The sequence below is a fragment of the Bacillus sp. PK6-013 genome (assembly GCF_054161445.1).
On the sequence record NZ_CP096417.1, the window covers coordinates 3,055,953 to 3,113,623 of the forward strand.

At 45.7% G+C, this 57,671-nt stretch carries 54 protein-coding genes and 1 pseudogene (2 of these 55 cut by a window edge); 20 read left to right on the forward strand and 35 right to left on the reverse strand.

Annotation, left to right across the window (positions count from 1 at the left end; translation table 11 throughout):
- A protein-coding gene (locus M1E03_RS15490; protein WP_096747994.1) for a Ger(x)C family spore germination protein crosses the window boundary here: on the forward strand, positions 1-324 show its end. The gene continues 765 nt to the left of window position 1, outside the view; only the last 324 of its 1,089 coding nucleotides appear in the window; its start codon lies beyond the left edge, outside the window; the stop codon is at positions 322-324.
- 150 nt (positions 325-474) lie between these two features.
- On the opposite strand, the gene M1E03_RS15495 is transcribed toward M1E03_RS15490, so the two are convergent.
- From M1E03_RS15495 to M1E03_RS15510, 4 genes are all read right to left on the reverse strand, one after another.
- On the reverse strand, positions 475-1,503 hold the full coding sequence (locus tag M1E03_RS15495) for a Gfo/Idh/MocA family oxidoreductase (RefSeq protein ID WP_075212947.1): 1,029 nt from the start codon (positions 1,501-1,503) through the stop codon (positions 475-477).
- Between the two features lie 168 nt (positions 1,504-1,671).
- Entirely contained in the window at positions 1,672-2,715 is a 1,044-nt protein-coding gene (locus M1E03_RS15500) for a LacI family DNA-binding transcriptional regulator (protein ID WP_043054276.1), read from the reverse strand.
- A 56-nt stretch (positions 2,716-2,771) separates the two neighbouring features.
- Positions 2,772-3,329: a GNAT family N-acetyltransferase gene (locus tag M1E03_RS15505; RefSeq protein WP_020450889.1), complete on the reverse strand. Its 558-nt coding sequence runs from the start codon at positions 3,327-3,329 to the stop codon at positions 2,772-2,774.
- A 28-nt stretch (positions 3,330-3,357) separates the two neighbouring features.
- Positions 3,358-4,221 carry a helix-turn-helix transcriptional regulator gene (locus M1E03_RS15510; protein ID WP_023856620.1) on the reverse strand — a complete coding sequence of 288 codons (864 nt, stop codon included), beginning with the start codon at positions 4,219-4,221 and terminating at the stop codon, positions 3,358-3,360.
- A 121-nt stretch (positions 4,222-4,342) separates the two neighbouring features.
- Here M1E03_RS15510 and M1E03_RS15515 point away from each other — a divergent pair, with 121 nt between their 5' ends.
- The 3 genes from M1E03_RS15515 to M1E03_RS15525 all read left to right on the forward strand — a co-directional run bounded on the left by M1E03_RS15515 (position 4,343) and on the right by M1E03_RS15525 (position 7,663).
- Entirely contained in the window at positions 4,343-5,683 is a 1,341-nt protein-coding gene (locus M1E03_RS15515) for an MATE family efflux transporter (protein ID WP_023856619.1), read from the forward strand.
- A 202-nt stretch (positions 5,684-5,885) separates the two neighbouring features.
- The gene (locus M1E03_RS15520; RefSeq protein WP_130569364.1) at positions 5,886-6,227 is read left to right on the forward strand and encodes a P-II family nitrogen regulator; all 342 of its coding nucleotides are present in this window, start codon (positions 5,886-5,888) and stop codon (positions 6,225-6,227) included.
- Between the two features lie 56 nt (positions 6,228-6,283).
- Complete coding sequence (locus tag M1E03_RS15525) at positions 6,284-7,663, forward strand: ammonium transporter (protein WP_075212944.1); 1,380 nt, start codon at positions 6,284-6,286, stop codon at positions 7,661-7,663.
- A 110-nt stretch (positions 7,664-7,773) separates the two neighbouring features.
- Here M1E03_RS15525 and asnB read toward each other — a convergent pair whose 3' ends face one another.
- A complete protein-coding gene (gene asnB / locus M1E03_RS15530; protein WP_458110499.1) occupies positions 7,774-9,615 on the reverse strand; it encodes an asparagine synthase (glutamine-hydrolyzing) in 1,842 nt (613 codons plus the stop codon).
- A 164-nt stretch (positions 9,616-9,779) separates the two neighbouring features.
- Here asnB and M1E03_RS15535 point away from each other — a divergent pair, with 164 nt between their 5' ends.
- Positions 9,780-10,346, forward strand: coding sequence for a DUF2777 domain-containing protein (locus tag M1E03_RS15535; protein WP_458110500.1), 567 nt, complete (start codon positions 9,780-9,782; stop codon positions 10,344-10,346).
- A 38-nt stretch (positions 10,347-10,384) separates the two neighbouring features.
- On the opposite strand, the gene M1E03_RS15540 is transcribed toward M1E03_RS15535, so the two are convergent.
- From M1E03_RS15540 to cotG, 5 genes are all read right to left on the reverse strand, one after another.
- On the reverse strand, positions 10,385-10,741 hold the full coding sequence (locus tag M1E03_RS15540) for a YisL family protein (RefSeq protein ID WP_011197750.1): 357 nt from the start codon (positions 10,739-10,741) through the stop codon (positions 10,385-10,387).
- A gap of 134 nt (positions 10,742-10,875) precedes the next feature.
- Entirely contained in the window at positions 10,876-11,928 is a 1,053-nt protein-coding gene (gene rsgA, locus M1E03_RS15545) for a ribosome small subunit-dependent GTPase A (RefSeq protein WP_026579925.1), read from the reverse strand.
- Positions 11,929-12,352: 424 nt separating this feature from the next.
- Positions 12,353-12,562, reverse strand: coding sequence for a hypothetical protein (locus M1E03_RS15550; protein WP_023856615.1), 210 nt, complete (start codon positions 12,560-12,562; stop codon positions 12,353-12,355).
- Between the two features lie 139 nt (positions 12,563-12,701).
- Entirely contained in the window at positions 12,702-13,607 is a 906-nt protein-coding gene (locus M1E03_RS15555; RefSeq protein ID WP_020450879.1) for a fumarylacetoacetate hydrolase family protein, read from the reverse strand.
- A gap of 152 nt (positions 13,608-13,759) precedes the next feature.
- Positions 13,760-14,263 (reverse strand): spore coat protein CotG, encoded by a 504-nt coding sequence (gene cotG / locus M1E03_RS15560; RefSeq protein ID WP_023856614.1) that lies wholly within the window; start codon positions 14,261-14,263, stop codon positions 13,760-13,762.
- Positions 14,264-14,428: 165 nt separating this feature from the next.
- On the opposite strand from cotG, the gene M1E03_RS15565 reads away from it, so the two are divergent.
- Both M1E03_RS15565 and M1E03_RS15570 read left to right on the forward strand, forming a co-directional pair.
- Positions 14,429-15,514: a CotH kinase family protein gene (locus tag M1E03_RS15565; protein WP_023856613.1), complete on the forward strand. Its 1,086-nt coding sequence runs from the start codon at positions 14,429-14,431 to the stop codon at positions 15,512-15,514.
- Positions 15,515-15,676: 162 nt separating this feature from the next.
- Positions 15,677-15,859: an aspartyl-phosphate phosphatase Spo0E family protein gene (locus tag M1E03_RS15570; RefSeq protein ID WP_020450876.1), complete on the forward strand. Its 183-nt coding sequence runs from the start codon at positions 15,677-15,679 to the stop codon at positions 15,857-15,859.
- Between the two features lie 82 nt (positions 15,860-15,941).
- Here M1E03_RS15570 and M1E03_RS15575 read toward each other — a convergent pair whose 3' ends face one another.
- Positions 15,942-16,235: a DUF3784 domain-containing protein gene (locus tag M1E03_RS15575; RefSeq protein WP_023856612.1), complete on the reverse strand. Its 294-nt coding sequence runs from the start codon at positions 16,233-16,235 to the stop codon at positions 15,942-15,944.
- 185 nt (positions 16,236-16,420) lie between these two features.
- Here M1E03_RS15575 and M1E03_RS15580 point away from each other — a divergent pair, with 185 nt between their 5' ends.
- The 6 genes from M1E03_RS15580 to M1E03_RS15605 are packed head-to-tail and all read left to right on the forward strand — an operon-like array spanning position 16,421 to position 18,366.
- Complete coding sequence (locus M1E03_RS15580; protein ID WP_020450874.1) at positions 16,421-16,642, forward strand: spore germination protein; 222 nt, start codon at positions 16,421-16,423, stop codon at positions 16,640-16,642.
- 12 nt (positions 16,643-16,654) lie between these two features.
- Positions 16,655-16,900, forward strand: a complete 246-nt coding sequence (locus M1E03_RS15585) for a spore germination protein GerPB (protein WP_020450873.1) — start codon at positions 16,655-16,657, stop codon at positions 16,898-16,900.
- Positions 16,901-16,918: 18 nt separating this feature from the next.
- Positions 16,919-17,533, forward strand: a complete 615-nt coding sequence (gene gerPC / locus M1E03_RS15590) for a spore germination protein GerPC (RefSeq protein ID WP_020450872.1) — start codon at positions 16,919-16,921, stop codon at positions 17,531-17,533.
- On the forward strand, positions 17,530-17,712 hold the full coding sequence (locus tag M1E03_RS15595; protein WP_003180439.1) for a hypothetical protein: 183 nt from the start codon (positions 17,530-17,532) through the stop codon (positions 17,710-17,712). Before gerPC ends, M1E03_RS15595 begins: the two co-directional genes overlap by 4 nt.
- Entirely contained in the window at positions 17,709-18,092 is a 384-nt protein-coding gene (locus M1E03_RS15600) for a spore germination protein GerPE (RefSeq protein ID WP_003180437.1), read from the forward strand. Before M1E03_RS15595 ends, M1E03_RS15600 begins: the two co-directional genes overlap by 4 nt.
- Before the next feature lie 55 nt (positions 18,093-18,147).
- A complete protein-coding gene (locus M1E03_RS15605; protein WP_016885923.1) occupies positions 18,148-18,366 on the forward strand; it encodes a spore germination protein in 219 nt (72 codons plus the stop codon).
- A 44-nt stretch (positions 18,367-18,410) separates the two neighbouring features.
- Here M1E03_RS15605 and sbcC read toward each other — a convergent pair whose 3' ends face one another.
- From sbcC to modA, 6 genes are all read right to left on the reverse strand, one after another.
- On the reverse strand, positions 18,411-21,803 hold the full coding sequence (gene sbcC, locus M1E03_RS15610; protein WP_003180433.1) for an exonuclease subunit SbcC: 3,393 nt from the start codon (positions 21,801-21,803) through the stop codon (positions 18,411-18,413).
- Positions 21,800-22,981: an exonuclease subunit SbcD gene (gene sbcD, locus M1E03_RS15615; protein WP_331837389.1), complete on the reverse strand. Its 1,182-nt coding sequence runs from the start codon at positions 22,979-22,981 to the stop codon at positions 21,800-21,802. The genes sbcC and sbcD overlap by 4 nt, the downstream gene beginning before the upstream one ends.
- 65 nt (positions 22,982-23,046) lie before the next feature.
- Positions 23,047-26,739 carry a helicase-exonuclease AddAB subunit AddA gene (gene addA, locus M1E03_RS15620; RefSeq protein ID WP_197407236.1) on the reverse strand — a complete coding sequence of 1,231 codons (3,693 nt, stop codon included), beginning with the start codon at positions 26,737-26,739 and terminating at the stop codon, positions 23,047-23,049.
- Entirely contained in the window at positions 26,726-30,226 is a 3,501-nt protein-coding gene (gene addB, locus M1E03_RS15625; RefSeq protein WP_043054268.1) for a helicase-exonuclease AddAB subunit AddB, read from the reverse strand. The genes addA and addB overlap by 14 nt, the downstream gene beginning before the upstream one ends.
- A 109-nt stretch (positions 30,227-30,335) precedes the next feature.
- On the reverse strand, positions 30,336-30,992 hold the full coding sequence (gene modB / locus M1E03_RS15630) for a molybdate ABC transporter permease subunit (RefSeq protein ID WP_035339021.1): 657 nt from the start codon (positions 30,990-30,992) through the stop codon (positions 30,336-30,338).
- A gap of 8 nt (positions 30,993-31,000) precedes the next feature.
- Entirely contained in the window at positions 31,001-31,759 is a 759-nt protein-coding gene (gene modA, locus M1E03_RS15635) for a molybdate ABC transporter substrate-binding protein (protein WP_043054577.1), read from the reverse strand.
- A gap of 238 nt (positions 31,760-31,997) precedes the next feature.
- Between modA and M1E03_RS15640 the strand changes: the two genes are divergently transcribed.
- The 4 genes from M1E03_RS15640 to M1E03_RS15655 all read left to right on the forward strand — a co-directional run bounded on the left by M1E03_RS15640 (position 31,998) and on the right by M1E03_RS15655 (position 35,876).
- Positions 31,998-32,438: a ferritin-like domain-containing protein gene (locus M1E03_RS15640; RefSeq protein WP_020450867.1), complete on the forward strand. Its 441-nt coding sequence runs from the start codon at positions 31,998-32,000 to the stop codon at positions 32,436-32,438.
- 113 nt (positions 32,439-32,551) lie between these two features.
- Positions 32,552-33,193 (forward strand): response regulator transcription factor, encoded by a 642-nt coding sequence (locus M1E03_RS15645; protein ID WP_231692506.1) that lies wholly within the window; start codon positions 32,552-32,554, stop codon positions 33,191-33,193.
- Complete coding sequence (locus M1E03_RS15650) at positions 33,190-34,557, forward strand: sensor histidine kinase (RefSeq protein ID WP_003180417.1); 1,368 nt, start codon at positions 33,190-33,192, stop codon at positions 34,555-34,557. The genes M1E03_RS15645 and M1E03_RS15650 overlap by 4 nt, the downstream gene beginning before the upstream one ends.
- Positions 34,558-34,640: 83 nt before the next feature.
- Positions 34,641-35,876, forward strand: a complete 1,236-nt coding sequence (locus M1E03_RS15655) for a cell wall-binding repeat-containing protein (RefSeq protein WP_020450864.1) — start codon at positions 34,641-34,643, stop codon at positions 35,874-35,876.
- A 20-nt stretch (positions 35,877-35,896) separates the two neighbouring features.
- Here M1E03_RS15655 and M1E03_RS15660 read toward each other — a convergent pair whose 3' ends face one another.
- Complete coding sequence (locus M1E03_RS15660) at positions 35,897-37,660, reverse strand: ABC transporter substrate-binding protein (RefSeq protein WP_061576183.1); 1,764 nt, start codon at positions 37,658-37,660, stop codon at positions 35,897-35,899.
- 115 nt (positions 37,661-37,775) lie between these two features.
- Between M1E03_RS15660 and M1E03_RS15665 the strand changes: the two genes are divergently transcribed.
- A complete protein-coding gene (locus M1E03_RS15665) occupies positions 37,776-38,978 on the forward strand; it encodes an MDR family MFS transporter (protein ID WP_026579934.1) in 1,203 nt (400 codons plus the stop codon).
- A 74-nt stretch (positions 38,979-39,052) separates the two neighbouring features.
- Complete coding sequence (locus tag M1E03_RS15670; RefSeq protein WP_050821026.1) at positions 39,053-40,672, forward strand: AMP-binding protein; 1,620 nt, start codon at positions 39,053-39,055, stop codon at positions 40,670-40,672.
- Positions 40,673-40,716: 44 nt separating this feature from the next.
- Here M1E03_RS15670 and M1E03_RS15675 read toward each other — a convergent pair whose 3' ends face one another.
- The 3 genes from M1E03_RS15675 to M1E03_RS15685 are packed head-to-tail and all read right to left on the reverse strand — an operon-like array spanning position 40,717 to position 41,810.
- Entirely contained in the window at positions 40,717-41,286 is a 570-nt protein-coding gene (locus M1E03_RS15675; protein ID WP_023856600.1) for a manganese catalase family protein, read from the reverse strand.
- Positions 41,287-41,307: 21 nt separating this feature from the next.
- On the reverse strand, positions 41,308-41,571 hold the full coding sequence (locus M1E03_RS15680) for a spore coat protein CotJB (RefSeq protein ID WP_020450859.1): 264 nt from the start codon (positions 41,569-41,571) through the stop codon (positions 41,308-41,310).
- A gap of 5 nt (positions 41,572-41,576) precedes the next feature.
- Positions 41,577-41,810 carry a spore coat associated protein CotJA gene (locus M1E03_RS15685; RefSeq protein ID WP_020450858.1) on the reverse strand — a complete coding sequence of 78 codons (234 nt, stop codon included), beginning with the start codon at positions 41,808-41,810 and terminating at the stop codon, positions 41,577-41,579.
- 209 nt (positions 41,811-42,019) lie between these two features.
- On the opposite strand from M1E03_RS15685, the gene M1E03_RS15690 reads away from it, so the two are divergent.
- Positions 42,020-43,174, forward strand: coding sequence for an AbrB family transcriptional regulator (locus M1E03_RS15690; protein WP_041817178.1), 1,155 nt, complete (start codon positions 42,020-42,022; stop codon positions 43,172-43,174).
- A 24-nt stretch (positions 43,175-43,198) separates the two neighbouring features.
- On the opposite strand, the pseudogene M1E03_RS15695 reads toward M1E03_RS15690, so the two are convergent.
- The 14 genes and pseudogenes from M1E03_RS15695 to allB all read right to left on the reverse strand — a co-directional run.
- A pseudogene (locus tag M1E03_RS15695) lies at positions 43,199-43,309 on the reverse strand (hypothetical protein); the annotation flags it as partial.
- Between the two features lie 1,008 nt (positions 43,310-44,317).
- Positions 44,318-44,434: a hypothetical protein gene (locus M1E03_RS15700; RefSeq protein ID WP_020450851.1), complete on the reverse strand. Its 117-nt coding sequence runs from the start codon at positions 44,432-44,434 to the stop codon at positions 44,318-44,320.
- Complete coding sequence (locus tag M1E03_RS15705) at positions 44,434-45,531, reverse strand: Rap family tetratricopeptide repeat protein (RefSeq protein WP_025811723.1); 1,098 nt, start codon at positions 45,529-45,531, stop codon at positions 44,434-44,436. Before M1E03_RS15705 ends, M1E03_RS15700 begins: the two co-directional genes overlap by 1 nt.
- A 250-nt stretch (positions 45,532-45,781) precedes the next feature.
- Complete coding sequence (locus M1E03_RS15710) at positions 45,782-46,102, reverse strand: DUF2690 domain-containing protein (protein WP_458110806.1); 321 nt, start codon at positions 46,100-46,102, stop codon at positions 45,782-45,784.
- A 47-nt stretch (positions 46,103-46,149) separates the two neighbouring features.
- Positions 46,150-47,403, reverse strand: coding sequence for an MFS transporter (locus tag M1E03_RS15715; protein ID WP_020450848.1), 1,254 nt, complete (start codon positions 47,401-47,403; stop codon positions 46,150-46,152).
- 164 nt (positions 47,404-47,567) lie between these two features.
- Positions 47,568-48,500, reverse strand: coding sequence for a carbamate kinase (arcC, locus tag M1E03_RS15720; RefSeq protein WP_020450847.1), 933 nt, complete (start codon positions 48,498-48,500; stop codon positions 47,568-47,570).
- Between the two features lie 5 nt (positions 48,501-48,505).
- Positions 48,506-49,276 (reverse strand): oxamate carbamoyltransferase subunit AllH family protein, encoded by a 771-nt coding sequence (locus tag M1E03_RS15725; protein ID WP_020450846.1) that lies wholly within the window; start codon positions 49,274-49,276, stop codon positions 48,506-48,508.
- Positions 49,273-50,538, reverse strand: a complete 1,266-nt coding sequence (locus M1E03_RS15730) for a YlbE family protein (RefSeq protein ID WP_023856588.1) — start codon at positions 50,536-50,538, stop codon at positions 49,273-49,275. The genes M1E03_RS15725 and M1E03_RS15730 overlap by 4 nt, the downstream gene beginning before the upstream one ends.
- Complete coding sequence (locus tag M1E03_RS15735) at positions 50,538-52,295, reverse strand: acyl-CoA synthetase FdrA (RefSeq protein WP_075212923.1); 1,758 nt, start codon at positions 52,293-52,295, stop codon at positions 50,538-50,540. The genes M1E03_RS15730 and M1E03_RS15735 overlap by 1 nt, the downstream gene beginning before the upstream one ends.
- Before the next feature lie 17 nt (positions 52,296-52,312).
- Positions 52,313-53,362 carry an ureidoglycolate dehydrogenase gene (gene allD / locus M1E03_RS15740; protein WP_035339042.1) on the reverse strand — a complete coding sequence of 350 codons (1,050 nt, stop codon included), beginning with the start codon at positions 53,360-53,362 and terminating at the stop codon, positions 52,313-52,315.
- Positions 53,363-53,389: 27 nt separating this feature from the next.
- Positions 53,390-54,418 carry an ureidoglycolate dehydrogenase gene (gene allD / locus M1E03_RS15745; RefSeq protein ID WP_020450842.1) on the reverse strand — a complete coding sequence of 343 codons (1,029 nt, stop codon included), beginning with the start codon at positions 54,416-54,418 and terminating at the stop codon, positions 53,390-53,392.
- A gap of 15 nt (positions 54,419-54,433) precedes the next feature.
- Positions 54,434-55,222: a (S)-ureidoglycine aminohydrolase gene (allE, locus tag M1E03_RS15750; RefSeq protein WP_020450841.1), complete on the reverse strand. Its 789-nt coding sequence runs from the start codon at positions 55,220-55,222 to the stop codon at positions 54,434-54,436.
- Positions 55,223-55,245: 23 nt separating this feature from the next.
- On the reverse strand, positions 55,246-56,475 hold the full coding sequence (allC, locus tag M1E03_RS15755; protein ID WP_458110501.1) for an allantoate deiminase: 1,230 nt from the start codon (positions 56,473-56,475) through the stop codon (positions 55,246-55,248).
- A 590-nt stretch (positions 56,476-57,065) separates the two neighbouring features.
- On the reverse strand, positions 57,066-57,671 hold the end of the coding sequence (allB, locus tag M1E03_RS15760) for an allantoinase AllB (protein WP_059231173.1). 759 nt of this gene lie beyond the right edge of the window; only the last 606 of its 1,365 coding nucleotides appear in the window; the start codon falls outside the window, past its right edge; it ends in the stop codon at positions 57,066-57,068.

The window sequence follows — 57,671 nt, forward strand, 5'->3', positions numbered from 1 at the left end:
GACTTAAATCAAAACAATACAGCTTTATCAATGAAAGTCAGCATAAACGCGGGCATTGAAGAATACACAGGCGACAAAAACCTGCAGGATCAAAGCGAGTTCAGCGCACTTGTCCATGATGTGGAATCCGAATTGGAAAAGAAAACAGCGGACATGATAAAGGACATGCAAAACATTCGGGTTGATCCGCTTGAAGTCGGCGGTGAAGCGCTTTTTCCGTTTACGAAGCCGATGAGCGACAAAGCGTGGCTGCATCGTTGGGAGAAGATGGATGTCGAGGTGGACTATCAGGTGAATCTGAGACCGAATCTGAATGTGCAATAAGGGGCTTGCAGTTGATTGAAAACGCTGAGAGAAAGGGCGGCATCGGGCGGAGAAATGCTTTCTTCCGCCCTTCTTTCTGTTGATCCTATTGACCGCAGGATGATCTCCGGCATACTTTGTCTTTATCACAGCCCGTTTATGAGCCCCGTTTCATACCGTAAGCTGTTTCGTCTGATACTGAATCTTGACGGTCTTGCCTGTTGACCAGGATTCTGTGGCCGCAAGCGCGATTTCCAGATTGACTGCCGCATCCACTTCAGTCACAATCGGTTTCGTTTTGTTGCGAACACACTTGGCAAAGTGCTGCATCTCTAAGCAGTACGCTTCATGGAACCTCGCCTGGAAATCCGGAATGATATTATAGCTGCTCCCCTGCCCGGTCCGCACGGTAACCGCCGGGTTCCGCAGCGTCCCGATGAAGATGCTGCCGTCCGTCCCGATAATTTCGGCGCGTATATCGTGGCCGTAAGACGAATTGCGGCTTGCTTCCGCATCACCCGCCGCCCCCGAATCAAACTCCATATAGGTGAGCGCTTGATCGACATCATGGCATCCCGGCATGAACGCGTGCTTCAAAACCCTTCCGTGGCCGGAAACCGAAGTAATTTCAGCCCCCATTAAATAACGCGCGATATCATAATCGTGAATCGAACAATCGACGAAAATACCGCCGCTTTTTTTAATGAATTCGGCCGGAGGAGAGCCAAAATCGCGCGTAAACCCTTTATAATAGATCGGTTTGCCGATCTCTCCGGCATCGATCCTCCTTTTGGCATCCGCATAAGCAGGATCAAACCGCCTCATAAACCCCACCTGGCAAATCACGCCCGTTTCTTTGACTTTAGCAATGACTTCAATCGATTCTTCAAGATTTAATGTCAACGGCTTCTCGACGAAAATCTGTTTGCCGCATTCGGCCGCCTGTTTGATCACTTCGGCATGGGTAGATGTCGGTGTAACGATGACGACGGCATCAATCTCTGGATCGTGGAGACATTCAAACGGATCTTCAAACCACTTTTCAACACCCAGTTCAGCGGCAATCTCCCTCGCCCTCCCCTCTGCCGGATCGGCCACAGCGGCGAGCAGGACCCCGGGCACCTCGGTTTTGAGGTTTTTCGCATGGTAATAGCCGAGCCTTCCGAGCCCTAATACGGCGCATCTCACTCGTTCTGTCATTTTCTTCTCTCCCTTCTTACATATTGAAAGCGCTTTATTAATTAGAGAAAGCGCTTGCTCATTTCAATTTTGATTTTACCCTGTATTTATTTTATCCGCAATGCTTTTTAGGATTTAACGAGAGCAAGCGCTTGCTCTTATTTTTTAAAAAAAGAGCGTTTTTTTCTATCAAAACCCGCTCTTTTCTGCATGTGCATCTTTTTTAAATGGAGGTGCCGTCGACTGTCTGACGACAAGTTCAGGCATGAGAATGATTTTGTTTTTCGAACTTTTCTCGCCGCTGATTTCTTCGGCCAGCAGCTCGGCCGCACGGCGGCCCATTTCTTCAATCGGCTGCGACACTGTCGTAAGCGGCGGATCGGTCATTTCGGCTAAAAACGTATTATCAAAGCCGATGACAGATAAATCCGTTGGAACTTGGAGCCCCCATTCCCTTGCAGTCTGAATGACTCCGCACGCAAGCACATCATTCATGGCGAAAACGGCGGTCGGAATGTTGCTTTCGAAAATCTGAGCGGCTGCTTTTTTGCCGCATTCCAGGGAAAAACCGGTACCGGCGATGAGCGATTCATTCACTTTGATGCCGGCTTCATCCATCGCTTTTTGGAAGCCTTTCAGCCTGTCTTTTTCTCCGGTTGTCGATCCGTCGCCGGCGATGCAGGCGATTGTCTTATGGCCGAGTGAAATTAAATGCCGCGTCGCTAAGTATCCGCCCATAAAATCGTCGATGACCACGACATCCAGCGGAACAAGGGCGCGGTCCTGAGAAATCATCACGAGCGGTATGCCCTCTTTTGCAATACCCTCGAGCGCATCCATGCTCTCCTGATTTTCGATGCCGGTCGCAAAAATGATGCCGTCGACGCTTTTTTGCTTGAGCACCGAGAAATACGTTGTCTCCTTTTTCGGATCGCGGTCGGTACTGCATATCATCATGCTGAATCCAAGCTCGCCCGCCCGCTCTTCAACGCTTTTGGCAAGCTCTCCGAAAAAAGGGTTTGCAATATCGGGCGTCAACAGGCCGATATTGTTCGTGCGCTTTCCGGTAAGCGCAGAAGCGTGAACATTCGGCTGATAATCGAGTTCTTTCATGACGGCATGCACTCTTTGCCTTGTCGACCTGCTGATTCTCCCGGTATTGTTGATCACCCGGGAAACCGTGGAAATCGAAACGCCTGCCGCTTCCGCTACATCATAAATGGTTTTTTTCATTTTGGTCCCCTCTAGTCCGCTGATGAAAGATATCTAATATTACATTATAGAGCGTGTCAGCTACCGCCGCAAATCAGCTCCCACTCCTCCCGCAATATTCCGTATCTGATTGAATCATAATAGACTCCGTCATAATATCTGACTTTGCGAATCCGGCCTTCCATCTTAAACCCCGCTTTTTCGGCGCACCTCATCATCCGCCTGTTGCCGGACCACGTCGTCATTCCGATTCTCGGCACATCGACGTTTTCAAATAGGAAGCCGACCCATAATTCTACGGCTTCCGTGCCGTAACCTCCGTTCCAGAACCGCGGATCATAGATGCCGATCCCGCATTCCAGCCAGCGTGTCGGCCGGCACTCCCAATAGTAAGAAACGGTTCCTTTCAGCTCTCCTTCGATCTCAATCGCCAAATAGCGCGGCGGTTTTTCTTTTAAAGCCGGCACAAAAGAGTCGAGAAAATATTGAAACGGTTCGGGCTGAAGCGGAAAATAAGGGGCATCCCATTTTTTCCATTCAGGGTTTCGGGTTCCGTAAATCATTCTCCATAATCCGGGCAGGTCATCCATTGTGATCGTGCGCAGCTTTACTTTTTCACCATTGATGGATGCCAAACTTTTCTCCTCCTATGCTTTGAAAATATCACTCAATATTTCTCTTCATCATCTTTCTGTATTCAACAGGCGAAATCCCTTCTATTTGTTTAAACAGCTTTGAGAAATAAGTCGGATCATCGATTCCGACTTGTTCGGCAATCGATGACATTTTGTCGTTTGTCGAAGAAAGGAGCCGCTTCGCTTCAAAAACCTTCGCCTTATTGGCGTATTGGCCCGGTGTGATGCCGAACGCCTTTTGCATGCAGCGGGTAATGTAGTCCTGGTGATAGTGAAGGGCAGCCGAGAGCTGCTCCATGCTGAGCTTCTCCTTATAGTGGCGGTCGATGTAATGCTGCGCTTCGGATGCCACACGCTCACTCGCCGAAGGAATGTGGAACGCCTCCTTCTGCAGGTGAATCAGCAGCTCTTCGAACAAGAGCTGCTTCCGAAGAGGCAGGTCGGAATTTTGGGCGGAATCGTCAATCAAACGTCTAAACTGCTGTTCAATAAACGCTTTTTGGTCGATCTTTCCCTTTCTCGGAATCTTTAAATGATATAATGTCGGCGTTTCAAACGTCCCCTTCTTCAGCTTGAGCTCGGTCCAGTTCTCACCTCCCTGCTGTGCAAAGCCATAAGACGGCTCCTGAAAGTGCAGCCAAAAATAGCGGGTATCGTCTTGACAGCCTTGGTGTCCATAATGCTCAAGCCCCGGTACAAGGATGATATATTCCCCTTCCCGGATCTGATGGGGGTCGCCGTCCTCAGTCAAAAATAGTTCCCCCTGTATTACATATAAGAGATCAAACACGGAATATTCACGCCTCACATGCTTTTCCCCTTTTTTGAACAGTCCTTCTCCGCCGGTAATCAACACAGGGAGCGGCGGAATTGTAAAGATGATATGTTCCATGTTCTCTCCCCTTTTCATCAAGTCGTATTTCTCCAAGAAGTATCGGTTTCGTCTCTTCTTATTATAAGAAAATGGCGTTACACTATAAAACGGATTTTTTAAAAGAAAGGGGTCAAACGCCATGAAAAAAACAGCACCTCAAAACCTCTCTTTATTCGCATTGACCTGGCCTATATTTATCGAGGTTTCATTATATATGTTAATGGGCAACGCAGATACCCTGATGCTCAGCCAATATTCCGATGACAGCGTGGCAGCCGTCGGCGTCAGCAACCAAATGCTGAACTTGATCATTGTGATGTTCGGTTTTATCGCCACAGGAACAACCGTTATTATTTCTCAATTTTTAGGAGCGCGGCAAAAAGCCGAAGCGATGGAAGTCGGCTATGTTTCTATCAGCGCCAATTTTATCATCAGTCTATTCATCAGCGCGGTGATTTATATATTTGCCAAACCGCTTTTATTGATGATGGGCCTGTCCGCCAACCTGCTGGCCGAGGCCGGCATCTTTCTCCAGATCGTCGGCGGACTGTCCTTTATTCAAGCGCTCATTATGACGTTCAGCGCCATTTTGAAAAGCTACGGGCATACAAAGGACACAATGGTTGTAACCATCGGCATGAATATCCTGAACATCGCCGGCAACTATCTTGTCATATTCGGGCCGTTCGGCTTTCCGGTTTTAGGCGTGGCCGGCGTAGCAATGTCCACTTCGATCGCGCGCATCATCGGCCTGTTCGCGATCGCTCTGCTCGTCAAAAAGCGCGTCGGCATGCCGATGTTGTCCAAACGGCTGTTTGTCTTAAAGAAAAGCCATCTGAAAAAACTGCTGAAAATCGGGATACCTTCAGCAGGGGAGCAGCTTTCGTATAACGCGTCACAGATGATTGTCACCTATTTTATCACGCTGATGGGCGCGCAGGCGCTGACGACAAAGGTCTATACCCAAAATTTGATGATGTTCATCATGCTTTTCGGCACAGCGATCAGCCAGGGAACGCAAATCTTAATCGGACGCCATATCGGCGCGAAACAATTTGATGAAGCGTACAGCCGCTGTCTGAAGAGCCTCTGGTGGGCTCTGGCCATTACAACATTTACTTCCGTTCTCTTCGCTGTGTTTTCCAAACAGCTGATCGGCATTTTCAGCAGCAATCCCGATATTATCGCAACGGCCAGTATACTGATCCTTTTGACGATTATCCTGGAGCCTGGCCGCTCGTTTAACGTGGTCATCATTAATTCTCTCAGAGCTGCTGGAGACGCGAAATATCCGGTTTATATGGCAATTGTCTCAATGTGGGGAATCGGCCTTCCGATCGCTTATATTTTCGGCATTCAGCTCGGATTCGGCCTGGCGGGAATATGGTTTTCCTTCATCGCCGACGAGTGGGTCAGGGGAATTTTGATGTACAGAAGATGGAGATCTAAAATGTGGCTACAAAAAGGCTTTGCGGCATAACCTGCTTTCAACTGAAAGCAGGTTTTTTCATGTCATAAAACATCACAATAATTTCATTCTGTGAATACAGACCTCTCTGATAATAGGTCTAATAGATTAATTTTTTTGAAAATTCGTATTGATTTTCAATTTGATATTACGTATGATAATAAACATAACAATACACGTAATAAAACCTTACACCAAAAGGAGGATTTACATTGTGAAAAAAATCGAAACGATTATACGCCCTGAACAGTTTCCCCGCCTCCGCAAAAAGCTTGAAGAGGTTGACATAAACGGATTAACGGTCTCAGAGGTTGCCGGCTGCGGGCAACAGCGCGGGCAACAGGCTTTGTTTCGCGGCACCTCCTACGAAATCAAGCTGCTGCCTAAAGTGAAAGTCGAAATGGTGATTGAATCGGAGAGCATTGATGAAATTATCCAAATCATCGAAAGCACATGTTCGACAAATACGGTTGGCGACGGAAAAATCTTTGTGCTCCCGATTGAAAATGCGGTTCGAATCCGGACAGGGGAATCCGGAAAAGAAGCGATTGTGTAAAACGACCGGCTCCACCCCGCCTCTTTTTGCCGATACTTTAAGAAAGGATGATTCTTATGAAAACCAAGGTATCTTTCGTCCTGTTCCTCAGTTTTTTCCTCGCAGCATCAGCTCTGGCCGCAGAACCGACGGCGCAATCGGTCAATGATTCGGTCAACATGATATGGGTGGCCATCGGCACTCTGCTCGTCTTTTTTATGCACGCCGGTTTCGCGATGGTTGAATCTGGCTTTACGAGAGCTAAAAACACGTTAAACATTTTAATGAAAAACTTCCTAACGGTCTCTATCGGCTCCATCCTTTATTTCTTCGCCGGATACGCGTTGATGTTCGGGGACAGCGCTGGCGGGTTCATCGGCACAAGCGGTTTTGCTTTAGCAAGTGATCAGGATGTCGGATTTTTCGTCTTTCAGGCCGTGTTTGCCGCTACGTGCGCGACCATTATTTCCGGCGCTGTCGCTGAACGGATGAAGCTTGGCAGCTATATGATTTTGACGCTGTTTATGACCGGTCTCATCTACCCGGTTGTCGGCCATTGGACTTGGGGGGAAGGCTGGCTGTATGACCTCGGATTTGTTGATTTTGCCGGATCTGCGATCGTTCACATGACAGGTGCTGCGGGCGCGGTTGCGGCTGTCATCTTTCTCGGGCCGCGGATTGGAAAATATGCAAACGGAAAGGTCAATGCCATTCCAGGACACAGCATTCCGCTGGGCGCACTCGGCGTCTTTATCCTGTGGTTCGGCTGGTTTGGGTTCAACGGCGGAAGCACGCTTGCAGCTGATCCCGCCGCCGTCCCGCATGTCATCACCACAACCCTTTTAGCCGCGTCGGGCGGAGTCGTCAGCTCGGCGCTGTTCACTTATTTCCGCTACGGCAGGATTGACCCTTCCCTGACGCTGAACGGCGCGCTTGGCGGCCTTGTCGGAATTACCGCGGGCGCGGACGGCGTTTCATTTACAGGCGCGATATTAATCGGATGCATCGCAGGTGTCATTTTAGTTGTCGGCGTTCAGTTTATCGATCAGGTGCTGAAGCTTGACGATCCCGTCGGCGCCATTGCCGTTCACGGTGTTTGCGGTGTTTGGGGGACGCTTGCAGTCGGGCTTTTCAATACATCGAGCGGTCTCTTTTACGGAGGAGGAGCCGCACAGCTCGGCATTCAAGCCGTCGGCATTTTGGCGATCGCAGCCTGGACCCTCGCTGCTACATCGGCTGTCACTGCAGTAATGAAAGCTTTCACTCCGATCCGGGTATCAAAAGAAGAGGAAATATCCGGACTCGATTATGCCGAACACGGTTCTTCGGCGTACGAGTATAAAGAAAGCTACATCGAACAGGGCGATGTTGACGTCAGCTCCGCTTTCGGAACCGATCTTGTCTCACGGATCAACAATTTAAAGCCGGGACCGTCTTCCAAAACAGAACAGGTTTGACTCTCTTCCATCCAGTCTGCCGATCATTGAAATCAGCGGCGGTGTTCAAATAACGCCGCCGTTTCTTTTGCCAAAACGCAGAACACCCGGCTTATGCCGGGTGTTTTATGTTATTCCTCAATATCAATTCGATAATTCTCAAACCAAGTATGGATTTGGGCAAGGTGTGCGATCAACTGCGGTCCCTTCATCAATTGTCCGTACCAGGGAACTTGAAATGATGCGCCCTCCGTCTCAATCAGCCGCTCCAGTTTTTTCTTGTCTAAGAAAACATAAAGCGCCGAGTCTTTTTGCTCCAGCAATGACTCCAGCCAACGAATGACGGCTTTCGTATAAGCGGGGTGGTGCGTTTTCGGATATGGACTTTTTTTGCGATACAGCACTTCATCAGGCAAAATGCCTTCAAGAGCCTTGCGGAAGATGCCTTTTTCACGGCTGCCATGCATTTTGACATCCCACGGAATATTCCAGACATACTCGACAAGCCTGTGGTCCGCAAACGGAACCCTGACTTCGAGGCTCGCCCCCATGCTCATTCTGTCTTTTCGATCCAAGAGCGTTGTCATAAACCAGAGCATATTTAAGTAAAACAGCTCTCTCCTTCGTTTCTCCGCACCCGTTTCTCCTTCAAGCAGCGGTGTTTCTTTAACCGTTTCCTCGTATTTCGCCTTCACATATTCGCCGAGGTTCAGTTTTTTCTGCCAGCCGTCCTGCAGAAGTGCGATCCGTTCTTCCATTGATCTCATCCATGGGAAACCTTTCACATCTTCTGCCGAATGGAACCAAGGATAGCCGCCGAAAATTTCGTCCGCGCATTCCCCGGAAAGACTTACGACAAAGTCCTTTTTAATCTCGCGGCAAAACCACAGCAAAGAAGAATCGACATCAGCCATCCCCGGCAAATCACGGACCAGTACGGCTTCTTCCAAATAAGCGGCCAGCTCCTCCTGGGAAATCACGCAGTTGTGGTGAACCGTTGCGAATGCATCGGACATTTTTTTAATCCACGGGCCGTCGGCGTTTGGCTGAAATGAACTTGACGTAAAATATTGCTCATTGTCTTCATAATCGATCGAAAACGTATGAAGCGGCCCCTTCCCTTCTTCCTCAAAATGCTTGGCGGCCGTTGCGGTAATGGCGCTCGAATCAACCCCTCCTGATAAAAACGTGCAAACCGGCACATCAGACACAAGCTGCCTTGTGACGGCGTCCTGAAACAGCGACCGCACATTTTCCACCGTTTCGTCAAAGCTGTCGGTATGCTTCTCGCTTTTCACATTCCAGTAGCGCCAAACCGTTAAACCGTCTTTTGAGAAAATCATCGCATGCCCCGGGCGGATCTCTTTTATTCCTTTAAAAACACCGCTCCCCGGCGATCGCGACGGCCCGAGGCCGAAAATTTCGGCCAGCCCTGAACGGTCGACCTTTGCTTTCACTTCCGGGTGAGCGAGAATCGCTTTGATTTCAGATCCGAACACAAATGATGAGCCCTGTTCGGTGTAAAAGAACGGTTTAACGCCGAGCCTGTCGCGTGCCGCAAAAAGAAGATCGCGCTTTTCATCCCATACCGTAAATGCAAAAATTCCGTTCAGCCTGTCGATGCATTCCTCTTTCCATTCCATGTATGAATGAAGCAAAACCTCTGTATCTGAGTGGCTCTTGAATTGATGCCCCCGCTGCCTAAGCTCTTTCCGCAAATCCTCCGTATTATAGAGTTCGCCGTTATAGCAAATCGTATAATCGTACCCTTGGTGTGTGCGGGTCATCGGCTGTCTGCCGCCTTCCAGATCCACAACTGCCAAGCGTTTATGTCCGAATAAAACATGGCGCTTTCCCCAAATATTCGTATCATCAGGTCCTCTGTTCGAAAGCGTATCAGTCATTTTCTCCATGACAGACTGCTCCTGAACAAGCGGCTTCTTAAAATCGACCCACCCCGTTATTCCACACATTGTCGATCAGCTCCAATTCTAATGTTCTTCCTCTGCTTTAGGCTTCACTTCCTTTGTCACTTTACCTATTTTATGCACCTTAAAATAATAGTTGAATTGTCCAACAGAGTCTTGTATGAGACAAGCCCGTTTTGGAAAAAACGAAATAAGAAAGGAGACCGCCCATGGACACCGAACGCCAAAAACGAATTTACGCCGAAAAGCGCAAATGGATTTACGGCAAAATTTTAATGGAAGACGGGATTTGCCTGATTGAAAACGAAGAAGGAGATTTATTTTTGGTTGAAAGCCTGAACAGTCCCGGAGTTTTCATCAGCATAGACGGAGAATGGCAAAAAGCCGAACTGTTTGATCAATTTGCCGTCACGAAAAAGCCGGAGACCGTGAAGCTGACAGGCGGAGAATCGATCCGTTATCTGAAAACGGTAAAACAGGCATTTCTCGAATTTTTGAACGATCTGGAAGACGGACAGTTCTATTCTTTTTTGGATCAGCTGAACAGCCTCGGCTTTTCCGTCTTTGACTGCGTCTTCGCCTATAACGGCTTGAGCTTTTGGCCCGGGAAAAAGGATGTGAAGGGCGTTTCGTTTTATCAATTTTCTCATGATATGAAACAATGCGCCCTGCAGCATCATTACGAACGAAAAGAGGAATGGAAGGACAGATTCGAATGGACCGCTTCAGACGGGGAACGAATCGTGATGATTTCAACCTTCAAGCCGCCGACATAAAAAGACACCAGTTCTCATAAAGAACCGATGTCTTTTAATTAAAACACTTTAAAGCCGAGTGGAAGACGGAGCCCAAGCACAACCGTCAAGAGCAGAACGACAATAAAGCCGATCCAGATCCCGGTGGCCGCTTTTCCGTTTTTCCTGCGAATTAAAAGCATTTCCATGAATCCGATGGTGATGAGGCCGAGCAAGGCCTTCGCTATGTATTCTCCGTTCCATGCCGTGAACTTTAAAAAGAGCTGCGCCCCGGTAATGATAACGATAATATAGAATAAGCGGAGAATCATATGTGTAATTTTTGCGCCTTTGCTGTTTCCAGATGAGTAAAGTCCGTAAGCAACGAACACTAAAATGAGCGCGATCACCCAAGACGTGATATGCATATGCGTCATATTCATTTTTCCCCCTATCAAATCAGGTATCGTTCTTATCTTATCATGAACCGGTCCATTAAACAAAACAATGTGAACGCTGTCATTTCCGCAGCAAAAAAGACGCTGAGATCATTCATCAGCGCCTTTTTCATTTATTTGCGTTTGTTCTTTTTCATGCTTTTCGTTATCTGTTTCCACCGCTTTTTTTCCTGCTGCGCCGCCCGTTTATCCGTTTTTCTTTCGAGGTATTCGAGCTCTTTTTTTAATTTCAGGTAGCTTTGGAACCGGCCGGCATCGAGTCTGCCGTCAGCCAGCGCCTCCTGCACGGAGCAGCCGGGTTCTGTTTGATGCATGCAGTCTGAAAATCGGCAGTTTTTTGCAAGCTGGTCAATATCGCTGAAGCTCTGTCTGAATCCTTCTTCCGATTCCCAAAGCTCCAATGCCCGCATCCCCGGCGTATCGATTAAAAGTCCGCCTTCAGGCAGCAAGAACATTTCCCTGTGTGTCGTCGTATGCCGCCCTTTGTCGTCATCTTCACGGACGGATTGGACCGCCTGCCTGTCTTCATTCAGAAAAAAGTTGATGATCGTTGATTTGCCAACGCCTGACGACCCTAAAAGGGCGACGGTTTCTCCTTGTTTCACATACGCTTTCAACTCATCCATCCCATTGCCTTCATGAGCGCTGATGACATGAATCGGCACCCCGAATGCCACGGATTCCGCCTGGCGCACCTTTTCTTCAATCCGGTCAGCGATGTCGGCTTTGCTCAAGACAATGACGGGATTGGCTCCGCTTTCCCAAGCCAGCAGCAAATAGCGTTCGATTCTTCTCACATTAAAATCCAGACCGAGCGCATTGACGAGAAAGATCGTGTTGACGTTTGCTGCGGTGATCTGTTCCTCTGCCGGCTCCCCCGCCGCTTTGCGCGAAAATTTGCTGAACCGGGGAACGACCTCCGTGATCATCCCTTTCTTTTCGCCACCGCGTGGGCGCATATACACCCAATCGCCGACAGCGGGGTAGTCTCCGCGGCTCTCCGCTTCAAACCTCAGCCTGCCTGAGATTTCGGCCAGCCACTCTCCCTCTTCCGTCCATACCCGGTACAACCTTTTATGCTCAAGGGCGATCCTTCCTAAAATCAGACCTTCCTCGTCCTTTAAAGCTTCCATGATATATTTGATGCCTAATGCAGATAAATTCAATGTGGTTTCCTCCTAAAGATCTGATGATTTTTCAAACAAAAAAAGAGCCGCAAATACACTGCTCTCTCAACATATAAACACTCCATGAGCCGCTTCGACAGCCCATGGAAATATCACCAGATCCATTTGAAGAATACCAGTCGAAATATTACATGGGCTGTGCAATGATCGTTTGTTGGGCAAAAAAGACAATATCCATTCTCATCACACATCCCTCATTTCTAAAAAGTTTGACAGCTTCATTATATGCTAAAGCCAATCTTTTGACAATCCTTTATTTCACTGGATTGGAAAGCGTTTCAGCCAAAACTCTGCCTGAACCTTCCTTCGAGATCCTCCTTTATCAGGCAGGGATAACATTTCACCCAGTGTCTCAAATCATTTTACAGATCGGCTGAGCGGCTTGTCTGTCTTCCATTTCATTTTAGCCAGTGATTTTATTGAATATGAAATCACTGGTAAAAAATACAATTAAACCAACCATTAAAATCAAAAATGAAATATTAAATCCTGATTCTATAAAAAATGAATATGCGGAACTTACCGATAAAGCAATCATATAAAAAACAAATCCTACTTTTGTCGCTTTTTCAGTACTTTTCTTTTCCTTTTCCGTCATTTTTCTAAAGAACAATTTCTTTCCTCCCAAACATCAATCATTATTGATAAACAATCTGCGAGCAGCCATAACACATGTCGAAAACAGGCTGTGTACTTGCCGTTGATTCGAAAAATAGCCCCCTGGCAATCTCGCATATTTTTATAAAAGTTTTTTATTTCACTGGATTGGAAAGCGTTCCGATCGGTTCGATCGTAATGTCGACTTGATCGCCTTTTCGGAGGAACTTTGGCGGATTAAAGCCTTTGCCGACTCCTGACGGCGTACCGGTTGCGATAATATCCCCCGCTTCAAGCGTCATTCCTTTAGACAGCGTTTCGATCATGTCCGCAATCGGAAAAATCATGTCCTCTGTGCTGCCCGACTGGCGGAGTTCGCCGTTCACTCTCGTCTCAACCCTCAAGTCGCCTGCGTCTTCAATCATTGATTTATGTACAAGAAACGGCCCCATCGGGCAAGTCGTATCAAGGCTTTTGCCGATAAAAAACTGCTTGTGCCTCTTTTGCAGATCGCGCGCCGTCACATCATTGATGATCGTATAGCCGAACACATAGTCGAGGGCTTCAGCTTTCGGGATGTTCTTTCCCGTTTTGCCGATGACAACCGCGAGCTCGCCTTCATAATCGAGCGCCTCTGTCACGCCTTCGTGGGCATCAATCCCTTCCATGTGGCCGATAACCGAAGTCGGAGCTTTTGTAAACACCATGATATGTTCGGGAATATCTGCTTCACTTCCCATTTCAATCGCATGATCCCGATAATTTTTTCCGATGCAGATCACGTTTTTCCGCGGTTCGGGAATCGGCGCAAGCAAATCAACGTCTGACAGCGGATAAATATACGAACCGCTCTCTTCGCTGTTTTTCTTTTTTGACCATTCCACTAGCTGTTCGACATGGCGGACAAACTTCTCTCCCTCGCTTACGCATTCGATAAGCGTTTCAGGTATCGTTTCAAGCTCAAACAGCTTTTTTTCCGCCTTTTGCAAATCCATTATCTTCTCATCCATGACAAGCCCTACAAATGTACGGCTGTGTAGCTTTGCTGTCGCAAACTTCATAAATATTCCCCCGCAGTATGATTTAAAACTATTCTACATATTCTCTAAAAAAACGAAAATTCCTTTTCGCTTTCAGCAAACAGCTTCGAAAGTCCCGGGCGTTCCTTCCCGGAAAAGAAAATGGCGGCTCACCATGCAGTAAGCCGCTTCTCTTATTTTTTCCGGTAGATGACTTCGGTCAGATTTCCGTCAGACCATTTTGTAATGGTTTCATAGCCGCCTCGTTTATGATGGTGAGTCTTCTTGCAGCGATGATGATCGGGGCGTTTACTTCTGCATTTATCCCGTTTTTTGCAATCGTGAGGCTTTTTGCTTTTATCCGGTTTTTTACAGCCGTCAGGTTTCTTGCTTTTGTCAGGCTTTTTGCAGTCATCAGGTTTCTTGCTTTTGTCGGGTTTCTTGCAGTCATCAGGTTTCTTGCTTTTGTCGTGCTTGCTTTTATCCGGTTTTTCATGGTCGTCATGCTTCTTGCTTTTATGATGTTTTTTGCTTCTGTCCGGCTTGATCCCCCACCAAAGATCCCAAATGTTATGCGGACGCCGCTCTTTTCCCGAGCCGGCGGATTCTTCGGGTTCCCGGTCTAAATAATGGTCTCTGCCTTCGCTCTTCAGCTGATCTACCGCCTCTTTAATGTCATGATCATGGACACCACTCATCTTGTAACCTCCTGTTCTTCCTTTTTTATGTCCTGATTTATCATACGCACCGTAAAGACAAGTGTACTGAGGCAAATGACTGTTTTTGTTCAAACTTAGGCGGTCCGCTTCCGGGACTGGCTGTTTTCACATATGATATGTCAGCTGAAAAAGGAGGAAATGATGATGAGTGCCACTGCCTTGCCGGCCTTCAGGCTGCACATTCATCCGAAGCATCTGCTTGAGTTGAAAAAAGACGTCTGGAGTGATGAAGCTGTTCCGGGCATGCTCTTGACCGGTTCAGCAAAGACGCCTGTCGCAGTGTCATACAGAGGGGCCCATACCCGCAAACTGACAAAGAAGTCCTATTTCATTCAATATCCGGACAGAAAAGAAAAGGCTGAAGAAGCTGCGTTTCATTTGAACGCCGAATATCACGACCCGTCTTTCATCAGAAACAGGCTATCCTTTCATTTTTTTGAACAAATCGGCGTTCTTGCGCCGGCAGCATCGCACGTTTTCCTTTATATCAACGAAAAAAAAGAAGGCATCTATTTAAAAATCGAATCTGTTGACGATCATTTCTTAAAGAGGAGAAATTTAGAAAGGGGGGCCATTTATTATGCCGTTGATGACGATGCTAATTTTTCTCTGCTGAGCTCCTTCGATAAAAAGGCTAAGCAAAATCTCATGCAGGGATATGAAAGAAAAACGGGGTCTAGCCGCCACGATGATTACCTCCAGGAATTTATCTACTTTATTAATACCGCAAAAGACGACATATTTGAAAAGGAAATCAAACGCTATCTCGATGTCAAACAATATTTGCTATGGCTCATCGGCGCCGTCTGCACCCAAAACTTCGACGGCTTCGTCCATAACTATGCGCTTTATTTAAACGATCGCACAAAAACGTTTCAAATTATTCCATGGGATTATGACGCGACATGGGGACGGAATATTCACGGGGAAGAAATGGAACATAACAGGATTCCGGCGAAAGGCTATAATACACTGTCTGCGAGACTGCTCGACATCCCGGCTTTTCAGTCCCAATACTTCAATTTAATGAAAAACGTCTTGCACCGCCAATTTACAATCAGCCGGCTTTCGCGGTTTGCGGTAGACTGGCATGAGACAATCGCGCCTTTTCTTGAATATGATCCTTATACAACCGTCACATACAGCCGACTCGAAGATGAGCAAAAACAAATTTTCCATTTTATCGAACAGAGGAAGCGGTTTCTGCTTTTCGAGCTTTCCCGATTATAAACGGGCGCTCTCCTTCAAAAAAAATGTCACATTTTTTGTCATATTGGCGAAAAAAATCCCTTTAACACAAAATAAGGTATACTAGCAATATCAAGGAACATCATTGCTGAATACCTGAAATCACCGACTCAAAATACAAATCGAAAGTTGGAGACTGCCATGATGAACAATAAAATTGAAGCAAAAAGACTGGCCTTATTTGAAGCTGCCGAAAAATTCGGCATCAACTCCAAAGAGGCCATTCAATGCAGTCAGGAATTGGACAACTTGCTGAACCAACGAATGCAAAAGGATGAGAACTGCGTGATACATGCGGAAGAAAGAAAAGGCCGCCATACATCATGACCTCCGACTGCAAGCTGCGCCTGATGCCCGGCCTTCCCTCTCCTCCGTTTCCTCATCCAATGATTTCAGGTCGCAGCTTTGGCTATTCGGCCATTGTTTTTTGAACATAAATCATCGTGCACACACCGTAGGCAAGAATGACCGAAGGTGTAAAGGACTCTTGATACGGAATATAAACAAACCCGTTCAAGAATAACAAAAATCCGCTGTTCAAAAAGAAATACCCTGCGATTTTGGCCAGCTTATCCTGATCCCTTACTCTTTCCCGGCGAAATCCCCGCAATATCCAAGTTTGTTTTTTTATTCCGACTGCATAGGCTGCTGAAAAGAACAGCAGGGCTGCAGCGATTGACACCAAATTCCATTGAAAATACATGTCTCCTACCCCTTCCCTTATCGCACCGTTTTTTTATTCATACGTTTTCCCCTCTGATGAGTTTCACCCGCATGTGATCAGCACTCACGAAAAAACCTCTTTTTTTATCACAAAAGCGCCTAAGCAACATAGGATATGGTGTATAGCCCATAAAAAACGTTTGATTATTTAAAGGGTGTGCCATCATGCCAGCTATTGTCGGAGCTTTTAAAGTAAATGCCGTCGGTACGAGCGGCGTTGTTCATGTCGGAGACTGCATCACGATTTCTCCTTATGCAGAAGTTAAAACATTCGCAGGCGCCGGCAGTTTCAATACCGGAGACGGACTCAGCGTATATAACCAGAACAGCATCACCAACACATATGACAACGATATGATTGATCAGCCGATCGCAGGCAACCTGTAAGGAGGTGGGGGCATGAATTTTTATATCAACCAATCGATTCAAATCAACTATTTAAGAGTCGAAGGCATCAGCAACTCTTCCGTCTTGCAGATCGGGAGCGCGGGCTCCATTAAAACACTTTCCAACCTTTATAATACAGGGAGCTACACGGAAGCAGCCCCGCCTGTCGCCGGCGGCGGAGCTTTCCAAGATGCTTTTGAGGAGGGGCCGTCATCGACTTTCGTTCCTCTCATAGCTCCATCTGTTACAACAGGCTAAACGGGGGTGTGATCACTTATGAAGCAAAACAATCCCTCATATTCTCAAAACTGGTACAGCTATGTGCAGCAGCAGGCTGCTCTGATTGAAAATCTCGAAAGGCGAATGGCCGTATTACAGGCAGAATTGAACAACCTGAAAGAAAATCCCGGCACAAGGATTGACCGGATTGAATACAAATTTGACCAGCTGAAGATCGAGCGTCTTGAAGGAACGCTCAACATCGGGCTTAATCCGACAGATCCTGACCAGGTGGAGAACTTTGAAATCAGCCAGCAGCCGCCGGGTATCGGAATGCTGCAGCAGGAACTCGACGGCCAGCTGATGCAGCAAACGAGACAGCTCGTCGATGCCTACTTAAACGAAGAAACCCCTCGTTTGCTGGAACAGCTGGAAGACCGGTATGACAGTAAACTGGACGATACAAACCGCCACCATATCATCGAAGACATCAGAAAGCAAATCGACAGCCGCATCCGCTATTACGTCAAACATGTGCAGCCTGACGAAAACATCCAGCCCCGCGAGCATGCAGAACGGCTGGCCGATTATGTGAAGCGTGATATCGCGCGGGCAATCGAACACTTTCTCAAATCGATTCCTGACGAAATGAAAGGAAATGAAAACGAATGAATTTTACCGTTGTGAACCGCTGTTTCGATGTAGGCAATATTAATATTACCGCAGTTTCAAGCTCATCTGTTTTTTTAATCGGAGATACAGAATGCATTTCCCTGTCATCAATTTTTGATACACCGCCTGAATCTCTCATTGTCGGGCCGTTTGTCCCGCTGGCGCCGGAATCAAGATGATCAGAACGTCAAAAGTAAAGTTTATGAAAGTTCATTCAGTAGGGATCACCAGCACGCTGCAAATCGGGGATGTCGAAGAGATTATTCCTAAAGTGAAAATTCTCGCTGTTCAGCGCTACCTTTCACTTTTTTTCGGAAATGAAGGCTCATTTAATCAGGAAGATTTCCCTCTCTTTCAGCAGCCGATACCACATTTATTACCGGAAACCGGCGTCTCATCAGCTTTTTTCCATGAGGTTCCCGTCATTCGAGTCAGAGCTGTAAAAATTGCCGGGGTATCTTCTTCTTCAGTTTTTCAGGTTGGTTCGACGCGCCGCATGATTTCCGAGGCGAGAGTCAAACATATCAGAAAGCTTCCTCCTGCAAGGAACTCACAATAACCGCCCGGCCGACATATACTGGTTCAGAGACTTCTATAAAGGATGTCGATCAATCATGCCAGCCATTGTCGGACCCATTAAAATCAATGAAATCTCAGGAGGAGTAGTGAATTTCGGCGATTCTTTTTATCTATCTCCAAAAAGCTCTTCAAAGTCTGCACTCGGTTCTGGTGCTGGTAATACTGGAGATTTCCTTATCGTCAACAATGGTATAAACGCGACAAATTATATAGACCCGGATGTAAGCGACCAGAATGTTGTCGGAAATGCATAAAGCAGCCTCTTCCACTAGAAGAAGGCTGCTTTTTGGTTACCAGGTTAAATCATTTCAAGCGATACAGCTGTGCCTTTGCCGCTCGGTTCAGCCGGATGGACAATCAGCTTCTTCGGCAGCCTGGCCCGAAGTTCCTGAACGTGGCTGATCACACCGACCGACAGATTGTCAGACTGAAGCTTCTCCAATGCGGTCACGACCGTATCCAGCAAATCCTGATCAAGCGTGCCAAACCCTTCGTCCAAAAAGAAGAATTGGAGCGGATACTCTCCGCGAAGCTGGATCTGTGCCGAAAGTGCAAGCGCAAGCGCCAGTGAAGTCAGAAACGTCTCCCCACCTGACAGACTCGTAACAGGGCGCTTGACTCCGCCGTTGGCATCGTCCCTCATCACAAAACCGCCTTCTGAGTCGACTTCAATCGCATACCTCTGTCTTGTCAGTTCGCCGAGTCTTGCAGATGCGTCTCTTGTGACGCTTTCAAGCTGCTCTTCTGCCAAGTATTCAACAAAGCTGTTTCCTTTAAAGACGGCTTGGAGTTTATCAAGACGGTCGATGTATGTCTGCCATTCAGCCAATGATGCTTCAAGTTCCTTAAACCTTTTATGGTTCTCGCGGATGACGGCGAGAGCTTTGCCGGCCGCGCCCCTTTCTTCCAAGGCTTTGCTGAATGCCTCCTCAGCTTTGTCCTTCGTGACGGCGGCTTTTTCCCAACTCTCCTCAGAAACCGATCTCCCATCAAGCTTTTCCGTAATCCGCTTGATATTGGACTCGCACTGTTTTGTCTGATCCCAATGCATTTGAATGTCTTCTTTCAGCCGGGCAAGATCATCGCGGTCTAAAATGCTCGCTTTCACTTCAGAGGCCTTTTCAAACGGTGTACCTCCGGATTTTTCCTGCCAGATGTCCGCCGCTTTCGCAAGCCTTGCTTCCGCTTCACGCAAAGCGAGCTCACACCCTTTTGTCTGTCCTCTTAAACGGCTGACTTCGGATTCGGTCTCTTTGAGCCGTCCGTAAAGCGTCTGTTCCTGCTCATGCAGCTTGGCCAATTGCGTTTTCACGTCTTGAAGCTTTTTGTCGATTGCAGCTGTATCGGGATAGCCCATCAGCTCTTTTTGATAATCGTTTATTTCTTTATTAAGGCTTTCGACAGCATAGCGGAGGTCGAGCTTTTCTTTATCAAGCGCAAACAAGCGCTCGGTGAGCTTCTCTTTTTGCTGTTCATGTTTTGTGAGAAAGCCGACGCTCGTTTCGATACGCTTTTCGAATTCCTCTGCGGCCAGATCTTTTTCTTCAATCGTTTTTTGCCATTTTTCAGCCTGTTCATAAGAGAGGCCGTCGAATTGTTCGCCGAAGCTTTTTCGGCGTTCATTTAACTGGTCATTTAATTCGCCGACGCGGTTTTGAAGCCTGTTACGCTCCTTTTCTTCATGGCTGAGTCGCTCGCTGATTTGGTCGCGTTTCTTGCAGAGCTCTTTATATGTGTGAAGGAGCTTGGACATCCTGCTTTTTGTCTCTGCGAGATCCTGTCTGATTCCTTTCCATTCAAAGCTGATGCGGTTGTACCGTTCGGGAATGGTGCCTTCTTCTATCGATGCAGCGGTTTCAGGCAGTTCATGTTTGCTCTTGACTAAAAACGGGCATTCGCTCACCAGGTGGTCGGATTGCTGTTCGAGTGCCACTTTGGCCGAGAGAAACTCCTGAGCCAGCGCACCGGCTTCAGCGATGATGGCTTCCGTTTTCTCCAGTTCGGAATCCGCCTCTTTAAAGGACAGGCTTTCTATGCCGACGCGGGCGGGCATTTCATGATGTACAGATCCGCAGACCGGACAAGGCTCTCCGTCTTTGAGCTGCTTTGCCAGTTCGATTGCCAGCTGATCACGGTTTGCCTGTTCCCGTTTTGCCGCAATCTCTTCTTTTTTTTGAGATGCCACACGGATGGTCTCAGAGAGCGATCTGTCTGTTTCGCAAACGAGCGCGTACGCTCGTTCGACAGCGGCAAACAATGCCTCGATGCGTTCGGTTTCAGCTTTTACCTTTTGATCCACCGCTTGCTGTTCTTGCTGGAGCTCTTTAATCAGCGTCTCCTGCTGACCAAGCCGTTCCTTTTCTAAAGCGGCATCGTTGTTAAGCTGTTGAATGTGAAAAGCAAGCTGATTGGCATTTCGGCAGTTTTTACGCTCTTCGCTAGATACCTGGACAGATTTCAGCTCCGCTTTCAGCTGATTCTGCTTGGCTGTCCCGCGTTCAAGCAGACTTTTCACCTTGGCCAGCTCGTCTGCCGCATGCTTGATTTCCTCTTCTTTCAAACGCTGTTCGCGCTGCTTCTTCTCGGCCTCGGCCTGTGCGGCTAGCCGCTTGTTTTCAATTTCCTTCAAAGCGGTGAGCTGTTCTTCTTGCTTGAGAAGCTCCGGTTCCTTTTCATTTTTAAGACGCCTGAAATCCTCGTACTCGCGTTCTGTTTTTTTATGAAGCTCTTCATATTGTTCTAATTGTTCCCGCGCTTGTTTTTCTTCCCGGTGTGCGCGTTCGGCATCTTCCCGCGCTGCCAGCAAGGCGTCTGCATAAGGCTTGAGCGTATTTGCCGTTTCGGCGAGGTGCAGGCGGCTTTCTTTTTCCCGAATCTGTTCCTGTTTCTTTAAAAGCTCCGCCTCTTTTTTCAGATAGCTTTCTTTTTCCTGCTGCAGGTTCCAAATCTCCTGATACTCCGCAAAGCGCTGCGCTTCTGCGTCTCGTTCGCGCTTCTTGCTTTGCAAAAGGCTTTCAGCTTCTTCGAGATGCTGTTCCGCCTGTTTCAGCGCCTCTTCCCCCGCATCGCCCAATCCAGCCTGCTCGGCAAGCATCTCATTTTTTCTGGCCTGCGCTGTTTGCGCCTGTTTCTTCAGTTTTTTGACGAGCCTGTCCCCGTATTGTTCGAGGTTGAACAGGCGCTGAAGCATCTGCCGCCGCTCCGCTCCTTTTAAGGAAAGAAATTCGGCGAATTTACCTTGCGGCAGGACGACTGCCCTTGTAAAATCGTCGATCGTCAAGCCCAGCAGCTCTTCGATTTTCCGGTTTACTTCATTCGCTTTATCGGCCAGAACGATTTGTTCCTCTTTCATTTCAATGAAGCGGCAGATCGATGTTTTGACCTTGACGGCATCTGTCCGCTTAAAGACCCGTTCCACTTTATAAGCCGTCTCATGGCCTGTCTGCAGCTTAAACGTAAACGATACAGCAAGCTCATCTTCGGCATGATTCAAAATACCGTGCGTATTATTGGCGGCCCGCTCCACCTTCCCATACAAAGCGAGAGTCATCGCGTCAAGAATCGACGACTTGCCGCTTCCGGTCGGCCCGAAGATACCGAATACACCGGCATCGCACAGGCGCTCAAAATCGATCACCTGCTCCTGCCTGAAACTGTGCAGCCCCTTAATAGACAGAGAAATCGGCTTCATGTTTCATCACCCTCTTCCTGTTCCGATCCTGCGGCGAGCTCCAGAAACAGTTTGACGGTTTCCTCATCGGGAACCGCTCCACCGGTTTGTCTTTCATAAAACGCTATAAACCGTTCTTCAATCGGAACGTTTCTGGACCGGATCTTCTCTTCATCCGAGGCGGCTTCCTCAAAAACCGGACGAATATGGATGATGCCTTGATGCGCTTTTCTCAAACGGTGAATTTCTTCAATCGACAGCTGGTCTGTCAGATGGATTTCAAGGTCGATCCACGCGTTTTTGTCCCGCTCTTCCTCCAGCCAGCTGTATACTTGGGACATCCCTTTTTCCGCCTTCCATTTAACGAGCGGTTTTCCACTCGTCAAATGGACCTCTTCCCATGATGCCGTTTGACCGGGTGCGGCTTCGACAATGGTGACCGATTTTGCGTATCCCGCTTCAGAGAAGCTGTAAGCAAGCGGTGAACCTGAATATCTGGCAAGCGTGCGGGCCCGTTTGATCGTCTGCGGGCGATGAAGATGCCCGAGCGCCACATAGGCGGCGTTTTCCGGCAGGCTTTCCGCAGCCACCGTATATGCGCCTCCGACTTCGATCGGCCGCTCAGAATCCGTCTGGCTGCCGCCCGCCACATAAATATGGCTTGCCGCAATCTGCACCGCATCCTTTCTCGCCTTGCCGCACATACGCTGAAAGGTCTGCTTGATTTTCTCATCATACTGGTCGCGCAGCAGTTTTTCGTCAAATGTTTCCGACAGCACTTCATTCAGTCTGGACTCGGAAGGATAGGCGAGCGCTGCGACTGACAGGATCTCCCCACTAGAAGCGACTTCTATTTCAACTGGCTCAGTCTTCGGGTACCCGATCAAGTGGATGCCATGGTCTGTCGTTAACGGAGAGGCCGCGGAAAGGCGGTCCGGATTATCATGGTTGCCGGCAATCACGACGACCGGACGGTTTCCTTTGTCAGACAAGGCGGAGAGGCTTTCATAAAAAAGCTGTTCAGCCAGTGCAGGCGGATTCACTGTGTCAAATGCGTCTCCGGCCATGATAACGGCGTCGATCTTTTCATCTTTTACGATCCTTGTGAGCTCTTCAAGAAAGTCCGCCTGTTCTTTCAGGCGGCTTCTCCCTTCAAGCGTTTTTCCTAAATGCCAGTCCGCTGTATGTAAAATTCGCATGTGTGCCTCACCTCTCTTTTCATTAAAGCTCCCCCCGAAATCGTCAGGGGGACGCCGGTTTCATATTAAAATAAGAGCACATGTCCTCCGTCAAAAAAGTACAGTGCACGCCCTTTGAGCGGCATTTTAATCATCGTTTCAACGGCTCGTGCATAAAGCTGAATTTGTGTTTCGTAACGCTTCCTTAAAATCGGTTCGGCCCCTTCGAATCCGTTTCGGTACTTTCCGTGTATCCGGTCGGTTTTGTAATCAAGAAGGTAAAAACCGTCCTCCGTCTCGAATAAACAATCGATAATTCCCTGTATCAATACAGGTTCGTCGGCTGACTCAAGATCAGGATAAACCTCTTTGGCGGACAGCGTCATGTTAAAGGGAACTTCCCGTTCGACGCGGCGGGCGCCGAGAAGCTTTTGTCCGATTTCCGTATCAAAGAATGCGAGAATATCGTCTTCCTCAATCGCTGCCCGCTGGTCTTCTGTTAATAGCTCTTTCTCAACAAGCCTGTCTAGGAGGCGGCTGAGCTCATTCATTTCAAGCGCACGGGTCAGCGGAATATGCTGCATGACGGTGTGCATCGCCGTTCCCCGTTCGGAAGCGGTCAGGCCTTTAACCATCATAAAGGACGGCCGTTTAAACAGGAGAGCATCCTTGGTTGGGCGAATCAGCGAGCGGTCGCCGTACTCATCCTCATACTCCTTCTGCCTTTTCATTTCTGAGACAGACTGTTTTGTTCGGACTTTGGCGGCGTCTTTGTATGGATATGACCATGTCAGCCTTTCTCTGACTTGTTGCTCATACTCAAACGAACCATCGATCGGAAGCCCCATTTGAATTTGGGAGAGCCGGCCGTGTCTTTCTTCACCGGCCTGATCAATATCTTCTGCTTGAAGATCCGCGGCCGACAGCCAGCTGACCTGAAAGCGCGCCGGATGTTCACGGATCTCATCAATCACCAGCGGCGCGCCGGATTCATCCATATCTCTGTGTCTCATCAAAGCAGGTCCGATGAAATCCAGGTAAGATTTCGCCTGAAACCGTTCATAATCCGGAAGCAGCCACTCAGACCCCGCCGCTTGTGACCGCCAGTCGGCAAGCAGCTTTTCTTTATCCTTAGCCGTCCCGACCAGGTACAGCTTTTCCTTGGCCCGGGTAAGAGCGACATACAAGACGCGCAGCTCCTCTGATAAAAGCTCGCGGCGGAGCTTTTTCTTCATCGCGATCAGCGGCAGCGTCGGATAGCTGATCCGCCACTTCGGATGAATAAACTTCGTTCCGAAACCGAGTTCTTTATCCAGCAGATAAGACTTGTTCAAGTCCATCATATTAAAATTCCGTCCGAGACCGGCGGTAAATACGACAGGAAATTCAAGCCCTTTGCTTGAGTGGATCGTCATCAGCCGAACAACGTCTTCCTGTTCGCTCAGAGCTCTTGCCGTTCCGAGATCATCACCCCGCTCCTGCATCCGCTCAATAAACCTTAAAAAGCGGAACAAACCGCGGAACGATGTCGCTTCATAGGATCTTGCCCTGTCGTAAAGCGCGCGCAAATTGGCCTGCCGCTGTTTTCCGCCCGGCATTCCGCCGACATAATCCAAATACTTCGTATCCCGGTAGATTTCCCAGATCAGCTCTGCCACAGAGTGGTTTTTCGCATACGCTCTCCACTTTTTGAGCAGGGCGTCAAAGCGGCGAAGCTTTTCGCTGAGCCTCTCATCGCCATCTGCTGCAGCAAGGTATGCTTTCATCGCTTCGTAAAACGGCGCTTTTTTATCCTTGATTCTGATCAAGGAAAGCTCATTTTCGTCAAGACCTACAACAGGCGATCTGAGAACGGACGCAAGCGGGATGTCCTGATAAGCATTATCGATGATTTTTAATAAAGACAGTGTGACCGATACTTCTGTCGCTTCAAAATAACCCGTTGAGAGGTTCGCGTATACCGGAATCCCCTGCTGTTTAAACTCGTCCATAATTTGCGGCGCCCAAGGCATCGATCGCAAAAGCACCACGATATCACGGTACTGGATGTTCCGTGACGCTTTCGCTTTGGCATCATATACTTGAAATTTTTCTGTTATCAGCCTGCGGATTTGTCCGGCCATCGCTCTTGCTTCAAGCTGGACCGCCTCAAGCTCTTCAGCCTCTTCATCCTGCGCGCCGCTCTGGTTTTCGATGAGCAGAAGCTCCGTTTTTGTCGCTTCGTTCGACGGATAAGACGCGCCAAGCTTCAATTCGGCCTGTTCGTCATATTCGACTTCCCCGACCTTTTCTCCCATGAGCTGCTTGAATAAAAAGTTCGTGCTGTCCAAAATATCTGAACGGCTTCTGAAGTTTTTATTTAAATCGATTTTTTGACCGGAACCCGAGCCATCGTCTGTAAAGCGTTTATATTTCGAAAGGAACAAAAGCGGTTCTGCCAGGCGGAACCGGTAAATCGACTGCTTGACATCGCCCACCATAAACAGGTTCCCCTCATGCTCCTCTTTGGCGACGAGCTTTAAAATCGCTTCCTGGACCAAGTTCGTATCCTGATATTCATCAACAAGCACTTCATGGAACTGATGGCGGTAAAACTTCGCCGCTTCGCTCGGCACGGCTTCGCCGGCTTGGTTTTTCCCGGATAAAATCGCAAGGCAGTCGTGTTCAAGGTCTGAGAAATCGACGATCGCTTTTTCCTTTTTCGCGTCCGCAAACCGCTTGCCATACTCCAACACGAGCTGGACGAGCGTCTGAATGACCGGCTTCATTTCCCTCAAGCTCTCAAGGTGCTGCTCGGGAGTTCGCGTAAAATAATCGCTTTTCAGCTTTTCAAGTTGCTTTTTCGCGCTGTTGCGGAGATCTGCGGCCTCATCAACCAATCGAGGATCGTACGCATCTCCTTTGCACGGCTTCAATCTTTGAAACGAAACGGCCGGTACAAGCTCGTACAGAGCCGAAAAATCATTCTGCTGCTGAATCAGCCTGTCAATCTGCGCTAAATCATCGAGGAAATTTTCGGCGCGCGGCGCAGGCCCCCCTGGCTGCTTTGTCAAATCAAGCGCACGCGTCAGCTTTTGCCGCATCCCCTCCAGAACGAGTGCGATGTCTTCTTTAATGTAAGAATAAAACGGCAGAGCCTCAACTTTCGTATCTGAAGCCGCGTCATACAGATCAACAAATGTGTGAAGCCAGCCTTCCGGATCGGGATGCGAACGGGAAAACTCGTAGACCCGCTTGACGAGATGCTGCAAATCGAGGTCATGACGGTCTGTCGTATATCTGTCCACAAGTTCAAAAAAGGCCGGATCTTGCTTTTTGTATTCTTCTTCAAACAGCTCGTCCAGCACCTCATCGCCAAGCAGCTCGCCTTCCGTCTGATCGGCGATCCGGAAAGCCGGATCAACATCGATCAAATAATAGTATTTGCGGATGACTTGAAGACAGAATGAGTGCAATGTTGATATGCTCGCTTTGTTTAATAAAGCAAGCTGTCTGCGCAAATGAAGCGAACCCGGATTTTCGGCAAGCTCTTTTTCGAGCGCTTCGCCGATCCTGTGCTTCATTTCAGCCGCAGATGCATTCGTAAAGGTGACGACAAGCAGCCTGTCGACATCTACGGGATGTTCCTGATCCGTTATTTTCCGAATGATCCGCTCAACCAGCACGGCCGTTTTTCCGGAGCCGGCCGCTGCCGCAACTAAAATGTCCCGGCCGGATGAGACAATCGCCTTCCATTGGTCATCAGTCCAATTGCTGCCCTTCGGTTTAGAAATCTCCATCTGTCTCATCCTCCTTTTTCAGCCGCTCCAAAATCACGTTGTCTTTTTCGGGTTTTAATATCCGGTATTCGTTTTCCTCAAGCGATTCGTCAAACTGGCAGAATGACCGGTACGAACAATATGTGCACGGTGTCCGGTCTTTTAGCTTGTAAGGCTCGATCGACACTTTACCGTCTGTGATCTCCTCGCCGGCCTTCTGAAATGTCCGGCGGATATGGCGCCTTAATACATGAAAATCCTCTTCTGCAATAACGTCAGAATCCGAACGGAGCGAGCCGTCTTTTTTCAAGCCTGCGCTGATCATGTTCGACCTGCCTTGTTCCAGCGTGGTATCCATCAGCTTGACCGCTTCCTGGTCTCCCAAGAGCAGCCCTTTCATCTTGAACTTTTTGAAAATCTCTTTTTCTATTTCATCAAGGCCGAGCGGCACCGAAGCCTGGATCATCGGATCGTGCACATGAAAATAAAGCACGCCTGCAGGGGATGCCTTCATGCCGAGCCAATCGGTTGAATGTGTGATCGACAAATCGAGATATGTCAGCATTTGCAGGGCGAGGCCGTAATACACCTCGGCCAAATCGAGGCCTTTATCGCTTGATTTATAGTCGACAATCCTAAGCAGCAGCCCTTTTGAGCTCTCCGCTTTATCCACTCTGTCGATCCGGCCGACAAGCTCCATTGTGCAGCCGTTCTTCAAGGTAAAACGCATTGGAGGAAGCGGACCTTTCCCCCCGAATCCGAGCTCGATGCCGACGGGGGCAAACCCGCTTGCTTTTGCATGCTCGCTTAAAATGCCCGATACCCTGGCAATGATTTTTTGCAGCTTCTGCTTCACGTAATGATGACGGTTCGAACTGAGCAAAATCTCTTTTTGCAGCTTTGGCGCGAGCCGTTCAACTGCATCGCTTGACAAAGTCTCGCATTGGGCTTTCGTTAAGTCGCGCCAATCCAGTTTAAGCTCGTGAAGCCGATCTGAAATCAGCTTCAGCGCCGAGTGGAACAGCTGACCGATATCCGGAGCTTCAAGCTTGAAAAATTGACGTTCCTTCAGCTTTAAACCGTGCGAAGCAAAATGGGAAAACGGACAGGCTTTGAACGTCTCCATCCGCGACACGCTTCCCTGAATGTGCTCCCCATATAAATCGCGGCTCACATGCCGGTTCAAGTTTTCGACCTTGTTTCTGAAAAACAGGCTGGACAGGATATTTTGAGAAAAGATGCGGTCAGGCTCATTCATTAAAAAGTTGTATGTACTCCACCATACATCGCTGATCGCATACTGCCTCGTCCAAATGCCGAGCTGCCCTGCCAAATGGCTCAAGGCGGCGCCTTTATTCACGAGAAATTCAAGCTGGGCTTCGTCGTCCAGCTGCTCGGGTTCATGAATCAGCATCTTCTCTTCGCCGTCCGGGAACAGCTCATTCAGCCGTTTCACTACTGTTGAAGGAAGCAGCGTCTTCCCTTCCGAATCTGCGATCGGATAGGAGACATAGAGCTTTTCAGACGGGCTGGAAAGCGTCATGTAGATCAGAAAATTCTCATCCAAGAGCTGCTCTCGACCCGTCGCAGCCAGCTGTGCGCCGTTTCGTTTCAGCCACTCCCGGTCATCGTCTGAAAGCACGCCGTCGTCCGCAGGCCTCGCCGGAAGTATACCGTCGTTTACACCGATGAGAAATGTGCATTTCGTGCCGTACATCCTTGAAAGGTCCATATTGCCGATAAACACTTGATCAAGAGCGGGCGGAATCAGCGCGAATTTCAAAGACTCCAAGCCGGTTTCAATCATTTGCTGAAATAAAGCAAACGATATCCGCTCTGTGCCCATCATTTCAACAAACTCGTCCAACAGTTGAATAACGGCATCCCATACTTGCTCATGCTGGCGCGACTCTGCAATCCTACCGCTTTCTTCGGCCAGCCGCCTTTCCTGTTCAAGCTTCATCGGAACATCGGCTTCTTCAAGATAAAGGTAAACGGCTTCGGCCATTTCCCTGACGGTTTCAGCTTTTTTCAAGCGCTTCTGCAGCCTGTGGATCGGTGGAACGATCCAGCCCTTTAGTTCATTGAGCATATTTTCCGTTTCAATCTCTTTGTCTGTCTTGGCAAAATCCTCATCCAGTGAAGAGTACCTTCTGTAAACAAACGGATCTTTGCTTGTCCATCTGTCTCCTTTAATGCCATACGCAATACAGTAGTTTTCAAGCTGGTCAATCTGTTCGCGCAGCCGTTCCTTCGGCTGTCCTTCCGGGAATAAAAGTTCCGTTTTGACACAGCGGAACACCGCTTCATACCGCCAGTTTCCTTTAATGATATCAAGCGTCGAACGGATCAGCTCAATGAGCGGATGATTTTGCATCGATTCCTTGCCGTCTATGAAAAAAGGAAGTTCACAGTCTTTAAAAACTTCTTTTATCGTATCTTTATAATCTTCAACATTCCGGGCAATAACGGCGATATCCCTAAGCCTGAAGCGGCCCTGGCGAATTAAAGAATGAATCTCGCGCGCAATTCCTTCAATCTCGGTTCTTCTGTTCGACGCCTGCATGATGCGGAGCGATTCCGTCCGTCCGCGATACGGTTTTGCAGGACGCTCGTCAAAATAGCGTTCAAGGTGCCGGAGCTCCGAATGTTGCTGGTGCCGTTTCGTTTCTTCCAGCCGCACTTCTGACGGATCAAGGCCAAGTTCCTTCGCCTTCTGGTAAAGGTCATAGTACGCCTTCCCGGTCATTCTGAACAGATGGAGCTCATTCGGGCTGTTGGCCGTAAACGGCTGATCCGCCGTCAGCGAAAAAGTGATCTCCTCCGCATGTACCATCAGCTGTTCCAGCACGTTCATCTCCTGCGGCGTAAATTGGTGAAATCCGTCCACGTAAACGGCAGCGTTTCTAATCTCATCCGCATACGGAATCTGCTCGGCCAAAAGCGTCAAATAATCCTCAGATTGAACATATTGATTCTCCAGATTTTCCTCAAGCTTGCTGTATAAAATATATAAGTCGTGCAATTTATCGGAAAGGATCCGTTCATCTTCGTATTCCGATTTGCCCGTCCCCTCTATCATGTCCCGGATGCTTTCAGGCTGCAGACAATGCCGTTTAAATTCGGTCAGCATCCGTTCCACCTGCTCCGTAAATCCGCTTTTATCGCTTGCGTTTTGATAGACTTTAAACTCGCCCTTATGCTCTTCAATCAGTCTCCGCAGCAGCATCTGAATGCCCGTCCCCGTCAAAAACGGCCGATTCATGCCTCCGGTATGCTGGAGCACTCGCCAGGCAAGCCTTGAAAAACTGTACACTTGGGCGCGGATAGTTCCGCCCAAATCGGGTGTTTTGCTAAGCTCGTATTCCATTAAAAACGTCATTTGATCCGGGACTAGAAAAATGATCGGTTTTCCGAGCGGTTCATCGCGAAGTTTTTCTCTGATTTCATTCAGGATAAAGGTCGTTTTCCCACTCCCGGATCTGCCTGATAAAAATACTGCTCCCACTAAGCTCGTCTCCTTTCTGTTTCTTACTCTTTATTCTATCGAAACATCTGCAAAATAACCATTCTCCAAAACTGGGAAAAAACCGTATGAGCACTTGCACCCCATACGGCTATTTTTGCTTGAACTGCACAAAAAACAGCATCAAAAACGAGATGATCGCGATAGAGGCGACCCACATCCATGCCAGCGTCATATTTCCCGAATCGATCGCCAAGTATATCGCCGTAGGCACCGTCTGCGTCACCCCCGGGATGATACCCGCAAACATCAGCGTTGCGCCAAACTCGCCCAGCGCCCTCGCAAAGCTGAGCACAATCCCCGTCATGATTCCATTTGATGCGAGGGGAACGGTGACAAAGAGGAACACCCTCCACTCGCTTGCTCCATCAACCCTCGCGGCATCCTCGATATCGCGGTCGACAGCCGAAAATCCTGATTTTGCTGACTGATACATTAACGGGAACGCGACAACCGCAGCGGCGATCACGGCTGCCCACCAGGTAAAAATAACCGGTGCTTGAAATACGTTTTCTATCAAGCGTCCGATCATGCTCTGCCTTCCGAAGATCACGATTAAAAAGAATCCGACAACGGTCGGCGGCAGAACGAGCGGCAGCATCATTACCGTCTCGATAACAGACTTGCCTTTAAAGTTTCTGTTCGCCAGGAGCCTCGCCGCAGCAGTTCCAAGCAAAACTGCGATGATGCCCGCTGCGACTGATACTTGAATTGAAATTTCAATCGGGGAAAAGAATTCCTCAAGCATAACGGCGGTCAGCCCTTCTTAAATCCGTACTTTTCCATTGCCTTAACGGCTTGGTCGCTTTGCAGGAATTGATAAAATTCCTCAGACTGTTCCCTGTGCTTTGTATTTTTTACAATTCCGAGCGGGTAGACAATCGGTGTATGCAGATCGCTTTTCGCCGTCTCGACAGTCTCGACCTGATCTGATGAAAGGGCGTCCGTCCGGTAAACGATTCCGGCATCCGCGTTGCCTGTTTCGATATAAGAAAGGACCTGCCTTACATCTTTGCAGTAGACGATTTTAGATTGCACTTTAGACCATACGTCAAGGTTCGTCAACGTTTCTTTTGCGTATTTTCCGGCTGGCACTGATTCGGGTTTTCCGACCGCAAGTTTTTCGATTTTGCCCTCCGCCAAATCTTTGAAGCTGTTGACATGCTGATTTTTCCCTTTCGGAACGATCAGCACCAGACTGTTTTCGACCAGCTTGACAGAGTCTTTTTTGTCAATTAACCCCTGATTAACTACTCTATTAAATTTGTCCTCGGCGGCAGAAAAAAACAAGTCAGCCGGAGCGCCCTGTTCGATCTGCTGCTGCAATGCACCCGATGAACCAAAATTAAACTTTATGGAGACATTCGGATGATCTTTCTCATATACGGAGGAAAGTTCCGCTAATACATCTTTGAGACTCGCAGCCGCGGAAACCGTAATTTGAACTTTTTCAGACTTCCCCTTGGCTGATCCCCCTTTTTCCGCCTGGCAGCCGGCGAACAAAACAACCGACATCAATAAAGCCACGGCCGTCAATATTACCTTTTTCAATAGTCTCACTCCATTTTGATATGTATGTCATTAATTCGGCACTAACAACCATTTTACGTCAAACTTCATTTTTTTAAAATAGATTGTGCTCACCGCACATCATTTTGACACATGTTCGAGGCTCAACCTTCCATAGGCACATGCATGCAAGCACATACATATAATGACAGGACGTCAAATATAAAGTGTTGAGGTGAAAAAGATGTGGTATGTTCAGCCGTATCTTCCCGCCTATCCCGCCAGGCAAAACGACAAGCTGATCAAGGATCTTGAAAAAGCGGTAAACGGAGAGCACAGCGCGGTCGTCTGCTATCAAAAAATCGCCCAAAAGGCGCCGGATTCCGAAACAAAAAAGCGGATTTTAGAAATCAGACAAGATGAAATTCGCCACTTTAATGCGTTCCTAACATTTTATACGTCTCTTACCGGCCGAAAGCCTGACATTTCCATAACTGAGCCTTGTCCGGAACAGTATCGAAACGCGCTGGAGTTCGCATTTAAAGACGAACAGGAAACGGTTGATTTTTATTTGGACATCGCAGACTATGTGAAAGACCGGGCGATACGGGAGGCGTTCAAGCGGGCGGCAGCTGACGAACAAAACCATGCAGTCTGGTTTTTATACTTCTTAACAAAGAGATGATCCGCCTTGATCAATATACCCTTATAGGGTATATTTTTAAAATAGCGGACTTTTATTTTGACTAAAGAGGTGCTAAAACATTGAACGTGCTGCTTGTCGATGATGAAATCCGGATGCTCGATCTGCTGGAGCTTTATTTAGAACATTATTCGTGCACAAAAGCCGCCACCGGAAAAGAAGCCCTGGATTTAATAAAAATGAACAATTTTGATCTTGTTATTCTCGATATTATGATGCCTGAGATGGACGGATGGATGGTGTGCCAAGAGATCCGCAGATTGACAAACGTTCCGATTATCATGCTCACCGCCAAAAACGGGCAGGATGACATTGTGCGCGGATTGAATTGCGGAGCAGACGATTATTTAACAAAACCGTTCAGCGAAAAAGTGCTGCTTGCCAGAATAGAAGCTGTCCTGCGCAGGACCCGTCGGTTTCATGAAATCCGGTTCCGCGGTTTAATCTGGAATAAACAGCATCATACCCTGCATGTCAATCAACGGGAAATCGGCATTACGCCAAGTGAATTCGATCTGCTCGGGACGCTCTTAAACCACACGGATCAAGCGCTTTCGAGAGACCAATTGATTGAGAACATCTGGGGGTTCAACTCTGATATCGAGCCCCGCACCATCGATTCACACATGAGAAATTTGCGAAACCGATTGAAAAAAGCTGGCTTTCCGGTTGAAGATCATCTCCGGACCGTCTACGGCGTCGGCTACAAATGGACAAGCAAAGGAACCGGAGCATGAAAAAGATTTCATTTAAGCTCGCAGGTTCATTTTTCATTTTAATCCTTTTCATCGAAACCATCCTTTTTGCGGCGCTGTATACAACGATTATCAACACAAGAATAAACGAAGAAATCCGCGCGCTCCAACTAAGGGGCAACAGCCACAGAGACGTCCTCGAAAAACATTTTGACAAAAGGACGATAGACCACGTCACCCTGATGGAAACCGAAGCCCGGACAAACGTAATCATAACGGACCAAAATAGACGCGTATTGGCGCAGTCTGCCCGGGGAGACATGACGGAACACCTTCATTTCGAAGAAAAACACATCCCGAGGAAAGGGACCGCTTTATCGTCCCATTGGAATACATCAAAGTATATTTGTACGATCAGTCCGATCATGAACGGACGGGAAACGGCCGGCTACGTCTTCATGTATTTGGAGACCTCCTCGATAAAAGCCTTGGTGGCAAGCATTACGAAGCGGTTTTTCCTCAGCTTTGGCTTAACCGGCGTCTTAACTGCCGCAGCTATTCTTTGGTTCAGCCGTGTATTAGCGAAGCCGATTATTAAACTGAAGGAAGCAACCGAAAGTATCAAAAACGGTCAAGCTTCGATTCCGCTTGATATCAAACGGAACGATGAACTCGGCGAGCTCGCCGCATCAATCGAAAGCCTTTCTTCAAATCTCAGCAGGCTTCAAAAAGAACGAAACGATTTTCTGTCAAGCGTCGCTCATGAGCTGCGGACTCCGATCACATATATAAAAGGCTACACAGATGTCGCGATGAGAGATAAACTCGATCCACAAGCCAGAAATCAGTACTTGTCGATCATCAAAGAGGAAGCGGACAATTTAAACACCCTTGTTGACGATTTATTTTTGCTGACAAAACTGAAACAGCCCGGATTTCAAATCAGTAAGAAAAAGGTTCACCTGCACACATTCATAAAAAAAGAAGTTCAGAAAGCGGCAGTCGCTTTTTCGGAAAAACGAATCAGCCTTTCGTTCGACATCCCGGCGGATCTTTATGTCTCAGTCGATGAAGTCCGTTTTTCACAAGTGATCTCAAATTTGCTGAACAACGCCCGCCAATACTCCGATCCTGATTCAATAGCATCCGTCACCGCAACAAAAGCAGAGGATCAGGTCAAGATTACGATAGCGGACGAAGGCTGCGGCATTCCGGAAGAAGAACGGGATTATATTTTTGAGCGCTTTTACCGGGTCGATAAGTCGAGATCGAGACAAACCGGCGGTACCGGGCTGGGCCTGGCCATCGCGAAAGAAATCGTCGAGCTTCACGGCGGTCAGATTGCAATAAAAAACAGAACCCCGAAAGGAAGCGAATTTATCATCACGCTGCCTTCTAATATGTAACAAATGTCGAGATGTCTGCACCAGTTTTGCACATTTCCCGGGTATACTACTCAGTAATCTGGACCAAAAAGGAGGAAAACACCATGAAATTGAAATCCGGTTTACTTTTTGTCATGCTTGTTTTCGCGCTTCCGCTCGCAGCATGCCAAAATTCCGGCTCGGGAAAGACGGACGGACATAAGGAGCATCATACAAAGAATCATTCGGAGATGAAAGAAAAAGACGCCGTTTCTCTTCCGAATGATTTCAATAAGCGGGCGGAAGAAGGGCTTCTGGTGAAAAACACAAAGAACACGACAAGACTTGACGCGAATACACCGGAAGAAATGAGCATCAAAACCTCTCAAACGATATGGCCGGCCACTCATAAACAAAACAGGCCGGGCGCAGTGATTTTAGTTTCGGGCGGATCATGGCAGGCAGCTCTTGCATCAGCTGATCTGATCCATCACCCGAATAACGGACCTGTTTTAATCGCGGAAAAAGGGAAAATCTCCGGGCAGATTCAGAATGAAATCAAGCGCTTGAACCCGACGGGCACTTCAGACGGAACGCAAATCATGGCTGTCGGAGAATTCGATTCACTTCAAGCTTTGAACTCTTTTAAAATAAAAGAGCTGAAAGGGAAGAACGAGGCTGATCTGGCAAAAGAGATTGACAAAGAATACGCGGATGCAGCCGATGAGTATCCGAAAAGCGTTATCATCGGATCATCCGAGGAAGATGCGGAACTTTATTCGCTCCCGGCTGTAAACTGGATCGCCCACATGCCTGAGCCGATCCTGTACGTGAACAAAAAAGGCATTCCCGAAGAGACGGCCGCAGCATTAAAGAAAAGGGACGGCAAAGCAAACATCTATATTCTCGGCCCTAAAAAAGCCGTTTCAGAAAAAACGGAGGATGCATTAAAGGAATATGGAACAGTCAAAAGAATTTCCGGAGATACGCCTGTCGCAAATTCGATTGCGTTTGCGAAATTCAGCGATAAAAACACCGGTTTTGGGTGGGGAATCACAGATCCGGGACACGGACTGTCCTTCGCATCAACGGCCGCGCCCGAGCTGGCGCTTGCCGGAGCGCCATTTTCCCATTTGGGAAAACACGCTCCTCTGCTTTTACTCAAAAATGGACAGGCAGACAGTACGATGTACAGCTATTTATCCGAGATCGAGCCTTCTTTTCGGGACAGACCGCAGGACGGCCCTTATAACCATGCATTCATTCTCGGATCAGAAAATGAGATTTCATTTCGAACGCAAGGCGTTCTTGATGACATATTGGAAATTAAGTCAGTGGATGGAGGACATTCCGGTCATTAAGAAACACAATGGAGGGGCTCTTACAGAAGAGCCTCTTTTTTGTACCAGATGCCGTAAAAATCAATCCATCCTTCTTCGTTAAGCACAATGCCTTGAATGGCTTCCCCCGCTTTAACGCGAATATTGTTTTGATATAGCGGAATCGTGTAAACCTCTTCTGCCAAGGCGCGGTCCGCCTCACACAGAAGGCTGATCCGCTTGGAATGCTCATCAATGAAACGAAGCTGATCCCTCATCAAGGCGGACTTCCTCTGCCATTCCCCCGGCATATGGACGTGTAAAAAGCTGTTTTCCGTTAAAAGGAGGTGCAGCCAGCTCATTTCTTCCGAACGTCCGAATGTCGCACTGTCGTGAATCAAATCGGCTTTTGCGATCACTTCTTCCTTCATGAGCTCATCCGCTTTCATATAACAAACCTCTAGTGCGATGCCGTACCGCCTGCACCTCTTTTGGATCCATGACGCATCCTCCCGGTGATCCGGTTCGGAAAACGTATAAAGCCGAAGCGGATCGCCTTTGTAATGGCCTTCCATAAGCAGCTTGCCGATGTCGTCGTCCCCGGATTCAGGCGGAAGATCCCGGTTTAGAAAGCCTCCCGCCGGAGCCGTCCGTTGTCCGGCTAATTCACTGACCATATGTGAAGGGGAAATGATTTGCCGCAAAGCCTTCCTGAACGCCTTATGCTTGAGAGGCCCCGATTTGTTTGCATTCACCGAGATGTACTGAACATTCCTTTCCTCGTGCCATTCATCGAAAACCTGACTTTGTTCTTCTTTTTCCATATAAAAACCGTAGTCGACAAGAGAAAAATTGCCATCCATATACCATAGTTCGATCCGGTCTAAAAAAGCCCGTCCTTGAAAATATCGCTCATGCGCTTCAAGCCCGAGAATCCGGTCATCCCGGCGGACAAGTCTGAAAGGACCCGTCCCGATCAACAGTCCGTCATTCTGATGGCGGTTTAAAATAGACAGCCTTTCATCGCAAAGATGATGCAAAAACAGCGAGTTTTTTGCCTTTAAACAAATATCAAAACTATATTTATCCCTGACCGCAACATTTCCGATATCCTCTACGAGCCATTTGCATTTATTTTCATCATCCAGCATAAAACGCTCAAACGAGTATTTAACATCCTCAGCTGTCAATGTTGTGCCATCATGGAAATAGATCCCTTTCCTCAAATAGAACGTCCACGTTTTTTGGTCGGCGTCACATTCCCAGTGGTGGGCAAGATGCGGCATAAAACCTCCTTCCTTTTCATTAAAACGGATCAATGTATCACATACCTGCTTAACGACATGGCTCTCTGAACGCAGATAAATACGGCACGGATCAAGACGCTTAAAATGCTCTGGCTCCATCGCGGTCATGAGCCTCAGCACATCTTTTTGCTTGCTGCCCTCCGATTCGGTCTGAAAGCCGAAAACGCGCTCAAGCCACTCTTTATATGACGGCAATGCGTCCGGACACGAATGCTGATATGCTTCGAGAAGGTGTCTCGCCCGGTCGATTTTACCTTCTTTCGTATCATTTTTCGCCGTTTCAAGCAGCAGTTCACAAGGTTCTTTTAAAAAGCGGATTTCTGATTTGTTTCCTCTCCCCCTTCCCCTTTTCCAAGCAATCCACTGCAAACCTTCAAGTTTCGCTAAAATCAGTTTTGCGTTCCTCGGTGTGCAATACAGAATATCCGCGATTTCACTGACTGAAATCTCTTCTGCCTCCCCTTCGCTTTCGCATTTAATTCCCGCGGTAAGTTCCATGTAATGTTCGATCGATTTCATCTCCGTTATCCCCCTCTTTATAAAAGGGGAAATTTCTCCCCTGGTTTTCTGTCCTTTTTACTGATGATTTTCCATTTTACACTAATTGCACTGCTATGTTGAAGGAGGATATGAAATGAACCGTTTAAAACAAAGGTACGGTTCTCCCGTGCTGATTTGCTTCTTCGGAGAGTTCCTGACCGGAATAACGGGAGCCATGCTGGCCCCTTTCCTCCTTTTTTATCTGTATGATGTGCTTGGAACTGGCATATTGCCGGTGATGCTCGTCATCGGAGCAAGACCGCTGACCGAGGTCGCGGTGACGCTTGTCGCAGGAGGACTGACGGATCGGATCGGAAGACGGAAGGTGATCCTGACGGCGCTCGCCTTTCAGACTGTTTCTGCCGCCGGTTTTATGATGGCAGATCACATTTGGCTGTTCGCTCTTTTTTATGTGCTGAACGGCATCGGGGGAGCTTTGTACATCCCTGCGCAGCGGGCCCAAATAACGGACAGCACCGAAAGCGGGCGTCGCTCTGAAGCGTTCGCTGTCCTTCATGCCATTGAAGGGTTGGGCGCAGCGGTCGGTCCGGCCGCCGGACTTGCAGTCTATTCCTATCAGCCAAGCCTGATGTTCGGCTTTCAGGCATGTGCGTTTTTTCTCTATTGGCTTGTTGTTTATTTTAAAATGCCCGAGGTATGGCGGTCAAAAAGGCAAAAGGAGATTTTGGAGAGGGAAAAACTTCTTTCCGCAAAAAAGGTATTTTTTCAGCACCGTCCGGTTCTGTCCTTGATGTTCTTGTCGGTCCCCGTCAGCCTGTTCTATGCTCAACTGGAGTCAAACTACCGCCTTTATCTCGAAACTCTTTTTGAAGATTTCCTATTCATCTTGACTGTTTATACAGTGTGCCGCGCCCTTCTTAGCATTACGATGCAAATTCCGCTTGTCAAATGGACGGAAGGACTGAACATCCAAACGGTCGTTTCCATATCATATGTATGCTACGCTGTGGCAGCAATTGGTTTCGCTTTTTCATCATCGATCTTTTGGCTGCTCTCGACTGCCGTTTTATTTACGGCGGCAGAAAGCATGCTGCTGAATCACATGCAAACCTTTGTCTCGCGCCTTGCTCCCGATCATATGCGGGGCAGATATTTTGCATTTTTCGGCCTGCATTGGGATATTTCCCGGACAATCGGTCCTTTTTTAGGCGGGATGATGTTCATCAAGTTCGGCGGGGCAGCGCTATTTCTTGCTATTGCAGGAATCGTGGCTGCCGGCGGAATTGCACAATACCGAACAGTATTAACATTATCTTCCCGACTAAGAAAAAACTAATTCTTTATAGTACCTGGTACTAGAACAAAGTGCTATAATAGAAACAGTTTTTATTCGGGAGGCAAGGAGGCATTATGATTACATTAAAAAAACAAACGATCGGCGGGCTTTTAAAATCAACCGCCGGCCGGTTTCCGAATCATGAAGCGGTTGTATATTCTGAGCTCGATTTAAGATATTCGTATCAGGAGCTTGTTGAAGAAACCTCTAAAATTGCAAAAGGGCTGCTCGCGCTCGGCATTCAAAAAGGAGAGCATGTCGCCATCTGGGCATCCAATATACCGGAATGGCTTCTGCTCCAGTTTGCGACGGCAAGAATCGGCGCTGTGCTCGTCACCGTCAATACAAGCTATCAGGCGAGAGAACTTGAGTACTTATTGGAACATTCCGATTCCACCACCCTCTTTCTAATGGACGGATACAAAGGAACATCCTATATCGATATGGTCGACGAGATCATGAAAAATCCGGAAAAGCTGCCGAAGCTGAAAAATCTCGTCTACCTTGGCAAGAATAAAGTCCCTGAACATATGACGGCTTTTGCCGACATCGCCAAACTGGGCGAAACGGTCTCTGATGCCGACCTTTTCGAAAGAGAGCAATCACTCACACACGATGATGTGATCAATATGCAGTATACGTCGGGAACAACAGGCTTTCCAAAAGGTGTGATGCTGACTCACTACAATATCGTCAATAATGCGGCGATCGTTGCCGACAGAATGGGGCTGACGAGCGAAGACAGGCTGTGCATTCCGGTTCCTCTGTTTCACTGCTTCGGCTGTGTGCTAAGCACGCTTGCCTGTGTCGCGTCAGGCGCGGCCATGCTGCCGATCATCGAATTCAAACCGGACATCGTCCTGCAAACGGTCGAAAAAGAGCGATGTACAGGACTGCAGGGTGTGCCGACAATGTTTATCGCCGAGCTCACCCACCCCGATTTTGCAAACTATGACCTATCTTCATTGCGGACCGGGATCATGGCAGGCTCCCCGTGTCCTAAAGAAGTGATGAAAAAAGTGATGAAGCAAATGAATATGACGGATATCACAATCGCATACGGACAAACGGAGTCTTCACCCGTGATTACGCAGACAACGGTCACCGACACGCTCGAACGCCGCGTTGAAACCGTCGGTAAAGTGCATCCGCATGTAGAAATGAAAATTGTGGATCCTGACACGGGGGAAACGCTCGCACCGGACGAGCAAGGCGAACTGTGCACAAGAGGATACCTCGTCATGAAGGGATACTATAAAATGGACGAAGCCACCAAAAAGGTCATTGATGAAGACGGCTGGCTCCATACCGGCGATTTGGCCGAAATGGACCGGGACGGATACGTGAGGATTACCGGCCGCTTAAAAGATATGATCGTCCGCGGCGGTGAAAACATATACCCGCGTGAAATAGAGGAATTCCTTTATGAACATGAGGATATTGTCGATGTACAGGTTGTCGGCGTCCCTGATGAAAAATACGGGGAAAAAACGGCGGCCTTTATTAAATGCAAACCGGGCAAAAAGCTGACGCTTGAAGATGTCAGAGATTTTTGCAAAGGACAGCTTTCATATTACAAAATTCCGGAGTACGTATTTCTGATCGACGAATACCCGCTGACCGCTTCCGGAAAAGTCCAAAAGTATGTGCTTCGCGACCGCGCAGAAGAGCTGCTTGCGAGCCCTGTGCAGTAAACAAAAAGCCGAAAATACCAATCGTATTTTCGGCTTTTTGCTGTTTAAAATACTTTTTTACTGTCGCGCTCTTCCTTCAAAATTTCGACAGCTTCGCGGAAGCGCTGTGAATGAACGATTTCCCTTTCCCGTAAAAATGCCAGCCCGTCATTTAAATCCGGATCATCCGACATGTCAATCAGCCATTGATACGTAGCCCTCGCTTTTTCTTCAGCCGCTATATCTTCATATAAATCGGCAATCGGATCGCCTTTTGCCTGGATGTATGTAGCGGTGAACGGAACGCCGGCAGCGTTATGGTAAAACAGGGCTTTGTCATGGTCTGCGTAATGATCGCCGAGCCCGGCTTCCTTCATCTGTTCGGGTGTCGCGTCTTTTGTTAATTTATATACCATCGTCGCAATCATTTCAAGGTGAGCAAACTCTTCCGTACCGATGTCCGTCAGCAGTCCGACGACTTTGTCAGGAATGCTGTAGCGCTGGTTCAAATAGCGAAGCGCCGCAGCCAATTCGCCGTCCGCTCCGCCGTATTGCTCAATCAAAAATTTGGCAAGTCTCGGATTGCATTCTCTCACCCTAACAGGATACTGCAGTTTTTTCTCATAAAGCCACATGAACCTGACTCCCTTCCTCTATTAAACTTGCCACGGCCAGGGACTTTTTTTCCAGCTCCAATAGGATTCCGTCTGATCCGGGCTCCCTTGCGTCAAAGGGCCGTATTTTGATTCAAACTTCGCTTTCAGTTTTCTTGAATATCCGGCATACTGGTTGTATTGTCTGATGGCGTCGGTATCATCGGGATGTGTATCAAGGTAAAGCATCAGCTCAACGATGACAAAATCGACGGCCTGAATTTCATGGAGCCTTTGATAATAGTCTTGCGGTAAAGAGTTCGTCACCCCCCTTACCTCCCATCTTCATACGGATTTTCATAATGATCGTAAAATACGGGCCAAAGCGTCCCTTTTTGCAGCGCCTCCATCGGGGAAAACTGCGGAAGGCCGCGGGGCTGAAAACCTAGATATAGATTTGGAGGGGTTCTGTAATATCTTTTACCGATCGGAGGACACGGATCAAAAGCGCTGTGAAACGGACGATACGATTTGACTTTGGTGAATGATTCCTTGGAATGTTTCATATCGGTTCACCTCTATTTGTGATCGAATCTAATTTAATGTATTCATATGTTCCATCTGTTATGTTCAAAAATGAACGATCAGTTTTTCTTATTAATCTTTTAAATAAATTCGTATTTTACCAATCACTAAAATTATTATATAGTGATATATAGAAATACTTTACTTAGTGAACAAAATGATTGCAGTAATCAGGAAGAAGGTTTTTCATTTGAGGGAAAAAAGAGATTTCCTTCGGGATATATTATTGATATTAATCAGCAGTTTTGGGGGATTTCTTCTCTCTTTGACCGGCATGACGATCGGCTGGATGGTCGGCACAATGACAGCAGCCGCTTGTCTGTCGCTGTTTCGCCCGTCACCGTTAAAGGCTGCTGTCAGACAAAACGGCATCCATCATGGCTGGCTTCAGTTCGGCCAAATGCTATTGGGAATTGAGCTCGGCCAGAAAATCAATATGTCCGTGATTTCGATTTTTAAGGAAAATTGGCTGATTGTCGGCGTCATGCTCCTCCTTTCCGTCGTGTTCGCCATGCTGTCGGGCTTTGTCTTATGGAGGTTCAGCAAGACCGATATGCTGACGAGTTTTGTGGGAACGGCCCCCGGCGGGCTTTCCGCGATGCCGGGCATCGCTCAGGAAGTGGGAGCGAACACGGCAATCGTCAGTCTCGTGCAGATGATACGTGTGCTTCTGGTCGTCATGACCATTCCTTTTTTCGTTTTTTTCATAAATGCGAAGCAGCCTGACGCCCATACTGCCGGCAGCCAAGTGATCGCCGCGGGAACATCGGCTTTTGAAGCGCCTCATATCGCATGGACTGCGCTGATCGTGCTGGGCGGATTCGGGGTATGCAAAGCGATGAAAGCACTGCGGTTTCCGGCGCCATGGCTGCTCGGAAGCATGACCGGTGCGGCCGTTCTGCAAATCGCAGGCGCTTCAATGACCGGGCTCAGCGCAACAGCCTGGTGGCCCCACGGCTTTTCAGTGCTGTCGCAAATTTGTCTCGGCGCGACGATCGGTTCAAAAATCAGCAAAGAAATGTTTATCGGCGTCAGAAAAACGCTGATCGTCGCACTTGCCAGCTCCGTCGGACTGATCATTGCGATGATTTTAAGCGCCGCCGTCACCGCTAAAGCGGCAGGCATTTCCCTGACAACGGCCATATTGGCGTTTGCTCCGGGGGGAATCGCGGAAATGGCGACAACATCTGTCACGCTTCACGCCGACTCTACGTTCGTCGTCGCCGTCCAAGTGTTGCGGGTGGTGCTCGTGATCGCGATGCTTCCTCCATTCTTCCGATTGCTTCATCAAAAGTCGGAAAAATATTCACACCCCCGCATGAAAAAAGCCCGAGCTGAAGGCTGATCCCTTCGCTCGGGCTTTATTTTTTCATTCAAATTCCGGCAGCCAGTCGCCGTGTGCTTCGATCAATTCATCGCACATGCTTACAATATCATCCATCGATAATTCCGCAGCCGTATGCGGATCAAGCAACGCAGCTAGGACTTCTCTAGATGCGGCTGCTGTTCGTGAAGCTGCTTATCTGAATCCTTGCCTCATCAGACATTACTTCCCAAAACATCAGAGGTTGAACACATAGATTAACTTAGATTCTAACATCCTTGACATAGCCTCAAACCCACCAAACCCAAAGGAAAAAATTATTAATTGGATTAATAGTCTATTCAATTTATGGATTCAAAATAAGACATGGAACTATTGGCAATTGAAATTTTAATAGAGCAGACAGCAGCCTGCTCTATTAGTTGTTTTTTTTCTGTATGTTTTTCATAGTTGCCTTATATAACCGTCGTGAAACGATATATGCTACATTTATTAGCAAATACAAAATAAACAAAAATAAAGATACTAAGAATACACCATTATTCCGTATAACAATCTCCTGAGAATTCATTGAATAAATTAATACATATAGATAAAAAACACAAAACATCAACAAAGCTTCAATAATAAAATTGAGAAATCTCCTTTTTTTCAATAAAATCTGAGAAAATACTACGTCTACAATCCCTACGACTACCACAGTGAGAACAAAAAACTTGAATAAAACGATCACAGAATCAAAAGTACCTTTTGTATTGATTGACACATCTGATGCCAAAGCCACCAATTTAAAGACTCCGAAGAATATCAGAAAAGGAGAAGAAATAAGAAATACACACATAAGAAGAACAACCAAAATTGAAAAAATATGATCCTCAATAAAGTAGTTTTTTCCTTTATTTTTTTTCACCCATTTATGACTATTCCTCTCTTTTTGTTGTAATTTAAATATACAATTTTGTTATAAAATTTGACCCAAGTTCAATCACCATAAGTAGTGGTGAAGATGTATTCAAGGCCATAGCCGCGTTTATCATGCCATAATTTTAAATATTTTAGAGCTTATGTGTTGTTCATATCCTCCAATCCTTTACCTTTATCCGAAGAAAAATCCGCCCCGTTGCTGGAGGAGCGGATGTTCAATATTCGTACCGGGTATTCGTTTTAACCAACCATCTTTTCAGCAATCTGCATGTCGCCGGATGGCGAATGAGTTTCTGCCGCAAACCATCCCGAACATACGACGGCAGCAATCGCAGCAACAATGAACAGTTTTTTCATCACATTCCCTCCACTTTTTTCATTTTTTCTTCCGCTTTAATCGCTTCCAAAAAGAAATGTGCGGCCTCTTTATAAAGAGACTTTGATCTGTAAACATTGGCCGTTAAGAGAGATAGTTCTCTGGCACTGTCGTATTGCTTTGCTTGAAAGAGGATTTCTATGTTGTCTTTGCAGTCTTTAACCGCCTGTTCACCACATCCAGCATAAGCCGCATATAAAAGATCGATTTTAGCGTCAAATATTTCATTCGCCGCAGATTGCGACCTTTCCTTCCCTTCTTTGTAAAAGGCTGCGGCGCGTTCATAGTCTCCGGTTTTAAACAGCTCTTTGATCATTAAAAACACGACATTGAAATAATAATCCGATGCAGCATATGCATGATCATTCAAAACGATGTCCAAAAATTGAATGCTCTTGTCCGATTTGTCCATCGCCGCATAAAGCAAGGCAAAATTATGAAGGAGCTGCATTTCTTTAAAATGGTCGCCGGCTTTTCTGACAGTATGGATTGCTTCTGTTAAATATTCTTCCGCCTCTGTATATTTCCCCATCTCGGTATAATTTCCGGCCATTGTAATATAAGTTGAGACAAGGTTCATGTCATGGTCGCCATGTCCTTTGAAAATTTCCATCGCCTGCCGGGTATGGTTTAAAGAGACGATATTCTGGCCCAAGTAATAGTAGAGCTTTCCGACTTTATCGTGAAATTGGGCAACTTCAATTTCATCATGTACATGAGCAAGCTTCTTCTCGGCAATTTTATAGAAGCTGATTGCCTGCTCATAATTTTTTTTATACACTTCATAAGCTCCTGAAAACAGGTAGTAGTAATAGGATGTCATATGTGATGCAGCACTGTCGCCGGCCGATACGTCGTGCTGCTCTATCTTTTTGCCTCTCGAATCGTAGAGCATAATTTTATGCCGCAGTTCCAGCAGGGAATAGTAGATCAAAACTTCCTGATCTTCCTCCATGTCTGCCAGCAGCGGTTTGATTTGTTCAAACAGCCTGATCGACTGTTCAGCATCGCTTCTTCTAATGGCGCGGTACCATGTATTGAGCATGTTGGCGACTTCTTCCGCGGCGATTTTGTTCATATGGAGCTCCTTTCTGCCGATATTCAATTTTTTTGTATTTTATTCATTTCTTATCATACTATATTTTTCCCCTTATATAAATTAATAGTAATAGTTCATTTTGCACAGTTTTTTTGAATCCCCCGCTATTTCTGCCCCTTCATTAGGTCAAATGACTCTTCAAGAAATGAGAAACCGGGACTGATAAGACAGCAAAAAGCACCCTTGCTGAAAGGGTGCTTTCATTGCTTTAATATAAATACGAACTTATCTAGGCATAAGCGAAGGTTCCGCTTGATGAATGATAATATTTCCACATCGCATATGAAGAACGCGGATCGAGAACATAAACCATCGGTGTATAACAGGATGTCTGACCCGGGAGCACTTTTCCGTTTCCTCCAGCTGAGCTGCCGCTCAGTTCTTTCCCGTCTTGTTTCTTTTCACATATGCATTTGCCTCCAAGCCTGAGCGCGCTGCTTTGTCGCGTCATTTTAGCCCATGCTGTTTTGCAGAAGCAGCCGAATTTTAATACCGCGATCCCGAATTGTTTATTATTTGCATCTATCAGTCTGGCTGTCGCCTTTGTTATGCTGCTTGAATCACAATTACAGTGAAAAAGTCATAAGCTTTTACTGACTAATGATCTTTAGCTGCTTTATCAACAGAGGGCAAATTACTTTCATCTATTAAATATGTTGCAATCAATGCGATGACTAACAGAGCTGCTGCAAAATAAAATCCTATATTCATACTTCCTGTAGCGTCTGTAAGCCAGCCCGTAATATACGGAGCTAAAATGGAACCTAACATTCCAACAAAGTTGTAGAATCCAAATGCTGTACTTAATGATTGCTTTGGTGCATTATTAGCTACAACCGCAATTAAAACGGGATTAACGCTAATTTTCCCTACAATTCCATACACAATTAGTGTCATATACAGAATTGGTAAGCTATCAAAGTAAACAATTGCAGCTGTTGATAAAATACCAAACGGTAACATCATGAGCAATACTGGTTTACGCCGGCCTAGCTTATCTGACAGCCAACTAAAAAATAATGAACCTGGAATCGCGGCCCATGGAACAAGTGATGCAACAAAGGCGATATTTCCTCCGGTTAAACCGCGTGCTGTTTCTAAATAGTATGGCAACCAAGTAATAATCATAAAGAATCCGTAAATAGAGCAGAAAATAATAATATAAGCCAAAATTAAGTTTCTATTAAATAAAGATGAAAACTTAAACGGTTCAGCGGTGCCTTTAACCTCTTTATCATTTTTGGGCTTGTCTTTAATTACAATTGCCATTGCAATACCAATAAGTACAACCGGCACTCCGATGATAAAAAATGGAATTCTCCATCCGAATCCCCATTCTCCTACAACATAACTGGAGATATAATAGCCAATTGAAGTACCGAAAGCCATCCCTGCATTAATTACAGCACTACCTAATGTTAAACGGTTCTTCGGGATCATTTCGGATGATATTCCATATTGCGGCCCATAATATACCCCCTGAGCCATACCAACCATAAGCCATGCAGAGATAAATAGAAAAAATGTAGGCATCATTCCTGCAACTGCTGCTAGCGATCCAAATAGAATAACACCTGGAACCAACACTCGTTTTTTTCCAATTTTATCTCCTAATATTCCTGCAGGAACGTTCATACCTGCATAACCGATGAAAAATATACTCATAATTAAGCCAAGTTGTGCCTTGCTTAATGAAAACGCTGATTCAATATTCCCCATAATCGGGTTTAATATTGTTCGCGTTGCATAAAGAGCTACCCAACCGAAGAAAAATACGATAATAACTTTAACCCAATAGGGAATCAGTGGTTGTTTTCCTTTACCTTCAACTGATCCCGTCTCTTTTGTCATCAAACTTCCTCCTTCAACTTTTAAATGATCCTTATTTTCTACTCTTCCTTTGACTTTCGATTTAGACTTCATAGATTGTATCTTTTCGAAATCTGTCTGTGGTCATATCTGAAAAAAGGAGGAATTTTGGCTTTTTATCCTCCTTATGAACAACACGGATTGTCTTATTTTGTTATGCGTGTCCCCGCTTTTCCATCTAGCGCAGCTACCGCTTGATCCAATGAACAAATCATTGCCTCTTTACCTGACTTTGCAAATTCTATAGCCGCTTGGATCTTTGGCAGCATACTGCCAGCAGGAAATTGCCCTTCTGCCACATATTGTTCAGCTTCTTCTACAGTAATTCGGCTTAGTTTTTGCTCATTTTCTTTGCCAAAATTGATAAATACATTTGGTACGTCTGTCAACATCATGAAAACGTCAGCATTTACTTGTTGTGCAAGCTTTAATCCTGAACGATCTTTGTCTATAACTGCTTCAAGACCGTGTAATAGACCGCTCTCATCACGATATACAGGTATACCGCCGCCGCCAGAGGAGATAACAATCGTTTCATCAATTAAACGCCGAATCTCTTCTATTCCATGGATCACTTTCGGTTCCGGGGAAGGCACAACTCGTCTGTAGCCTCGCCCTGCATCTTCTGACATCGTAAACCCTTTCTCTTCTAATTGCTTCGCCTCTTCCTCTGAATAAAATACTCCTATTGGTTTCGTTGGTTTTTCAAATGCTTTGTCATCCTTGTCCACTTCGACCATGGTTAGAAATGTAGCTACATTCGCAGCAATGCCCCGTTCTTTCATATGGTTTTTCAAAGCTTTTTCCAGCATATAACCAATGAATCCCTGTGATTCTGCATTACAAGCATAGATTGGCAGTGGTTCAACGACATTTTTGGCAGCTTCGTTTTGAGCAATAATATTCCCCACTTGCGGACCATTGCCATGTGTAATCACAATTTTATGTCCTGCTTCTTTGATTTCAATCATATGACGTGTTGCAGAGATTACATTTTTGAGTTGATTGGCATAAGTTGCTTCTTGTTTTGGCTGTAAAATTGCATTACCTCCTAGTGCCAGTACTACTCTTTTCCCCATTTCTTTCACTCCTTTGTTAAAGCCATATAAATTCCGTATAAAGTATCCATCCCAGAAGAAGAACCTACTTTTATAAGGCTTTTCATACTTTTCAAAGATGGATCATGTTGTAATCTTGTAATTTTCGAACTAAATAAACCTTCTAAAGCACAAGTTAAAAAGCGCGTGCTAACAAGGGTTGTTAAGGGTTTTCTAATGAGATTCCCCAATGTTTCGAGGTGGTTTTGTGCGATAAAAGAGTTGATGAAATGTCCATATAATATACCGACCAGTATATCGTCACCTGTTGGGGTTAAACCTTGGCCTCGTCCGATAAAGTAACGAAACTCCTCTTCTAAATTTTCAGTTGGATCGTGTAATTTATTTATCAAGTCCGACACATGAACTGATTCAAAATCAGTAGATTCATACGATTTAAATGAAATCTGTTGCATGTTTTCTTTTAATTTATTGATGTTTGCATGTTTAAAATCCGTATATAACGGAAGTATTTTGGCATTAAAATTGAGTTTAAAGCAGTTATGGGAAAGATGGTTATTGCGAACGTGTAATGAATCTCCCACCTCAAGACCTGCTTTTAATGTTTGCTTCGTTTGTGAACCAAGCAAAATTCCAAATGGAAAGGTCCCATTTTCATTTGTGCCGATAAATATCAATTCATCATTCTGATCAACAATATTTATACCTTTTTCAAAAATGCTGTGCACAGTAAATGTTTTTCCCTCAATTAATAGCTGAAGTGCGATTGAACCAATCGCACTTGCCTGTAAAATCATCCTTGAAAACCCAGTTTTTCAGCATATGCTGTGATTGCTTTCTCAAAACATTCGATTGGAGGATGAACTGTACCAGCACCAATTTGCCCATATCCGGCAATTTTATGTGCAATGCCTGTGTTGATTACCGGCGTGATGCCTGTTTCAACAACTTTACGTGCATCAATACCTAAACACGCACCTTTGAAGTCCCACGTCGGAATCACAAAGTTCGGATTTTCTCCAACACAGATCTCAGCCATTTGATTGCTTGTTTCAAGCGCATCATTAAATCCGCCTGTTCCAACAAAACGTGTTACTGCAGGGGCAGCAATCATTGCTACACCGCCAACACCGATTGTTTCTGTAATCGCTGAATCTCCGATATCTGTGTTTGCATCTTCCGCTGAGTAGCCGGTAAAATATAACCCTTGTGGTGTATGAACAGGTGCTGTAAACCACTCATCTCCCATACCTGCAATACGGATGCCAAAGTTTTCACCGTTTCGGCACATTGCGGTAACGACTGTACCATGTTTGATTGTACGCGCTGCATCCATCATTGCTTTTCCTGTCGCCATGGCAATGTTTAAGAAAAATTGGTCTGTATCAGCTAAAAATTGGATCACTTCTGTTCTTTGTTCGTTTTCAACATCATCTAATGCTGCAATTATTGGAGCAACTTCTTTTAAAAACACCAATGACGCTGCAATATTGCGCTGGTGAAATTCATCCCCCATTGCTATAGCTTTAGCCATCAATACATTAACATTTAAGCCTCCATCAATTTTTCTTAATGCCTTACTTAACACCGGACCCAACACATCTTTCATCCAGTGCAGGCGATTGATTACCTGCTCATGATAAGCACCGAAGCGTAATACTGCACCGATGCCTTCGTTCATTTGACAGTACGCCTCGTTGCCGCTCTCTTTGTTCACCACAACAAGAACCGGCATATTAGGTGATGTAATGCCTCCCATTGGTCCAACTGCATTCACATGATGACATGGAATAAATGTAATCTTATTGTTTTCAAGCAGTTCACGCGCTCCCTCTTCATCTTCTGCCCATCCTTCAAAAAGAATCGCTCCAACACAAGAGCCTTGCATAGGATCTGTCATATTTTCATATTTAATTGGAGGCCCGGCATGTAATAACACGTAATCTTCCAATTCAGGAATCACAGACTTGGCAGGTACAACATCCGTTAAGAATGGTTCAGCTGCTATGATCTTCTGGATAACAGCTTCGTTCGCTTCATTTATTGTTTTGTACCCCATTAGATTGTCTCTCCTTCATAGTAGTTTAGAAATTGAAGTACTTTCATTAACTTTTCATCACCGCCAGCAATTGGCCGCCAGTTAAATTGAACACACTCTGATCCGCTGTTCTGAACAGCTGCTGTAAAACTTTTCAGCCCAATATTGATGACACTTGGCTTCTTATTAATTAAGGACACAATTTTTTCGTCTACTGTTAAGTCTTCTTGGGTATGTTCAAATTTTTGTATATCAAGGACTGGCTGTTCCACTTTTCCTCGTGCCAGTTTAATCGCGGTACGAACCATTTGGTCGTTTGTCTCACAAATGATTGCACCACTTTCTTTTAAGGTTTCAATTTGCTTTTCATAACCTTGAGGATCTTTAGTTGTACCTACAACTGTTACAAGAACTGCAAGTTCGCGGCCTCCCTGATGTGCATTGGCTAACATACGTTTAATGGCTGGTGCTAATTCACTTGCCATATCATCATGACTGCCATAGCCAATAACGTTATCAATCATGATGACTGCTGTTTCAGGATCGTTTCCCGATGTTTCAAGCATTTCGATACGCTTTTCAGGATCAATCATCGGGTGCGGCTTCCCTTGGGTATACATATCATCGCCTAAGTCAATAATTTCATGATGTTTTGTTTTTAGGATATAGGCTTCTTTCTTCTCTTCAAGTACTTCCTCTTTAAATGCCTCTTTCAATAACATAGCTGCTTCAGATGCCAAAGTACCACCTGAGTAATAACCTTTAATACCAACTTGTGAATCTTTTAACGACACATTTACATCTTCAGCCAATGTCGGTTTAAAATTCGGTTTGTCACCATTGGATAATTGAACAGATACAACCGCTGCTTCTTCAAGTGTATACGCATGATAAATATTTTCTTCCTGATAAGTTGGTTGATCTCCTAAAAATAACGTAACAACCGGTTTTTCAATATTTCTTAATACGTTTAATACTTTTTGCTGCACTTCCTCTGCAGGCGGTTTAGAAATTACTGTAATCACTTTTACTTTTGGATCTTGGTTCAATGCTTTGATACTATCTAAAACCGTGATAGCACCAACCTCTGTCGATAAATCCCGACCACCTGTACCAATTGCGTTTGTTACACCTTTACCATAACGGTCAATGATGCTTGTCACTTCCTGAATCCCTGTACCGGATGCACCCACAACGCCAATATCTCCTTCATTCACGATATTTGTAAATGCAAGTGGCACGCCATGGATAATTCCGGTCCCGCAGTCTGGTCCCATTACTAATAATCCTTTTTCATGCGCCTTTTGTTTCAACTTAACCTCATCTTCTTTAGATACATTGTCGCTGAATACAAATACATGTAACCCTTCATTCAATGCATTTTCCGCTTCCATTGCTGCATACTGACCAGGAATGGAGATCAATGCCAAATTAGGGTTGTTCGCAAGCTCCATTGCGCGCTTCCAGTTATGTGCTTCTTGGCCTTTAGATGCGTCTTGTGAAGCGGCATCACCTTTTAAAGCTGCTTCTACTTCTTCTTTCACTGCCGCTACTTTTTCTTCTTGATTTGTATCTATAACGATAACAATGTCATTTGGATTTGCTTTTTCCAATTCATCTGTGCCTAAACCCGAAGATTTAAAAATATCTTTGTTAGCTGGTGTTCCCATCATGATCGATACTTTGTTTACACCATCTATTGCAGATAACTTGTTTGATAAAAGCATTAACACGATAGAATCTTGATAGGTGTTTTCTTTTATAATTGTGTATAACATAATGATCCTCCATTTTGTTATTCTGCAAATCTATTCTTTCCATGATAGCGATTGTAATGAACATCGCCTGAAACGAGGTAGTTATAAATATCGTCTACAATTTCAATTCCTTCTTTATCATATTTGGCACTTCTTAATTTACCGCGCTCACCCGGATAATAAATTTCTCCATAGCCTTCAGCTGCCGGTTGTGCTTTTAATTCATCGAGCATCGTCGAAATCTGTTGTTTAAAAGCAGTTAAATCTGTGAAGTATGCGGGATTGATAACAATATGAATTTGCCCTAAATCGCGGCCTTTTGTCAGATCTTGATACATGGAGGATACATGTACGCCATGAGGTACTCCAAGAAGACTGCCCGATAAAATATCCACCATCATCATCAATCCATAACCTTTTGGACCAGCAATTGGCACAAGTGCATGAACATCTCTTGCATTCGTTGTTGGTGCACCGGCTGCATCTACTGCCCATGTTTCCGGGATCGATTCATTTTTACTTCTGGCATCCAATACTTTTCCCCATGCCTGAACAGTTGTCGCCATATCAAATGTGATTATGCGTTCATCAGCCGATGGTACACTATAAGCAATCGGATTGGTGCCAAAGTATGGTTCTGTTCCTCCAAACGGTACGACCATTGGATCTGATTGGCACATACTTAAAGCAACCATGTCCTGTTCTGTTGCCATTTCAACAAAGTAACCCAATGCACCACTATGCGAAATATTCTTCATGCCTACAACAGCCACACCTGAATTTTTTGCCATTTCGATTGCTTTTTCCATCGCTTGTTTTGCTGCTTGGTGACCTGGACCATTATCTCCGCTAAAGACAGCGGATGCAGGTCCTGTTTGTTCAAATGTGTAGTTTGGGTTTGCTGTAATACCGCCTTTTGCGATTCGTTCGGCATAGTATTCCACACGTACTGCTCCATGGGAATGGATCCCTCTATGATCGGCGAATGTCAATACATCTGAAACATCGTGTGCGGCTCCTTCATTTAATCCAGCTTTGATTAGCTTCTGTTTGATTAAATGAAACAGCTCCTGCTTAGATACTCGCATCTGATCCTCCCCCCTTCCATTACATAATTAGTAAATGTTGTCTGACTCTAAATAATCTAAAATTTCCTTTGTAACTGGGATACCTGTTTTTTTATACTGTTTCATCACATCTATTTGAATTTCACCGGGATAATACACTTTGTCAAATCCTTCAGCAGGCGGGTTATCATGTAATTCTTCAACCATTTGAGATATTTTTTCCAGGAATTGCTCCTTCCCGCCAAAGTATTCAGGATTGATCACGAGATGAAGCTGCCCTAAGCGACGGTACTCTGATAAATCTTTATACATGGAAGTGACATGCTTGCCAAATGGCAAGCCGAGTAAACTCCCCGATAAAATATCCACCATCATCATTAACCCGTATCCTTTAGGCCCAGCCATTGGTAATAATGCATTTACCTTAAACGGGTCTGTTGTTGGTGCTCCATTTTTATCAACTGCCCATGAGTCTGGAATAGATTTGTTTTTACTTCTTGCATCTAAGATTTTCCCCCAGGCTTGTACCGTTGTTGCCATATCAAACAGTATTGGACTGCCATCTTTTCGAGGCGCACTAAAAGCAATTGGGTTGGTGCCAAAGTACGGTTCGGTACCGCCAAATGGCACAACCATGGGATCAGATTGACATACTGTTAATGCCACCATACCTTCTAATGCTGCTTGACGTGCATAATAACCAATCGCACCACTGTGTCCCATTTCTTTTACACCGACAACACCGATACCTGATGTTTTTGCTAATTCGATTGCCTTTTTCATTGCTTGATAACTCACATAATGTCCTAACGCATTATCTCCATGGTAAATCCCTGATGCTGGACCCGTTTTTACGAAGCTTAAGTCGGGGTTCAGGTTATATCCACCCTTTAATGTACGTTCGGAGTAGTATTGCATTCTCACTGCACCATGTGAGTGAACACCTCGTTCATCTGCAAAGATGAGTAAGTCAGCTGTTTTATCCGCATGTTCTTCAGGTAAGCCTGCTTTCACTAATTTATCTTTCATTAGCTGCCGGAGACGATTACTTTCTACATACACTAATGGTTCACTCATTAAAATTGCCCCTCTTTATAGATTAATATCTCTATTCGCATCCTTTGAATAAATATACGAGAATGGTTCATCTAAACCAATTGCATAGGTTGCTTGCGGCGTATAAGCTCCCATAAAAATATAGTCACCTTTGTCAACTGGCATCCACTCGTTGTCTAAGTTGTAAACACCTCGTCCACTTAATATATAAGCACCATGTTCTTGAACGTGCGTTTCAATGTAACCATGCGAAGCACCCGGCTTAAATGAAAGAATATGAATGTTCATGTCATATGCAATTTCTTTTGGCAGTAAATCTTGAATTAATACTTCTTTCATCCCTTCATAGGGTTCTTGTTTGATGTTATTCACATTACCTGTAACAATTTCTGGCGTATGTCCTTTAAGCGGCTGATAACGCTTTTTGTATAAAAACAAACGGCTGTCCTCACCATTATTATGATTATCAAACGTCAATTGTAAGTGTGGAGGTACATATAAGAATCCGCCTTTTGCCAATTCGTATTTTTTACCATCCGCAAAAGCGTTGATTTTACCATATTCAACGTACACAAATGATTGGATACCATCACCGGCAAAACCGGTTTTGTTTCCGCCCTTGTTTTTAACTGTTACCAAATAATCTACAAACCTTGCACCTAAACGCGGGGATCCTAAAATGGTTACATCACAATCTTCAAAGCCAGGTACAACATTATTAACCAAGCCATCGGGTGTAATTACCGCATAATTATCCTTTTTTATTACTGAACGTGTTTCTAATAAACCTTCTCTGTATCCTTGATTATGATTTAAGTAACTCATGAGTATCTGGCTCCTTTTCATTATTATTCCTTATAAGCTAGTTCAAACAATACATCTTTCAATACTTCAATCCCCTTCACAAGGTCTTCTATCTTCGTTTCTTCATTGGTATTGTGGCTGATTCCGCCAATAGAAGGTACAAACAACATTGCTGTAGGGACAAAATCCGCAAAAATTTGTGCATCATGACCTGCACCAGATGGCATCAATTTATAGCTGTCCCCCACATTATCCTTAGCTGCTTGTTCAATTATTTGAATGATTTCTTTATCCATCAATGACGGTGCTTCATCCATCCATAAATTAATGTCATAAGCCATGCTGTTTGCTTCTGCCACCGCTTTAACTTTATCTTCAATTTCTCTCGCAAAATCATTTAATAGTTGTTGATCAATATGACGACAGTCTATCGAAAAGGTAATTTCTCCAGGGACGACATTTACCGTGTTTGGAACAGGAGTGACATGTCCAAACGTTAATACAAGAGGCTCTCCAATTTCTCTAGCTCGTTTCGTTAAGTCTGTTACAATCTCACTATATGCAACAACTGTATCTCTTCGTAATGACATCGGTGTTGTGCCAGCGTGGTTTGCTTCACCTTTCAAGTTAACTGAGTAACGTTTTTGACCGACAATCCCAGTTACAACACCAATCGCTTTATTTTCCGTCTCTAATACTTTCCCTTGTTCAATATGTACTTCAATAAATGCTTTAATATCGTCACGAACATCATCTGTTTTACGGTAATCAAAACCGGATTCATGCATAGCATCTTCGAATTTAATTCCTTCAGCATCTTCTATTGTGTCAACATCCTCTTTTTTGGCTAGGTTAAAAAAGTTTTTACTTCCCCAAAATGTATATGGAAATCGGCTTCCTTCTTCTTCTGCGAGCGATAATACTTCTATTGTTCGTAATGGTTGACCATATTTTTCTTTTAAATATTTCACAGCAACCAGTGCAGATAAGATACCGAATTGTCCATCTAGATGACCGCCTTCAACAACTGTGTCGATATGTGATCCTGTTAAAATAGTTTCTTCAGAATATTTACTTCCAACAAGACGACCAGATAAGTTCCCAACATCATCAAAGCTTACTTCTAAACCTTCTTCCTTGAATGTTGCTTCCAGTTCGCGAACTGCATCAATCCATTCAAGAGAGTATAACAGCCGCGTAATTCCCCCTTTTTCTAAACCGCCAAATCTTGTGAATTTCTTATCCAACGTTTCAAAGGTTGATTGAATATCCATTCTTTTTCTCCCCCTTTCTTTTATTTACTTTCATCATAGAGCCCTGTTTACAACCATTCATTGACATAACCAACAATAATGGAAAAACATTTTATGCACTTTTAACAAAGACACCTTTTAATCAATTTACGGTATCTAAATAATGGGCTAATGCCAGATATAAAAAGAAACTGTTGGCTTTCGATTACATAAAAAAATACGCTTTATAATAAATTAAATTTGCATTGAATGTCTCCTAAAGAAAATCGCACATCGCTCGCTTCAAAAGAGCGAAACTTCTCTTTTACCAATCAAATAAATAAGGTGCAAATAAAAAAATGACCCTATAAATCAATAAAAAACATTGATTTATAGGGTCATTTATCTATTTCATAAATGATATGCCAAGAGTCAGGATACATATTGATTAACAACTGCTGCTGTAATAGCAAAAGATTGTGATGAAGTCAACTTTGCCATGCTCACTTCAGCTATATTAGCTGCCATAAGAAATGCTGATGACACACTGAATTTGCGAGTGTAAGACAATCTCAGGTCGCCTTCACATCTTCCTATACCTCAAATTCCTGACGGGCTAGCTATTCCGTCACTCAAGGAATAAATTTTCCTACTTTTTCATTTGAAATCCCTTTTTCTTTATCATAGATTTCGACACCACGAAGGATTGTTTTCACTACCTGAGCACCAATTTTGCGGCCAATATACGGACTAATTTTGTGTCGATATGCTAGGTCCTCAGCTTTTAATTCATAAGGTGCATCTTTCTTAATAAATACAAAATCCGCATCTTTCCCTACTGCAATACTGCCTTTTGACATTAGATTAAAACGTTTCGCAGGGTTTGTAGCAATAATGTCTGCAAATTTGGATAATGACATATTACGTTTTTGCACACCCTCATCAAATAATATGTCAACATTATTTTGTACACCTGCGATACCCCCCCAAGCTTCAAATGCATTATCCGTAGCTTTTAAGTCTGGGGTACATGGTGAATGGTCTGATGTTACGAATGAAATATCTCCGTTTAATACCCGATTCCACATGCCTTCTAAGCGTGATTGTTCACGAATTGGCGGAGAACATTTTGCAACTGGTCCGATATGATCCAGTTCTTCTTTATAGAAATATAAATAGTGTGTACATGTTTCGCATGTAATATCGACCCCTTCCTGTTGTGCTTTGACAATTTCATC

Bases quoted from the DNA above. Each gene is read 5' to 3' on its own strand.
- M1E03_RS15670 (WP_050821026.1), top strand. From the start codon at position 39,053: ATGATTACATTAAAAAAACAAACGATCGGCGGGCTTTTAAAATCAACC.
- sbcC (WP_003180433.1), bottom strand. From the start codon at position 21,803: ATGAAGCCGATTTCTCTGTCTATTAAGGGGCTGCACAGTTTCAGGCAG.
- M1E03_RS15595 (WP_003180439.1), top strand. From the start codon at position 17,530: ATGAATTTTACCGTTGTGAACCGCTGTTTCGATGTAGGCAATATTAAT.
- asnB (WP_458110499.1), bottom strand. From the start codon at position 9,615: ATGTGTGGAATAACGGGGTGGGTCGATTTTAAGAAGCCGCTTGTTCAG.
- M1E03_RS15555 (WP_020450879.1), bottom strand. From the start codon at position 13,607: ATGAAGTTTGCGACAGCAAAGCTACACAGCCGTACATTTGTAGGGCTT.
- M1E03_RS15700 (WP_020450851.1), bottom strand. From the start codon at position 44,434: ATGAAAAAACTGTTCATTGTTGCTGCGATTGCTGCCGTCGTATGTTCG.
- M1E03_RS15510 (WP_023856620.1), bottom strand. From the start codon at position 4,221: ATGGAACATATCATCTTTACAATTCCGCCGCTCCCTGTGTTGATTACC.
- M1E03_RS15575 (WP_023856612.1), bottom strand. From the start codon at position 16,235: ATGTATTTTCAATGGAATTTGGTGTCAATCGCTGCAGCCCTGCTGTTC.
- M1E03_RS15570 (WP_020450876.1), top strand. From the start codon at position 15,677: ATGAACAATAAAATTGAAGCAAAAAGACTGGCCTTATTTGAAGCTGCC.
- M1E03_RS15600 (WP_003180437.1), top strand. From the start codon at position 17,709: ATGATCAGAACGTCAAAAGTAAAGTTTATGAAAGTTCATTCAGTAGGG.
- M1E03_RS15500 (WP_043054276.1), bottom strand. From the start codon at position 2,715: ATGAAAAAAACCATTTATGATGTAGCGGAAGCGGCAGGCGTTTCGATT.
- M1E03_RS15645 (WP_231692506.1), top strand. From the start codon at position 32,552: ATGCTCGATCTGCTGGAGCTTTATTTAGAACATTATTCGTGCACAAAA.
- M1E03_RS15685 (WP_020450858.1), bottom strand. From the start codon at position 41,810: ATGAAACATTCCAAGGAATCATTCACCAAAGTCAAATCGTATCGTCCG.
- M1E03_RS15540 (WP_011197750.1), bottom strand. From the start codon at position 10,741: ATGACGCATATGCATATCACGTCTTGGGTGATCGCGCTCATTTTAGTG.
- M1E03_RS15715 (WP_020450848.1), bottom strand. From the start codon at position 47,403: ATGACAAAAGAGACGGGATCAGTTGAAGGTAAAGGAAAACAACCACTG.
- M1E03_RS15525 (WP_075212944.1), top strand. From the start codon at position 6,284: ATGAAAACCAAGGTATCTTTCGTCCTGTTCCTCAGTTTTTTCCTCGCA.
- M1E03_RS15650 (WP_003180417.1), top strand. From the start codon at position 33,190: ATGAAAAAGATTTCATTTAAGCTCGCAGGTTCATTTTTCATTTTAATC.
- M1E03_RS15605 (WP_016885923.1), top strand. From the start codon at position 18,148: ATGCCAGCCATTGTCGGACCCATTAAAATCAATGAAATCTCAGGAGGA.
- allD (WP_020450842.1), bottom strand. From the start codon at position 54,418: ATGAGTGAACCATTAGTGTATGTAGAAAGTAATCGTCTCCGGCAGCTA.
- addA (WP_197407236.1), bottom strand. From the start codon at position 26,739: ATGGAGATTTCTAAACCGAAGGGCAGCAATTGGACTGATGACCAATGG.
- M1E03_RS15640 (WP_020450867.1), top strand. From the start codon at position 31,998: ATGTGGTATGTTCAGCCGTATCTTCCCGCCTATCCCGCCAGGCAAAAC.
- sbcD (WP_331837389.1), bottom strand. From the start codon at position 22,981: ATGCGAATTTTACATACAGCGGACTGGCATTTAGGAAAAACGCTTGAA.
- arcC (WP_020450847.1), bottom strand. From the start codon at position 48,500: ATGGGGAAAAGAGTAGTACTGGCACTAGGAGGTAATGCAATTTTACAG.
- modB (WP_035339021.1), bottom strand. From the start codon at position 30,992: ATGCTTGAGGAATTCTTTTCCCCGATTGAAATTTCAATTCAAGTATCA.
- M1E03_RS15535 (WP_458110500.1), top strand. From the start codon at position 9,780: ATGGACACCGAACGCCAAAAACGAATTTACGCCGAAAAGCGCAAATGG.
- M1E03_RS15585 (WP_020450873.1), top strand. From the start codon at position 16,655: ATGAATTTTTATATCAACCAATCGATTCAAATCAACTATTTAAGAGTC.
- M1E03_RS15665 (WP_026579934.1), top strand. From the start codon at position 37,776: ATGAACCGTTTAAAACAAAGGTACGGTTCTCCCGTGCTGATTTGCTTC.
- M1E03_RS15495 (WP_075212947.1), bottom strand. From the start codon at position 1,503: ATGACAGAACGAGTGAGATGCGCCGTATTAGGGCTCGGAAGGCTCGGC.
- M1E03_RS15515 (WP_023856619.1), top strand. From the start codon at position 4,343: ATGAAAAAAACAGCACCTCAAAACCTCTCTTTATTCGCATTGACCTGG.
- M1E03_RS15730 (WP_023856588.1), bottom strand. From the start codon at position 50,538: ATGGGGTACAAAACAATAAATGAAGCGAACGAAGCTGTTATCCAGAAG.
- M1E03_RS15675 (WP_023856600.1), bottom strand. From the start codon at position 41,286: ATGTGGCTTTATGAGAAAAAACTGCAGTATCCTGTTAGGGTGAGAGAA.
- M1E03_RS15725 (WP_020450846.1), bottom strand. From the start codon at position 49,276: ATGATTTTACAGGCAAGTGCGATTGGTTCAATCGCACTTCAGCTATTA.
- M1E03_RS15735 (WP_075212923.1), bottom strand. From the start codon at position 52,295: ATGTTATACACAATTATAAAAGAAAACACCTATCAAGATTCTATCGTG.
- allE (WP_020450841.1), bottom strand. From the start codon at position 55,222: ATGAGTTACTTAAATCATAATCAAGGATACAGAGAAGGTTTATTAGAA.
- M1E03_RS15660 (WP_061576183.1), bottom strand. From the start codon at position 37,660: ATGAAATCGATCGAACATTACATGGAACTTACCGCGGGAATTAAATGC.
- allC (WP_458110501.1), bottom strand. From the start codon at position 56,475: ATGGATATTCAATCAACCTTTGAAACGTTGGATAAGAAATTCACAAGA.
- M1E03_RS15705 (WP_025811723.1), bottom strand. From the start codon at position 45,531: ATGAACAAAATCGCCGCGGAAGAAGTCGCCAACATGCTCAATACATGG.
- M1E03_RS15655 (WP_020450864.1), top strand. From the start codon at position 34,641: ATGAAATTGAAATCCGGTTTACTTTTTGTCATGCTTGTTTTCGCGCTT.
- M1E03_RS15580 (WP_020450874.1), top strand. From the start codon at position 16,421: ATGCCAGCTATTGTCGGAGCTTTTAAAGTAAATGCCGTCGGTACGAGC.
- gerPC (WP_020450872.1), top strand. From the start codon at position 16,919: ATGAAGCAAAACAATCCCTCATATTCTCAAAACTGGTACAGCTATGTG.
- M1E03_RS15565 (WP_023856613.1), top strand. From the start codon at position 14,429: ATGAGTGCCACTGCCTTGCCGGCCTTCAGGCTGCACATTCATCCGAAG.
- modA (WP_043054577.1), bottom strand. From the start codon at position 31,759: ATGTCGGTTGTTTTGTTCGCCGGCTGCCAGGCGGAAAAAGGGGGATCA.
- cotG (WP_023856614.1), bottom strand. From the start codon at position 14,263: ATGAGTGGTGTCCATGATCATGACATTAAAGAGGCGGTAGATCAGCTG.
- allD (WP_035339042.1), bottom strand. From the start codon at position 53,362: ATGCGAGTATCTAAGCAGGAGCTGTTTCATTTAATCAAACAGAAGCTA.